At 60.4% G+C, this 56,028-nt stretch carries 61 protein-coding genes (2 of these 61 only partly in view); 53 read left to right on the top strand and 8 right to left on the bottom strand.

All coding sequences use genetic code 11. The annotated features are described in order from the left end of the window. From ACODR6_RS24925 to visR, 12 genes are all read left to right on the top strand, one after another. Window positions 1-24, top strand: the 3' end of a protein-coding gene (locus ACODR6_RS24925; protein ID WP_112713344.1) for an STAS domain-containing protein. The gene continues 273 nt to the left of window position 1, outside the view; the window shows 24 of its 297 coding nt (coding positions 274-297); its start codon lies beyond the left edge, outside the window; the stop codon is at window positions 22-24. After that, window positions 21-386, top strand: a complete 366-nt coding sequence (cheY1, locus tag ACODR6_RS24920) for a chemotaxis response regulator CheY1 (RefSeq protein ID WP_003570362.1) — start codon at window positions 21-23, stop codon at window positions 384-386. Before ACODR6_RS24925 ends, cheY1 begins: the two co-directional genes overlap by 4 nt. 17 nt (window positions 387-403) lie before the next feature. Continuing rightward, the gene (locus ACODR6_RS24915; RefSeq protein WP_203429583.1) at window positions 404-2,698 is read left to right on the top strand and encodes a chemotaxis protein CheA; all 2,295 of its coding nucleotides are present in this window, start codon (window positions 404-406) and stop codon (window positions 2,696-2,698) included. Window positions 2,699-2,702: 4 nt separating this feature from the next. Next, complete coding sequence (locus tag ACODR6_RS24910; RefSeq protein ID WP_112713340.1) at window positions 2,703-3,170, top strand: chemotaxis protein CheW; 468 nt, start codon at window positions 2,703-2,705, stop codon at window positions 3,168-3,170. Beyond that, on the top strand, window positions 3,167-4,078 hold the full coding sequence (gene cheR, locus ACODR6_RS24905; RefSeq protein ID WP_112713338.1) for a protein-glutamate O-methyltransferase CheR: 912 nt from the start codon (window positions 3,167-3,169) through the stop codon (window positions 4,076-4,078). Before ACODR6_RS24910 ends, cheR begins: the two co-directional genes overlap by 4 nt. Beyond that, window positions 4,075-5,121, top strand: a complete 1,047-nt coding sequence (cheB, locus tag ACODR6_RS24900) for a protein-glutamate O-methylesterase CheB (RefSeq protein ID WP_112713336.1) — start codon at window positions 4,075-4,077, stop codon at window positions 5,119-5,121. Before cheR ends, cheB begins: the two co-directional genes overlap by 4 nt. Then, window positions 5,121-5,510 carry a response regulator gene (locus ACODR6_RS24895; RefSeq protein ID WP_112713334.1) on the top strand — a complete coding sequence of 130 codons (390 nt, stop codon included), beginning with the start codon at window positions 5,121-5,123 and terminating at the stop codon, window positions 5,508-5,510. The genes cheB and ACODR6_RS24895 overlap by 1 nt, the downstream gene beginning before the upstream one ends. Next, window positions 5,507-6,061, top strand: coding sequence for a chemoreceptor glutamine deamidase CheD (gene cheD, locus ACODR6_RS24890; RefSeq protein ID WP_112713332.1), 555 nt, complete (start codon window positions 5,507-5,509; stop codon window positions 6,059-6,061). The genes ACODR6_RS24895 and cheD overlap by 4 nt, the downstream gene beginning before the upstream one ends. Window positions 6,062-6,077: 16 nt before the next feature. Then, complete coding sequence (cheT, locus tag ACODR6_RS24885) at window positions 6,078-6,467, top strand: chemotaxis protein CheT (protein WP_112713330.1); 390 nt, start codon at window positions 6,078-6,080, stop codon at window positions 6,465-6,467. A gap of 109 nt (window positions 6,468-6,576) precedes the next feature. Continuing rightward, entirely contained in the window at window positions 6,577-8,277 is a 1,701-nt protein-coding gene (gene fliF / locus ACODR6_RS24880) for a flagellar basal-body MS-ring/collar protein FliF (RefSeq protein ID WP_489024982.1), read from the top strand. A 585-nt stretch (window positions 8,278-8,862) separates the two neighbouring features. Beyond that, window positions 8,863-9,609, top strand: a complete 747-nt coding sequence (visN, locus tag ACODR6_RS24875; protein ID WP_112713326.1) for a transcriptional regulator VisN — start codon at window positions 8,863-8,865, stop codon at window positions 9,607-9,609. 10 nt (window positions 9,610-9,619) lie between these two features. Continuing rightward, window positions 9,620-10,360, top strand: a complete 741-nt coding sequence (gene visR / locus ACODR6_RS24870; RefSeq protein WP_112713324.1) for a transcriptional regulator VisR — start codon at window positions 9,620-9,622, stop codon at window positions 10,358-10,360. Between the two features lie 57 nt (window positions 10,361-10,417). Here visR and ACODR6_RS24865 read toward each other — a convergent pair whose 3' ends face one another. From ACODR6_RS24865 to motA, 6 genes are all read right to left on the bottom strand, one after another. After that, window positions 10,418-10,861, bottom strand: coding sequence for a hypothetical protein (locus ACODR6_RS24865; RefSeq protein ID WP_112713322.1), 444 nt, complete (start codon window positions 10,859-10,861; stop codon window positions 10,418-10,420). Window positions 10,862-10,866: 5 nt separating this feature from the next. After that, window positions 10,867-11,946, bottom strand: coding sequence for a flagellar biosynthesis protein FlhB (flhB, locus tag ACODR6_RS24860; RefSeq protein ID WP_112713320.1), 1,080 nt, complete (start codon window positions 11,944-11,946; stop codon window positions 10,867-10,869). Window positions 11,947-12,075: 129 nt separating this feature from the next. Beyond that, a complete protein-coding gene (gene fliG / locus ACODR6_RS24855) occupies window positions 12,076-13,116 on the bottom strand; it encodes a flagellar motor switch protein FliG (protein ID WP_112713318.1) in 1,041 nt (346 codons plus the stop codon). 30 nt (window positions 13,117-13,146) lie between these two features. Further along, window positions 13,147-13,713 (bottom strand): flagellar motor switch protein FliN, encoded by a 567-nt coding sequence (fliN, locus tag ACODR6_RS24850; protein WP_112713316.1) that lies wholly within the window; start codon window positions 13,711-13,713, stop codon window positions 13,147-13,149. A gap of 63 nt (window positions 13,714-13,776) precedes the next feature. Beyond that, on the bottom strand, window positions 13,777-14,718 hold the full coding sequence (locus tag ACODR6_RS24845; RefSeq protein WP_112713314.1) for a FliM/FliN family flagellar motor switch protein: 942 nt from the start codon (window positions 14,716-14,718) through the stop codon (window positions 13,777-13,779). A 6-nt stretch (window positions 14,719-14,724) separates the two neighbouring features. After that, on the bottom strand, window positions 14,725-15,597 hold the full coding sequence (gene motA / locus ACODR6_RS24840) for a flagellar motor stator protein MotA (protein ID WP_112713312.1): 873 nt from the start codon (window positions 15,595-15,597) through the stop codon (window positions 14,725-14,727). 248 nt (window positions 15,598-15,845) lie between these two features. On the opposite strand from motA, the gene flgF reads away from it, so the two are divergent. The 13 genes from flgF (at window position 15,846) to fliP (ending at window position 24,803) form a co-directional block, all read left to right on the top strand. Continuing rightward, on the top strand, window positions 15,846-16,580 hold the full coding sequence (flgF, locus tag ACODR6_RS24835) for a flagellar basal-body rod protein FlgF (RefSeq protein WP_112714354.1): 735 nt from the start codon (window positions 15,846-15,848) through the stop codon (window positions 16,578-16,580). Between the two features lie 17 nt (window positions 16,581-16,597). Next, complete coding sequence (gene fliI, locus ACODR6_RS24830) at window positions 16,598-17,992, top strand: flagellar protein export ATPase FliI (protein WP_199626182.1); 1,395 nt, start codon at window positions 16,598-16,600, stop codon at window positions 17,990-17,992. 2 nt (window positions 17,993-17,994) lie between these two features. Continuing rightward, a complete protein-coding gene (locus tag ACODR6_RS24825; RefSeq protein ID WP_112713308.1) occupies window positions 17,995-18,546 on the top strand; it encodes a flagellar protein in 552 nt (183 codons plus the stop codon). 165 nt (window positions 18,547-18,711) lie between these two features. Further along, window positions 18,712-19,104: a flagellar basal body rod protein FlgB gene (gene flgB, locus ACODR6_RS24820; protein WP_489024977.1), complete on the top strand. Its 393-nt coding sequence runs from the start codon at window positions 18,712-18,714 to the stop codon at window positions 19,102-19,104. A gap of 4 nt (window positions 19,105-19,108) precedes the next feature. Further along, window positions 19,109-19,525, top strand: coding sequence for a flagellar basal body rod protein FlgC (gene flgC, locus ACODR6_RS24815; RefSeq protein WP_112713304.1), 417 nt, complete (start codon window positions 19,109-19,111; stop codon window positions 19,523-19,525). Next, a complete protein-coding gene (gene fliE / locus ACODR6_RS24810; RefSeq protein WP_112713302.1) occupies window positions 19,525-19,857 on the top strand; it encodes a flagellar hook-basal body complex protein FliE in 333 nt (110 codons plus the stop codon). The genes flgC and fliE overlap by 1 nt, the downstream gene beginning before the upstream one ends. An 18-nt stretch (window positions 19,858-19,875) precedes the next feature. Further along, window positions 19,876-20,664 (top strand): flagellar basal-body rod protein FlgG, encoded by a 789-nt coding sequence (gene flgG, locus ACODR6_RS24805; RefSeq protein WP_199626184.1) that lies wholly within the window; start codon window positions 19,876-19,878, stop codon window positions 20,662-20,664. An 18-nt stretch (window positions 20,665-20,682) separates the two neighbouring features. Next, window positions 20,683-21,165 carry a flagellar basal body P-ring formation chaperone FlgA gene (gene flgA, locus ACODR6_RS24800; RefSeq protein WP_112713298.1) on the top strand — a complete coding sequence of 161 codons (483 nt, stop codon included), beginning with the start codon at window positions 20,683-20,685 and terminating at the stop codon, window positions 21,163-21,165. Continuing rightward, on the top strand, window positions 21,162-22,286 hold the full coding sequence (locus tag ACODR6_RS24795; RefSeq protein WP_112713296.1) for a flagellar basal body P-ring protein FlgI: 1,125 nt from the start codon (window positions 21,162-21,164) through the stop codon (window positions 22,284-22,286). The genes flgA and ACODR6_RS24795 overlap by 4 nt, the downstream gene beginning before the upstream one ends. Next, window positions 22,283-22,825: a MotE family protein gene (locus ACODR6_RS24790; RefSeq protein WP_112713294.1), complete on the top strand. Its 543-nt coding sequence runs from the start codon at window positions 22,283-22,285 to the stop codon at window positions 22,823-22,825. The genes ACODR6_RS24795 and ACODR6_RS24790 overlap by 4 nt, the downstream gene beginning before the upstream one ends. Further along, the gene (gene flgH, locus ACODR6_RS24785) at window positions 22,822-23,538 is read left to right on the top strand and encodes a flagellar basal body L-ring protein FlgH (RefSeq protein ID WP_112713292.1); all 717 of its coding nucleotides are present in this window, start codon (window positions 22,822-22,824) and stop codon (window positions 23,536-23,538) included. Before ACODR6_RS24790 ends, flgH begins: the two co-directional genes overlap by 4 nt. 12 nt (window positions 23,539-23,550) lie before the next feature. Next, window positions 23,551-24,069, top strand: a complete 519-nt coding sequence (locus tag ACODR6_RS24780; protein WP_112713290.1) for a flagellar basal body-associated FliL family protein — start codon at window positions 23,551-23,553, stop codon at window positions 24,067-24,069. Further along, on the top strand, window positions 24,066-24,803 hold the full coding sequence (gene fliP, locus ACODR6_RS24775) for a flagellar type III secretion system pore protein FliP (RefSeq protein ID WP_112713288.1): 738 nt from the start codon (window positions 24,066-24,068) through the stop codon (window positions 24,801-24,803). The genes ACODR6_RS24780 and fliP overlap by 4 nt, the downstream gene beginning before the upstream one ends. A 106-nt stretch (window positions 24,804-24,909) precedes the next feature. On the opposite strand, the gene ACODR6_RS24770 is transcribed toward fliP, so the two are convergent. Next, window positions 24,910-26,826, bottom strand: coding sequence for an O-linked N-acetylglucosamine transferase, SPINDLY family protein (locus tag ACODR6_RS24770; RefSeq protein ID WP_489024972.1), 1,917 nt, complete (start codon window positions 26,824-26,826; stop codon window positions 24,910-24,912). Window positions 26,827-27,218: 392 nt separating this feature from the next. Between ACODR6_RS24770 and ACODR6_RS24765 the strand changes: the two genes are divergently transcribed. From ACODR6_RS24765 to folD, 26 genes are all read left to right on the top strand, one after another. Next, the gene (locus tag ACODR6_RS24765; protein WP_112713284.1) at window positions 27,219-28,115 is read left to right on the top strand and encodes a flagellin N-terminal helical domain-containing protein; all 897 of its coding nucleotides are present in this window, start codon (window positions 27,219-27,221) and stop codon (window positions 28,113-28,115) included. A 269-nt stretch (window positions 28,116-28,384) separates the two neighbouring features. Beyond that, complete coding sequence (locus ACODR6_RS24760; RefSeq protein WP_203429579.1) at window positions 28,385-29,284, top strand: flagellin N-terminal helical domain-containing protein; 900 nt, start codon at window positions 28,385-28,387, stop codon at window positions 29,282-29,284. Between the two features lie 246 nt (window positions 29,285-29,530). Further along, window positions 29,531-30,436 carry a flagellin N-terminal helical domain-containing protein gene (locus ACODR6_RS24755; RefSeq protein WP_112713280.1) on the top strand — a complete coding sequence of 302 codons (906 nt, stop codon included), beginning with the start codon at window positions 29,531-29,533 and terminating at the stop codon, window positions 30,434-30,436. A 300-nt stretch (window positions 30,437-30,736) separates the two neighbouring features. Beyond that, on the top strand, window positions 30,737-31,684 hold the full coding sequence (locus tag ACODR6_RS24750) for a flagellin N-terminal helical domain-containing protein (protein WP_489024970.1): 948 nt from the start codon (window positions 30,737-30,739) through the stop codon (window positions 31,682-31,684). A 167-nt stretch (window positions 31,685-31,851) separates the two neighbouring features. Then, window positions 31,852-32,490 (top strand): hypothetical protein, encoded by a 639-nt coding sequence (locus ACODR6_RS24745; RefSeq protein WP_489024968.1) that lies wholly within the window; start codon window positions 31,852-31,854, stop codon window positions 32,488-32,490. Continuing rightward, window positions 32,487-33,785 (top strand): MotB family protein, encoded by a 1,299-nt coding sequence (locus ACODR6_RS24740; protein ID WP_130279052.1) that lies wholly within the window; start codon window positions 32,487-32,489, stop codon window positions 33,783-33,785. Before ACODR6_RS24745 ends, ACODR6_RS24740 begins: the two co-directional genes overlap by 4 nt. A gap of 3 nt (window positions 33,786-33,788) precedes the next feature. Further along, the gene (gene motC, locus ACODR6_RS24735) at window positions 33,789-35,102 is read left to right on the top strand and encodes a chemotaxis protein MotC (RefSeq protein WP_112713272.1); all 1,314 of its coding nucleotides are present in this window, start codon (window positions 33,789-33,791) and stop codon (window positions 35,100-35,102) included. A gap of 1 nt (window position 35,103) precedes the next feature. Beyond that, complete coding sequence (fliK, locus tag ACODR6_RS24730) at window positions 35,104-36,513, top strand: flagellar hook-length control protein FliK (RefSeq protein WP_489025087.1); 1,410 nt, start codon at window positions 35,104-35,106, stop codon at window positions 36,511-36,513. Next, entirely contained in the window at window positions 36,434-37,018 is a 585-nt protein-coding gene (locus ACODR6_RS24725; RefSeq protein ID WP_489024966.1) for a transglycosylase SLT domain-containing protein, read from the top strand. The genes fliK and ACODR6_RS24725 overlap by 80 nt, the downstream gene beginning before the upstream one ends. Before the next feature lie 281 nt (window positions 37,019-37,299). After that, a complete protein-coding gene (gene rem, locus ACODR6_RS24720; protein ID WP_112713268.1) occupies window positions 37,300-37,971 on the top strand; it encodes a transcriptional activator Rem in 672 nt (223 codons plus the stop codon). A 126-nt stretch (window positions 37,972-38,097) separates the two neighbouring features. Further along, window positions 38,098-39,423, top strand: coding sequence for a flagellar hook protein FlgE (locus ACODR6_RS24715; protein WP_199626188.1), 1,326 nt, complete (start codon window positions 38,098-38,100; stop codon window positions 39,421-39,423). 20 nt (window positions 39,424-39,443) lie between these two features. Further along, complete coding sequence (flgK, locus tag ACODR6_RS24710) at window positions 39,444-40,988, top strand: flagellar hook-associated protein FlgK (RefSeq protein WP_199626189.1); 1,545 nt, start codon at window positions 39,444-39,446, stop codon at window positions 40,986-40,988. Window positions 40,989-40,990: 2 nt separating this feature from the next. Further along, entirely contained in the window at window positions 40,991-42,115 is a 1,125-nt protein-coding gene (locus ACODR6_RS24705) for a flagellar hook-associated family protein (protein WP_199626190.1), read from the top strand. Between the two features lie 29 nt (window positions 42,116-42,144). Further along, the gene (gene flaF, locus ACODR6_RS24700; RefSeq protein WP_112713260.1) at window positions 42,145-42,492 is read left to right on the top strand and encodes a flagellar biosynthesis regulator FlaF; all 348 of its coding nucleotides are present in this window, start codon (window positions 42,145-42,147) and stop codon (window positions 42,490-42,492) included. Further along, window positions 42,489-42,938: a flagellar biosynthesis repressor FlbT gene (flbT, locus tag ACODR6_RS24695; protein ID WP_112713258.1), complete on the top strand. Its 450-nt coding sequence runs from the start codon at window positions 42,489-42,491 to the stop codon at window positions 42,936-42,938. Before flaF ends, flbT begins: the two co-directional genes overlap by 4 nt. Next, the gene (gene flgD, locus ACODR6_RS24690) at window positions 42,929-43,414 is read left to right on the top strand and encodes a flagellar hook assembly protein FlgD (protein ID WP_489024962.1); all 486 of its coding nucleotides are present in this window, start codon (window positions 42,929-42,931) and stop codon (window positions 43,412-43,414) included. Before flbT ends, flgD begins: the two co-directional genes overlap by 10 nt. Window positions 43,415-43,462: 48 nt before the next feature. After that, window positions 43,463-43,729 (top strand): flagellar biosynthesis protein FliQ, encoded by a 267-nt coding sequence (gene fliQ / locus ACODR6_RS24685; RefSeq protein ID WP_112713254.1) that lies wholly within the window; start codon window positions 43,463-43,465, stop codon window positions 43,727-43,729. A 92-nt stretch (window positions 43,730-43,821) separates the two neighbouring features. After that, window positions 43,822-45,909 carry a flagellar biosynthesis protein FlhA gene (gene flhA, locus ACODR6_RS24680; protein ID WP_112713252.1) on the top strand — a complete coding sequence of 696 codons (2,088 nt, stop codon included), beginning with the start codon at window positions 43,822-43,824 and terminating at the stop codon, window positions 45,907-45,909. After that, entirely contained in the window at window positions 45,906-46,658 is a 753-nt protein-coding gene (gene fliR / locus ACODR6_RS24675) for a flagellar biosynthetic protein FliR (RefSeq protein ID WP_112713250.1), read from the top strand. Before flhA ends, fliR begins: the two co-directional genes overlap by 4 nt. Before the next feature lie 4 nt (window positions 46,659-46,662). Continuing rightward, window positions 46,663-47,073 (top strand): hypothetical protein, encoded by a 411-nt coding sequence (locus tag ACODR6_RS24670; RefSeq protein ID WP_112713248.1) that lies wholly within the window; start codon window positions 46,663-46,665, stop codon window positions 47,071-47,073. 35 nt (window positions 47,074-47,108) lie between these two features. Next, complete coding sequence (locus tag ACODR6_RS24665) at window positions 47,109-47,669, top strand: rod-binding protein (protein WP_112713246.1); 561 nt, start codon at window positions 47,109-47,111, stop codon at window positions 47,667-47,669. A gap of 12 nt (window positions 47,670-47,681) precedes the next feature. Beyond that, complete coding sequence (locus ACODR6_RS24660) at window positions 47,682-48,047, top strand: hypothetical protein (RefSeq protein WP_112713244.1); 366 nt, start codon at window positions 47,682-47,684, stop codon at window positions 48,045-48,047. Next, window positions 48,047-48,589: a hypothetical protein gene (locus tag ACODR6_RS24655; protein ID WP_130279049.1), complete on the top strand. Its 543-nt coding sequence runs from the start codon at window positions 48,047-48,049 to the stop codon at window positions 48,587-48,589. The genes ACODR6_RS24660 and ACODR6_RS24655 overlap by 1 nt, the downstream gene beginning before the upstream one ends. A 290-nt stretch (window positions 48,590-48,879) precedes the next feature. Continuing rightward, window positions 48,880-49,719 carry a WecB/TagA/CpsF family glycosyltransferase gene (locus tag ACODR6_RS24650; RefSeq protein WP_199626193.1) on the top strand — a complete coding sequence of 280 codons (840 nt, stop codon included), beginning with the start codon at window positions 48,880-48,882 and terminating at the stop codon, window positions 49,717-49,719. A 114-nt stretch (window positions 49,720-49,833) separates the two neighbouring features. Then, entirely contained in the window at window positions 49,834-51,564 is a 1,731-nt protein-coding gene (locus ACODR6_RS24645; protein WP_489024958.1) for a GumC domain-containing protein, read from the top strand. Window positions 51,565-51,699: 135 nt separating this feature from the next. Further along, window positions 51,700-52,599 carry a bifunctional methylenetetrahydrofolate dehydrogenase/methenyltetrahydrofolate cyclohydrolase FolD gene (gene folD / locus ACODR6_RS24640; protein ID WP_449099115.1) on the top strand — a complete coding sequence of 300 codons (900 nt, stop codon included), beginning with the start codon at window positions 51,700-51,702 and terminating at the stop codon, window positions 52,597-52,599. Here the strand turns inward: folD and ACODR6_RS24635 are convergent, their stop codons facing one another. Beyond that, window positions 52,600-53,625 (bottom strand): LacI family DNA-binding transcriptional regulator, encoded by a 1,026-nt coding sequence (locus tag ACODR6_RS24635; protein ID WP_112713234.1) that lies wholly within the window; start codon window positions 53,623-53,625, stop codon window positions 52,600-52,602. It lies immediately after the preceding gene. A gap of 284 nt (window positions 53,626-53,909) precedes the next feature. Here ACODR6_RS24635 and ACODR6_RS24630 point away from each other — a divergent pair, with 284 nt between their 5' ends. Together ACODR6_RS24630 and ACODR6_RS24625 are read left to right on the top strand one after the other, a co-directional pair. Further along, window positions 53,910-55,271, top strand: a complete 1,362-nt coding sequence (locus ACODR6_RS24630) for an ABC transporter substrate-binding protein (protein WP_112713232.1) — start codon at window positions 53,910-53,912, stop codon at window positions 55,269-55,271. A 163-nt stretch (window positions 55,272-55,434) separates the two neighbouring features. Beyond that, window positions 55,435-56,028: the 5' portion of a carbohydrate ABC transporter permease gene (locus ACODR6_RS24625; protein WP_130279045.1), read on the top strand. It continues 420 nt past the right edge of the window; only the first 594 of its 1,014 coding nucleotides appear in the window; the start codon lies at window positions 55,435-55,437; its stop codon lies off the right edge, out of view.

Raw genomic sequence — 56,028 nt, 5'->3', positions numbered from 1 at the left:
CTTGCCAAGGAGATCCGGCAATGAAGAAAAAAGTGCTTACCGTGGATGATTCACGGACGATCCGAAACATGCTTCTCGTGACGCTCAACAATGCGGGCTTCGAGACGATCCAGGCGGAAGATGGTGTCGAGGGCCTTGAAGTTCTCGAAGAGTCGAACCCTGACGTCATCGTGACCGACATCAACATGCCGCGTCTCGACGGTTTCGGCTTCATCGAAGGTGTTCGCCGCAACGAAAAGTACCGCGCGATCCCGATCCTGGTGCTGACCACCGAGAGCGATGCCGAAAAGAAGAACCGTGCCCGCCAGGCCGGTGCGACGGGCTGGATCGTAAAGCCTTTCGACCCTGCCAAGCTGATAGATGCCATTGAGCGTGTAACCGCTTAAACCCAGGAATTTCTCCTATGGATATGAACGAAATCAAAGAGATCTTTTTCCAGGAGTGCGAGGAGCAGCTCGCCGAACTGGAATCCGGTCTCATGAAAATGAATGATGGCGATCGTGATCCGGAAACCGTCAACGCGGTGTTCCGTGCCGTCCATTCGATCAAGGGCGGCGCTGGCGCCTTCGGTCTGGATGATCTCGTCGCTTTCGCCCATGTATTCGAGACCACACTTGATTGCGTTCGTTCCAACAAGCTTGAGCCTAATCAGGACGTCCTGAAGGTCATGCTGAAGTCGGCCGACGTTCTGGCCGACTTGACGAATGCTGCCCGCGATGGCGGCAGCATCGATGAAAGCCGCAGCCGCGGCCTGGTGAAGGAGCTCGAGGCTCTGGCACACGGCGAAATGCCGTCGTCGTCGGCTGCCGCCGAAGCGCCCGCACCGAAAGCGGCTGCAAAGCCTGCTCCGGCCGCGGCACCCGTTGCCGCAGCCCCGGCTCCGACCGATGATAGCGGTTTCCAGCCGATCCCCTTCTCCTTCGGCGATTTCGGCGATGAAGAAGAAGCCGGTTCCGATCTGCCGGCCTACGAGATCACCTTCAAGCCGCGCTCGGACCTCTATTCCAAGGGTAACGACGCAACGCTGCTGCTGCGCGATCTCTCCCGCCTCGGCGAGATGAGCATCTACTGCAACATGGACGCGCTCGTCGGCCTCGACGAGATCGATCCGGAAGCTGCCTATTTCTTCTGGAATGTCACGCTCAAGACGGACAAGGGTGAAGACGCCATCCGCACCGTCTTCGAATTTGCCGAATGGGATTGCGAACTGACCGTGACGCCGGTCGAGGACGCCAAGTCCGCGGAAGCTTCGAACGAAGAGCTGCCGATGATCCCGGTTCCGTTCGATCTCTCGGCCCTCGACGATGCGCCTGAAGCACCGGTCGAGCCCGCAAAGTCGGATGTTGCCGCAGCCGTTGCTGCCGCTGAGACCGCTTCCAACGTCACGCAGATGGCCGCTGCCGCTGCCCGTGTCGAGAAGAAGGAATCGGCTGCTGCCGCCAGTGCCGCTGCTGCCGCAGCAGCCCAGAACAATGCTGCTGCCAACAGCGCAGGCCAGACGATCCGCGTCGATCTCGATCGCGTCGACCGCCTGATCAACCTCGTCGGCGAGCTTGTCATCAACCAGGCGATGCTCTCGCAGAGCGTCATCGAAAACGACACGACCGGTACGTCCTCGATCAACATGGGCCTCGAAGAGCTGCAGCAGCTCACCCGCGAGATCCAGGACTCGGTCATGGCGATCCGCGCGCAGCCGGTAAAGCCGGTCTTCCAGCGCATGTCGCGTATCGTTCGCGAAATCGCCGACATGACCGGCAAGTCGATCCGCCTGATCACCGAAGGTGAGAACACCGAAGTCGACAAGACGGTTATCGACAAGATCGCGGAACCGCTGACGCACATGATCCGAAACGCCGTCGACCACGGCATCGAATCGCCGGAAAGACGCGCAGCCGCCGGCAAGAGCGCCGAAGGCACCGTCCGCCTCACCGCAAAGCATCGTTCGGGCCGCATCCTGATCGAACTCGCCGACGACGGCGCCGGCATCAACCGCGAAAAGGTCAAGCAGAAGGCAATCGCCAACGAGCTGATCCCGGCCGATGCCAACCTGTCGGATGAAGAAATCGACAACCTGATCTTCCTGCCGGGCTTCTCCACGGCCGACAAGATCTCCGACATCTCGGGCCGCGGCGTCGGCATGGACGTCGTCAAGCGCTCGATCCAGGCACTCGGCGGCCGTATCAACATCACCTCGAAGCCGGGCCAGGGTTCGGTCTTCACGATGAGCCTGCCGCTGACGCTCGCCGTCCTCGACGGCATGGTCGTTACGGTTGCCGGCCAGACGCTGGTCGTGCCGCTGACGGCGATCGTTGAGACGCTCCAGCCGGAAGCCTCCGCGATCCACTCGTTCGGTGCGAGCCATCGCCTGATCTCGATCCGTAACTCCTTCTGCCCGCTGGTGGATGTCGGCCGGATCCTGAACTTCCGCGCAACCCAGGCAAACCCGGTCGAAGGCGTTGCCCTGCTGGTGGAATCCGAAGGCGGCGGTCAGCGCGCTCTGATGGTCGATGCCATCCAGGGTCAGCGTCAGGTCGTCATCAAGAGCCTCGAAGCCAACTATACCCACGTTCCCGGTATCGCGGCTGCAACGATCCTCGGCGACGGGCGCGTCGCGCTCATCCTCGACGTCGATGCGGTAGTCGGCGCTTCGCGCGGCCAGGCCTTGAAGCAGGAAATCTCCCTGGCAGCGGTAGGATAAGACGATGTCGTACGGCGTAAAAAATCTGAACCATGGGGATAGCGAGCTCATCGCTTTCCGCATCGGTGACCAGGAATTTTGCGTGAATATCATGGCGGTGCGCGAAATTCGCGGCTGGACGCCTGCAACGCCCATGCCGCACGCGCCTGCCTATGTCATCGGCGTCATCAACCTCCGCGGCGCGGTCCTGCCGATCATCGATCTGTCGGCCCGCCTTGGAATGAAGGCGGCCGAACCGACCCCGCGCCACGTCATCATCGTGGCGCAGGTCAAGCGGAAGGTCGTCGGTCTGCTGGTCGATGCTGTCTCGGATATCCTCACGGTGACCGAGCAGCATATCCAGCCGACCCCGGAAATCGCATCCGATATCCAGCGTCAGTTTGCCCGCGGCATCCTGTCGATCGACAAGCGGATGATCTGCCTGATCGAACTCGAAGCCCTCTTCCCGGAAGCTGAAAGCGAAGCTGCATGAGTGTCATGAGTGCAAAAGATGTGCGGCAGGGAAGCCCCGACGAGGTTCTGGCGAGCGGCGAATATCCGCTGACCCGCCGCGACCTCTCGGAGATCGCCGCCATGATCTATTCGGACGCGGGGATTTTCCTCAACGAGACGAAGGCCTCGCTGGTCTATTCGCGTCTGTCGAAGCACATCCGCAATCTCGGCCTGTCCGGCTTCCGCGAATACTGTTCGCTGGTGGCTTCGCCCGCCGGTGCCGCACCGCGCCGCGAGATGCTGTCGCACCTGACGACCAACTTCACGCGCTTTTTCCGCGAAAACCATCACTTCGATCACCTGCGCGATCAGGTGCTGCCGGAACTGTTGCACCGCGCCAAGATGGGCGGCCGCGTGCGCATCTGGTCGGCCGCTTCGTCGGATGGCCAGGAGCCCTATTCGATCGCACTGACCGTGCTGTCGCAGATGCCGAATGTTGCCGATTACGATTTCAAGATTCTGGCGACCGACATCGACCCGAAGATCCTGGCGATCGCCCGGCAGGGCGCCTATGACGAGAGCGCGCTGGAAACCGTGTCGCCGCAGATGCGCAAGCAGTGGTTCTCGGAAGTCGAGATCCAGGGCCGCCGCAAGTTCCAGGTCGACGATCGCGTCAAGCGCCTGATCACCTACAACGAACTGAACCTGATGGCGCAGTGGCCGTTCAAGGGCAAGTTCGACGTGATCTTCTGCCGCAACGTCGTCATCTATTTCGACGAGCCGACCCAGATGAAGATCTGGTCGCGCTTCGCCGAGCTGCTGCCGGAAGGCGGGCACCTCTATATCGGTCATTCCGAGCGGGTCTCGGGCGATGCCAAGAACGTCTTCGACAATATCGGCATCACCACCTACCGCTATACGACCAAGGGCGTCGGGAGGAAGGCATGAGCGCACCTGCAAGGGTACTCGTCGTCGATGACTCGCCGACCATGCGCGGCCTGATCACCGCCGTTCTGAGCGCTGACCCCGATGTAACCGTCATCGGCCAGGCTGGCGACGCGCTCGAAGCCCGCGAAGCGATCAAGAAGCTGAACCCTGACGTCGTGACCCTCGATATCGAGATGCCAAACATGAACGGCCTCGATTTTCTCGAGAAGATCATGCGCCTGCGCCCGATGCCGGTGATCATGGTGTCGACGCTGACCCATCGCGGCGCCGAGGCAAGCCTCGCAGCTCTCGAAATCGGTGCGTTCGACTGCATCGGCAAACCGGCTCCGGGCGACCTGCGCCCGTTCGGCGATCTCGCCGAGAAGGTCAAGGCTGCCGCCCGTACGCAGCGCCAGTTCACCCAGCGACCGGCCGCAGCACCTGTTGCGCCGCCCGCGGTCGCCGATTTCCGGGTCGGCCGCAAGATCGTCGCGATCGGTTCGTCGACCGGCGGTGTCGAGGCTCTGATCGCGGTTCTGCAGAAGTTTCCGGCCAATTGCCCGCCGACGGTTATCACCCAGCATATGCCGCCGACCTTCACCAAAAGCTTCGCCGAACGGCTGAATCGCCTCTGCGCCCCTGTGGTCGAAGAGGCGAGGGACGGGGCTCGTTTGGAAATTGGCAAGATTTATCTGGCACCAGGAGGTGAACGACACCTGCAGGTCGCCAATGTCTCGGCGCCGCACTGCAGGCTTGTCGAGCGTGACCCCGTCAACGGCCACCGTCCTTCGGTCGATGTGCTGTTTGATTCCGTCGCGGAACTTGCCGGCCGCAACTCGGTCGGCGTGATACTCACAGGGATGGGCCGCGATGGCGCGGCTGGCCTGCTGAAGATGCGCCATGCGGGCGCACGCACCATCGGACAGAACGAGAAGACCTGCGTGGTCTACGGCATGCCCCGTGTTGCCTACGAGCTTGGAGCCGTTGAGCATCAGCTGCCACTGAATGCCATCGGCGAGGAAATCTTGAAAATGACAGCCGCCCGAAAGGAAGGGACAGAATAATGTCGATAGCGGAGAAAATTAAGGTTCTGATTGTTGACGATCAGGTCACCAGCCGCCTGCTGCTCAGCGATGCGCTGACCCAGCTCGGTTTCAAGCAGATCACCTCTGCGGGTGACGGCGAACAGGGCATGAAGATCATGGCCCAGCAGCCCCACCACCTGGTCATCTCGGACTTCAACATGCCGAAGATGGACGGCCTCGGTCTGCTCCAGGCCGTGCGCACCAACCCGGCAACGAAGAAGGCCGCCTTCATCATCCTGACCGCGCAGGGCGACCGCGCGCTGGTTACGAAGGCCGCTCAACTCGGCGCCAACAACGTGCTTGCCAAGCCCTTCACCATCGAAAAGATGAAAGCGGCTATCGAAGCCGTGTTCGGAGCACTGAAATGACAATCGAGGCAGCAGCCCGCCGTGTCCACATCATCCAGGGAGAATGGAAAGTCCTGAATGATCCGAATGCGGTTCTGACGACCATTCTTGGCTCGTGCGTGGCTGCTTGCCTGCGGGATCCCGTGGCAGGAGTGGGCGGCATGAACCATTTCCTTCTGCCGGGAACCGGCAATACGCCGATGACCGGCGGGGATGCCACGCGCTACGGCGTGCATCTGATGGAACTGCTGATCAACGGCCTTCTGAAGCAGGGCGCGCGCCGCGACCGCCTCGAGGCCAAGATCTTTGGCGGGGCGAAGACGATCTCGACCTTCTCCAATGTCGGCGAACAGAACGCCGCTTTCGCCGCGCAGTTCCTGAGGGATGAAGGGATCCCCGTTGTCGGCTCCAGCACCGGCGGCGATCACGGCCGCAAGCTGGAATTCTGGCCGGTCTCCGGCCGGGCCCGTCAATATCCGCTTACCGGCGCCGAGACGCAGAAGACCGTTGCCCTCGAGCAGCGTCCGGTCGCGCCTGCCAAACCTGTTGAAAATAGTATCGAATTTTTCTGAGTTTGAGGATTTTTATATGACTTTTAATGCCCCCATCGAACCGCCCTCGCCGTTGGAGGCTCTGCCCGACCTCCTGATGCGCATCGTTTCCGAGCTGCATGACGTTGCCTACCTGATCGAACGCATCGAACCCCAGCTTCTCGAAATCGGCGGTGCCGATATCCTCAATGCGCCCGACAGCATGAAGGTCATGCAGGGCATCGACCTTGCCGTCCAGAAGACCCGCGGCCTCGCCGAATTCATCGATACGATCACCGGCGAAATCCCGCAGAACTGGACAGTCGACGTCGCAACGGCCCTCAGCTTGGTCAAGCTTGCAGAAATGCAGAAGGCCCTTGGCGGTGCCACGCGGCATGGTCATTCCCAGCCTCTCAGCAAGGCAGCAGGCGATTTCGACTTTTTCTGATCCCTGCTTTTCAAGCATGCCCTGACGAAACGCTCGCACAAGTTTCGGTCTCTATCAAGGAATGAGGCAATAAGCCTGTTTTGTCTTTGACGGATCGTGCGAGAACAGAATGAATCTGTTAAATCAATTAGTTCAGGTCATGAAGAACCTCGGTTCGCTAGGCCGGACCCGCCTGCTGGCGCTTGCGGGTGTGGGTGTTCTTTCAATAGCAATTGTTTTGGCTGCGGCCCTTTTTGTTAATAAACCTGCCCAGGAAACCCTTTACGTCGGCCTCGACAGCCCTGATCTCAACCAGATCAGCATGGCACTTGCCGAAAACAATATGGCATTCGAGGTTGGTACCGACGGTTCCAGCATCACCGTACCGGCTGGCATGACCGGCAAGGCCCGTCTGCTTCTTGCAGAACGCGGCCTGCCGAATAGCGCCAATGCCGGTTACGAGCTTTTCGACAAGGTCGGCTCCCTCGGCCTGACGTCGTTCATGCAGGAAGTCACTCGCGTTCGCGCGCTTGAAGGTGAAATCGGTCGCACCATCCAGTCGATCTCGGGCATCAACGCCGCCCGCGTTCACATCGTCATGCCCGAAGTCGGCAACTTCCGCAAAGCAGAGCAGAAGCCGACAGCATCGGTCATGATCAGAGCGAGCGCCGCCACGGGGCGAAGCGCTGCAAGCTCCATCCGCCACCTGGTCGCCTCGGCTGTGCCGGGGCTCGATGTCGATGACGTCACGATTCTCGATTCGACCGGCCAGCTGCTCGCTTCCGGCGACGAAGCCGGAAACAACACGCTTAATCGTTCTCTCGGCATCGTGCAGAACGTCCAGCAGGAAGTTGAATCCAATATCGACAAGGCTCTCGCACCCTTCCTCGGTATGGATAACTTCCGCTCCAGCGTGACGGCGAGCCTCAACACCGATGTTCAGCAGATCCAGGAAACCACCTACGATCCGGAATCCAAGGTCGAGCGCTCGGTTCGCACCACCAAGGAAGCCAACCAGTCGTCGCAGAAGCAGTCTGACAACGCCACGACCGTCGAGCAGAACGTTCCCCAGGCCGCTCCTGAAGCTGGTGGCGCTGCCGGTCCTCAGTCGGAAGACAAGTCCGACAAGAAGGAAGAGCAGACCAACTACGAAATCAACAGCAAGACGACGGCCACGACGCGCAACAGCTACAAGATGGAAAAGCTCTCCATCGCCGTTGTCGTCAACAAGGGCCGTATCGCCAAGATGGTCGGCGAGCCCGCAGACCAGGCCAAGATCGACGCCTACCTTGCCGAGATGAAGAGCATCGTCTCCTCGGCCGCCGGCATCGACGCCAGCCGCGGCGACGTCGTGACGGTCACCGCCATGGACTTCCTCGAGAACCAGCTTCTCGACGATACCACCAGCGGCCCCCGCGTTCTCGACATGCTGAGCCGCAACCTTGCGACCATCATCAACTCGCTCGCCTTCCTGGGTGTTGCCTTCATCGTGGTCTGGATGGGCATGCGTCCTCTGGTCCGCTCGATCGGTGGCGGTGGTGCCGGCGCAGGCATCCTCGGCGACAGCTCGTCGGAATCGGCCGGCCTCGAACTGCCCGACTTCGCTCCGGCAGCAGCAGGCGGCGGGGCAGGCGGAGCGCTCATGGACGGCTTCGGCTCGGACTTCGGCTTCGACAGCACCGAGGACCTTCTCAGCCTCGGCGACGACGACGGCAACTTCAATCGCCGCGTCAAGGAAGGCCCGGAACGCAAGCTGTCTCGAATGGTCGAAATCAACGAGGAGCGCGCTGCGAAAATCCTCAGAAAATGGGCGGTCGATCACGCCGCGTAACGAACAAAGGCCGGGCAACCGGCCTTTTTCTTTGCCTGTAGCAGGCCGCTGGAGCGGCCCGGCGATCCGTCAACTTGACTGACCTTTTTTGGGGGAATGATTAGCTGGCACAAAGAAAACGCATTTTGTCCGATTGTGGCAAAATGGCCTTAATCCCCAGGCGAAACATATACTCTCGATTGAACGAAAAAAGGAAATACACAGGAATTGCTTAAACGATTATCTAGTTGTTCATTAAGTACATTTTCCGCTAATCATCGTAATATTGCTGATCAATATCGACACTTGGCGATATACATTAGATATGCTGATGCAATATTGACTGTTCTTGCCTCGCGCATGGCGCGAATTGTGTTGCGGAACAGAGAGAATCAATTTAGCTTTACTAGAAATTAATCGAGCGACCTCTGCGTGCGAATCAGCGCACGGAATGCGGCAACAGTAAATCCCCAGAACTCGGAGATGGCGATTTGGAGCGCTTCGCCTAGGCTTTGGTGATTCGTGTAAGGGTTGCCGCGGGCCGGAGTTGAACCTGCGCAGTTAGTGCTTTTGCAAAGATTGGTTTTGAGCCGCAGGACGCTGCCTATGGATATGCATATATTGCAGTCGCTTAAGGGCGAAAATCAAACGGCGAATTTTATTGGCCTTCAGGCGTCTAGTCTGTGTTCGCGGGACGAGTTGATCAAGCAGCTCGGCGAGATCGCGGATACCGGCCGTTTGCAACCTGCAATGCGCACCCTGACGGATTACGTCGGCGCCTCCCATTACCTGCTCGCCCGTTCCGACCTGGTTCAGGAAGATGGCCTCGATTTCATCGTTTCCTCCGACTGGCCGTTCGATCTGGTCAAGGATCTGGCCGGTGCGCTCGTCAGCGGTTATTCGCGCACGACCGAGCTTGAGAAGTGCATGCAGCTCTTCCAGCCGAGCTTCTCGCTGCTGCCCGACAATGCCGATGTGCCGGATGGCGCCAGCCGCCAGTATTGCACGCTGTCGTTCAACGTCGGCCGTTCGCGCTTGTCGCTGATGTTCCTCTTCGACGACGGCTTCATTCTTTCTCCGGAGCGCCTGCGCGACGTCGGTCTGCTGGCCGGCTATTTCGCCAGCTTCCTGCGCTGCGGCGGCACCAAGGCCGACCGCGACTTCGAACTGACCGAGCGCGAGCTCGAGTGCCTGTTCTGGATTGCCGAGGGCAAGACCAGCGACGAGATCGCCATGATCCTCGGCATCTCGCGCAACACAATCAACAACTACATCACAAGCGTGATGCGTAAGACTGCTACCAAGACGCGGTCTGAAGCGATTGCATTTGCGGTCAGGAACAGTCTGGTCTGAGAGGGGTTACATGGGGCAGCCGTCAACCAGAACGATGGGAAATACCGACATACGGTCGATGAGGGTCAGCAGGGTTTCCAGCCGCTCCGATCTTTTCCCGCGCCTCGTCGCCATGCAGAAGCTGGCTGACGCGCAGAATTTCGGTGTCTTCCGGGTCAGCGGCTCCGGCGTTCCGGCCAAGCAGCGCCTTGTCTGCGAGCTCGAGAATTGGGGACCGTCCAGCAACGCCGCAAAGGCCTTCGTCGACGCCTACGGCGAGTTCCTGCTCGAACATATCGACAAGTCTCTGTTACCGCTGACATGGGCTGGAGGCCACGACAGGGCCGCTCCTGGCCCCGCAGCATTTGCACCCTTCCTGACGCGTCTGAAGGACGGCGTGCTGCCGTTCTCGGGCATGGCCTTCCCGGTGCGCCTCGGCGCCAACGGCAACGGCTATGTCGTCTTCACCGGCGATTATATGGAACCCGGCAGCGATACGATCATCGAGCTCCACGGCCGCAGCAGCCATATCATGATGGACTTGCTCTCCCTCGACGAGCGCCGCGCGGCCGCATCGGAAGCGCTCAGCGAGCGCGAGATCGCCTGCCTGCAGCTCGCCGGCGACGGCCGTATCAGCGAAGAGATCGCCGACAAGCTTGGCCTCTCGGTTCACACGGTCAATGCCTATCTCGGCTCGGCGACCATCAAGCTGGATTCGGTCAACCGCATCCAGGCGATCGCCAAGGCGATCCGCCTCGGCTACATCAGCTGAGAGCAGAAAGCCCGGCGGGAGAACCAGCCGGGCTTCAGCACTGAATTTCGAAAATGATCAGCCGGCGAAGGCCGGGTAGGACGGGCGCACGTTGTAACGTGCTTCGCGCAGCGCATTCTCGAGGAAAGCGGTGTTCTCGTCCGGATCTGCAGACGGATCCTGGAAAGCGATGTGATTGATCTCGATGCCGGCGACGTCTTCGGCGAGCGTCAGCTGCGCATAGACGGTGACGCCGCGCGGCTTGATCTCGAGATCGAGCACCACTTCCGGCTTGCCGCCCCATTCCAGCGTGTAATTGCCGCCCAGGCCGAAATTGACGGTGCCCGGATGGAAGAAAAGCTCGGCAGCGGAAGCCACCAGATCGGCGAGATTGCCGTAATACTCGAATCGCAGCAGCGAAATCAGGTCGGATGCGTCCAGAAGCCGAAGCTCCGTCGCAACCGGGCTGATCGCCTCAGCTAGAATTCTTTCACGCTGCGAGGAGTAGGGGCACTTCTTCATGCTGTTTATCTGACCCGCTTGTTCTTGGCTTGTGCGGCGTACACCCGGTGGATGAGCTCCGCGACGGCCTTGTAGAAGACTGACGGGATGACACTATCTATCGAGACTTGCGCAAACATGGAGCGTGCAAGCGGCGGATCTTCGAAAACGGGGATTCCTTGCTTCTCGGCTATCTCTCTGATTTTCAACGCAATGAGGTCCTGGCCCTTGGCAATGACGATCGGCGCGTCGTTTTCCTCGCGCACGTAGCGCAGCGCCACGGCAAAGTGCGTCGGGTTGGCGATGACGAGCGTTGCGCGCTCGACATTGGCGATCATGCGGCGGCGGGCGCGGTCGCGCATCAGCGAGCGCTGGCGGCCCTTGACGAAGGGGTCACCCTGCGACTGCTTGTTTTCTTCCTTCACTTCGTGGCGCGTCATCTTCAGTTCGCTGAACCAGTGATGGCGGGTCCAGAAGAAGTCGGCGATGGCGACGAAGGCGGTGGCGAAGAGCACGATCAGCACGATCTTGCGCATGATCGTCATCGCCCGCTCGAAGAAGGTCTGCGGGTCGGAGAACATCGAATCGATCGAGCTGAAATATTCGCTCTTCAGCACGAAGAACATGATGAGGCCGACGACGACGACCTTGAACAGCGATTTGCCGAATTCGATCAAGCCGGGCACGCTGAACATGCGCGCGAAACCCTTGGCCGGCGACAGCCGCGAAAATTGCGGTCGGATACGTTCCAAGACGACGCTCGGAAGGTTCTGGCTGAGCGAGGCGATCAGCCCGAAACACATGAACAGCAGCATGGCGGGCGTCAGCAATACCGCGCTGACCCAACCGAGATGCACGAAGAGAGACATGGCATCCGGGCCGGTCTCGATCTTCCATTGGTCCGGCTGCTCGAAAATGTCGCGCAGCTGCTCGCTGACGGTGCTGATGCCGTCGGGCAGGTAGAAGGTCAGATAGACGTAGGTGGCGAGAACCGTGGCAAAGATCGGCACCTCTCGCGAGAAGGGGGTATTACCTTTCTCGGCGGCATCCGACAGTTTTTTGCCTGTCGGGTCTTCTGTTTTGCTGTCCTTGTCTTCATCAGCCAAGTGAACGGCACTCCCTGAACGGAAAAGGCCGCGACAGAGCGCGGCCCGACAGGGAAAGGGTAGTCTCCCGGCGCATGGCGATCAACCGCGCGGCGCCGGGAGGAGATAATTGTCAACAGCTGCGGTGGCTTATGCCGCCGCCGCTGGCTCGCCCTCGGTCTCCTTGAGCTGGATCTGGCCCGAATTTGCCAGGCGAATCGCTTCCTGAGCAACGGCGCGGCGGGCAATAGCGATCTCGCGCGGGTTGATACCCGTCGTACCGCTCTGCAGATCCGATTCGATCATGCGGCGCTGACGCGGGCTGATCGAAGCGAGAACCGATTCGCGAATTTCCGCAGAGGCGCCACGCAGCGCCATCGTGAGAATGTCTGCCGAAATGTCGTTGAGCAACATGACGCGGCTGCGCTGCGGCATGAGGAGCAGGTCTTCGAAGAGGAAGATCTTCGGACGAACCTTGTTGACCGCTTCGCGGCTGATCGATTCGAGCGAGGTGAGCAGCGTATCGACCTGCGGCTTGTCCATCTCGTTCATCAGCTCGGCGACCTTGTTCGAGCCGCTCGAATTCTTCTCGGCATCGATCTCGGCAAGCAGCGTCATGACCTGCTTCTCGATGATCTGCGCCGCCTTCGGGCTGACGGACTTCAGGTTGACCGTACGGTTCATGATGTCGGCGCGGCGGCTGTCGGGCAGCTGCATCAGCACCTTGGCGCCGAAAGACGACGGCATCATGGACAGGATGTAGGCGATGGTCTGCGGATGTTCGCGCAGCAGGAACTTGCCGATGAAGGCCGGGTCGCCTTCACCAAGGCGATCCCAGATCGACGTCTCATAGGCCTGGAAGGCCGTACGGCGGCCGAGCAGGCTATCGACTTCGTCAGGCGTCAGGCCTTCCTCGAGAATGCTCTCGATGGCCTTGGCGTTGTCCATAAGGCCAGCGCCTTCGGTAAACAGGTCTTCAAATTCAGCGACGAGGCCAAGCAATTCATCCGGCGGAATAGCACGAAGGGCCTGTGCCGAAGAGATAATCGTCTGCAACTCAGCCTGCGTAAAATATTTCAACAGCCGGCCAGCGACTCCCTTCCCCATAGCGAGGAGTACAGCCGCTGCCTTTTCAGCCTGGGTCAACGGTTTCCCGGCAATAGCGCCGCTGAAATCGTCAAAGTCCATCATGGTCTAACCTCTCCGTCCCTAAAACCGGGATCAGGCTTTTTTGGTACTTAAAACTTCTATCAGTTTTACGCCGAAACGCGTGTCGTCATTTTCCAGAACGGTGATCTCGCCGCGTGCAATCTTGCGGCCATTCACCATGATATCTACCGGCTCGCCGATCCTCTTGTCGAGCGCGATCGTGGCGCCCTCGTTGAGGTTCATCAGGCCGGAAACCTGCATGCGGCTGCTGCCGAGCATGATCTGGACGTCGATCGGAATGTCCATGATCAGTTCGAAATTCGAAGACAGCGCGCTGCCGAGCGGAGCAGGTTCGCCGGAGCCTGCCTGGAAACCGGTATCACCGAAATCCGAGCTGCCGCCGAAGTCACCGCCGCCAAAGGCCGCACCGGCATCGTCGTCACCACCGAAGTCGCCGAAGGTCGAAAGGTCGGTGCCGGTGCTGAATGCATCGGCGTCGCCGCCGAATTCCGGGAGGCCGCCTTCGGAATCCTGCTTCAGGACACCGCGAAGATCATCGATCGCCTGATCGAGGTCAGCCTCGTTGCCCGGAAGCTCCAATGACAGATCGTCGTTCTGCTGTGTTTTCTTCGTAGCCATGAAATCACTATTCCAGTTGAAACTTGCCTCAAGCTGCCGTGGCAGCGAAATGGCGGGAACCGATTAATTCATTAAGTGGCGGATCAGCTCGTCGTCCGAGCTCATCGTATCCTTGACCCGGACCGTGTAATTCTCGCCGGAACGCCCAAACTCGCACACATACAATTCCTTGCTGTTGGCGCTGACCTCGACCCGGACATCGCCGGAATCGCGGAAAGGAATGACATCGCCGGCGGCAAGCTTGGAGATCGTGCGCAGCGTCAGGTCCTGCAGGCGGATCTTGGCTTCGAGCGTCACCTGCGAGCGGCGAACCTGCTCGCTGATCTGCTCCGTCCAGGCGGCCGACTTGGAAGCCTGGCTCTTCGCCTTCGGCGCCGAAATCTGTGTCTTCAGCAGGGCCTGCTGCAGCACGATCAGCGAGAATTCCGAGGTGATGCCGGCAAGCGTGATCGACATGTTGATCGCCGCGCCAAATTCATCCGCCTTGTCGTCGGCAGGCTTCGGGCGGTTTTCCAGCGCATGCGGCAGTTCGAGCGCAGGCTCGAAGCCACCAGGCGCGTTGACCGCAGAGCGCAGCACGCCGGCAATCTTGTCGAACACCATGACCGCAAGTTCGAGTTCGATCGCCGAAAGCAGGCGGTCGGCCGGCGGTTCGATCGTTTCGGGCGCCGCACCCAGCAGGCTTTCCATCAGCGTGATGACGAAGCCGTTGCCGCAGGCAAGCGTGATATCCTGGGACCAGTTGCGCAGCGTCGCATCGACCAGCGTCGAGTTGGCGCCGAGATCGGCAATCAGGTCGTTCTTGTATCCGGAATCGCAGCCGAGATAGGCGATCGTCACGTCGAGGCCGGTCTCGCTCTTGAACATGTCCGGCATGAATTCGATGTAGACGTCCGCGAATGCGGCGCAGAGTTTTTCGATTGTAGCCTTGTCGCCGAGACGGCCAGTAAGCTTGGCCAGCAGTGCGGCATTCATTGCCGGATTCTCTAGTGCAACGTTGTTCATGGTCGCTTAGGCCGCCTTGTTCTCGCCACCCGGGTTCATCATTTCCTGTTCGACCGCGTCGATCGACGGACGCTCGTAAGCGGAGATCGTCTTGCGGCCGTATTCGAGAGCAACCTGCGGTACCGAGCCGTTCATGTAGGCCAGCAGCGTCTGCTTCACGATGACGTAGAGGCGGTGCTGCTTCGAGCGAACGATCTTGATCTGCGAGCAGATCGGCGAGCAGACGCAGTAAGAGAGAAGAATACCGAGGAAGGTGCCGACGAGAGCCGAGCCGATCAGGTGACCGAGGACTTCAGGCGAGTCGTTGATGTGCGCCATGGCCTTGATAACGCCGAGAACGGCCGCGACGATACCGATAGCCGGGAAGGCGTCACCCATGGTCTGGATGGCGTGGTAGGGCTTCAGCTTGTCGTGCAGGATGGTGTTGATTTCTTCGTCCATCAGCGCCTCGATCTCGTGGGAGCGGGCATTGCCGATGATGATCAGGCGAACGTAGTCGCAGATGAAGGCCGTCAGTTCCTTGTTCTTCAGAACCGTCGGAGCGGTCTGGAAGATCGAGGATTCGGCCGGATTGTCGATATGCGCTTCGATCTCGTTGCGCGACTTGGTGCGCAGGTCGCGCATCAGCGAATAGAGAACGCCGAGCGTGTCGAGATAGTTGCGCTCCTTCGGAACGGTGTGCTTGAAGGCTTCGCCGAGCGCCTTGCCCGAGTCCTTCACCACCTTCATCGGGTTACCCATGATGAAGCTGCCGAGACCGGCGCCGCCGATGATAACGAGCTCGAACGGCTGAAATAGTGCCTCGAGATGGCCACCCATGGCCATGAAGCTGCCGATGATGCAGCCGAGCGTAATCACAAATCCGATAATGATATTCATCGTCAGTCACACCTGATCGTTATTTTCACCGGAAGGGATAGGGTTGCTGGCTTGCGTCAGGCTGACGGCAGGCCGCAGAAACCGGTTTTCTGCGTGCCAGCTTCGCACAAGGAATTGCCGTCAGATTGGAGATGACGAATGGGCGAATCTCGCCCGTTTCTGAGATGCCGCCTCAGCGGAAGCCGTCGTCGAACGACAAGGAACCCGGCTTTCGTCCCGTTCATCGCCAATGCCAGGAGCTTACCCCGATGCAGTCCGGTCTTTATGTTTCTCTGTCGTCACAGATGGCACTTGAAAAGCGTTTGACGACCATCGCGGACAACATGGCAAACGTGAACACGACGGGCTTCCGCGGCACGGAAGTGAAGTTCAACCAGATCCTCAGCAATACCGACAACAAGCTGAACGCCAAGGTCGCCTTCGTTTCGCAGGGCAACGACTATCTCTCCAACGAGACGGGCGAACTGCAGCACACCGGCAACATGCTGGATTTCGCGATTAAGGGCGACGCCTGGTTCTCGCTCGATACCCCGGCCGGTCAGGTGCTGACAAAGGACGGCCGCTTCACGATGAAGGATACGGGCGAGCTCGTGTCGGTTCGCGGTTATCCGGTCCTCGACGCCGGCGGCGCGCCGATCATTCTCAACACGGCAGGCGGCGAGCCGAAGGTCGGCGCTGACGGCAATATCTATCAGGGCGGCCGCCAGGTCGGCTCCATCGGCCTCTTCGAAGCCGATATCTCCAAGGGCTATCTCCGCTACGAAAACAGCGGCGTCATGACCACGGAAACGCCGCGCACCGTCACGGACCGCTTCAATATCGGCGTCGAGCAGGGTTATCTCGAAAACTCCAACGTCAACGCCATGCGCGAAATTACCCAGCTGATCGAAGTCAACCGCGCCTTCGAAAGCATCGCCTCGCTGACGACGGATAGCGAAAACTCATTCGGCGAAGCGATCAAGACGCTGGGCGGCAGCCGCTAAGCGGAAGGGTCTGAGACATGAGCCAGACACCGCTCACCGAAGGCGCGCTTTCGCCGAAGCTTGGCCACCTCGCATCGCTGGTCGAGCGCTACAGCAAGCCGGAATTCTCCGTCGCCCATGGCGGCCATGTGCAGACGATCGCGGCGGGCCACTACACCGTGACAGGCCTTTCCCGGCATGTCCGCCTCGGTGAATTCGTCGCCCACAAGTCGGCGACGGGCATTCATCTCGGTGAAGTCGTTCGCGTCGAGCCGGATCTCGCCTATGTCTGCCCCATCGAGCCCGGCGAGCCGATCGGCATCCACGACACGGTTATCCGCAAGGGCGCCTTCCGCATTTCGCCCTCCGAAAGCTGGTGCGGCCGCACGATCAACTCGCTCTGCGAGCCGATCGATGGTCTCGGCCCGGTTGTCGAAGGTCTCGACCGCCGCTCGATCTCCAATACCGCCCCGCCGTCGATGACGCGCCGCCGCGTCGACAAGGGCTTCAAGACCGGCGTTCGCGCCGTCGATATCTTCTCGCCGCTCTGCCACGGCCAGCGCCTCGGCATCTTCGCCGGCTCCGGCGTCGGTAAGTCGACGCTCTTGTCGATGCTCGCCATGGCCGATGCCTTCGACAAGGTGGTGATTGCGCTGGTCGGCGAACGCGGTCGTGAAGTGCGCGAATTCATCGAGGATACGCTCGGTGAGAACATGAAAAAGTCGATCGCCGTCGTCGCCACCAGCGATGAAAGCCCGATGCTGCGCAAGATGGCGCCGCTGACGGCGGTAACGATCGCCGAATATTTCCGCGACCAGGGCCAGAACGTCCTGCTGATCGTCGACAGCGTCACCCGCTTCGCCCACGCCATCCGCGAGGTCGCGACGGCGTCCGGTGAGCCGCCGATCGCCCGCGGCTATCCGGCCTCGGTCTTCACCGAATTGCCGCGTCTTCTGGAGCGCGCCGGTCCCGGCCCCGAAGGCACGGGCACGATCACCGCGATCATCTCGATCCTCGTCGATGGCGACAATCACAACGACCCGATCGCCGACTCCACCCGCGGTATTCTCGACGGCCACCTCGTTCTGCAGCGTAGCCTGGCGGAAGAGGGGCGCTATCCGCCGATCGATCCGCTGGCCTCGATCTCGCGTCTCGCCCGTAAGGCCTGGACGCCGGATCAGGAGAAGCTGGTCTCGCGCCTGAAGTCGCTGATCCACCGTTTTGAAGAGACGCGCGACCTTCGCTTGATCGGCGGTTACCGCCCGGGTGCTGACCCGGATTTGGACATGGCGGTCAAGCAGGTACCAATTATTTACGATGTTTTGAAACAGTCGCCGGGCGAATCGGCGTCGGCAGATGCCTTTGCTGATCTCGCGGCTGCGCTCAAGGCTGGGGCAGCCCCGCCCAACCAGCCTGCACCCAAAAGAGGTTAGACGTGACCGGGTTTGAAGACGACGACGAGCGCATTGCTCCGCTGAAATCCGATGAGAAGCGCAAGTCGATGATGCTCGACCGCGTGCTGACCGTGACCGGTCTCGCGCTCGCCGGCGCTGCCGCGATCTTCCCCTGGTACGTCTTCTTCAACGAAGACAAGTTCAGCCTCAATATCGCCCAGGGCGACCGCACCCGCGACCTGCCGGACTGGCCGGCCCGCAATGTCTTCAGCGTGTCGCCGCTGGCGATGGTCAACAAGAACGAAGTCAAGAACAAGCCGGAACCGCCGATCGATCCGCTGACGACAGCAACGGTCTCGAGCGTCGGCAAGGAAATCGACAAGGGCCTGGTCCCGGAAGACCAGCCATTCCCGGCGAGCTCCGGCTTCAAGCTCCTGCATGTCGCAAACGGCCGGGCGCTGATCGAAGACCCCTCGGGCATGTATGTCGTGCGCGTCGGTTCGGTGCTTCCCGACGAAAGCCGCCTGGCGACGATCGAGCAGCGCGACGGCAAATGGGTGATCGTCACCTCCAAGGGCGACATCTACCAGTAAACGCCAGCCTCTCGAGCTGAATGGAATGCTTCACGGCCCCGGTTTTCCGGGGCCTTTCCGTTTGTGCTGCGCCTGATCGGCAACAGGCCGCAAAAGCCGAATTCTCCGTAAGTCTGACGCAAGATTACCGCCCTAGGGTCGTCTCAGTAAAAACGGAGAGTTCCCATGCAACCGATTCAACTTTTCGACTTGGCCTCGCGGCAGGCGGAATGGCTGACGATCCGTCAGGAGGTTGTGGCCGGCAACATCGCGAACGCGAACACGCCGAAGTACCGTGCGAAGGACATCACGCCCTTTCAATCGGTTCTCGACAAGTCTGATGTTGCCATGGCGCGCACCAATCCTGTGCATTTCAGCGGCAATGACTTCAGCACCAGCGGCGACATCGACGTCAAGGAAGCCGCACTCGATCAGGAGATCGGCGTGCAGGAATCCGGCAACACCGTCGGTCTCGCCGAGGAACTCTCCAAGTCCGGCGAAATCAAACGCCAATACGAGCTGAACACCTCGCTGGTCGGCTCCTTTAATCGAATGATGTTGATGACCGTAAGGAAGTAAAATCGTGGATCCTTTATCAGCAGCCATGAAGATTGCTGGGTCGGGGCTTGAGGCTCAATCGACTCGCCTGCGCATTGTCTCGGAAAACATCGCGAACGCCCGTTCGACCGGCGACACGCCCGGTGCCGATCCCTACCGCCGCAAGACCGTTACCTTCGGCGAACAGGTTGACCGTGCAGCCGGCTTGACCACCGTCAACGTCAAGAAGCTCGGCGTCGACGAATCGGAATTCACCACCGAATACGACCCCAGCAATCCGGCAGCGGATGAGCGCGGCGTGGTGAAGCTGCCGAACGTCAACATGCTGGTCGAAATGGCCGACATGCGCGAAGCCAACCGATCCTATGACGCCAATCTGCAGACCATCAAGCAGACCCGCGACTTGATCTCCTCCACCATCGACCTCCTGAAGAGCCAGTAATGATCAGCAACGTACAGAACATCGGTTCTCTTTCCTCCACACGCGGCCTCGGCAGCGTCGTTGGCGAGAATTCTTCCTCTTCGGTCACTTCGGCGGCCGAAAGTGCAAAGGCAGACCAGAGCTTCGCCTCCGTTATGGGCAACATGGCCACCCAGGCCATAGACTCGGTAAAGGGCGCGGAATCCATGTCCTTCGCCGGCCTCAAGGGCACCGCGACGACCCGCGAAGTCGTCGACTCGATGCTGCAGGCGGAACAGACGCTGCAAACCGCAATTGCCATCCGTGACAAGGTCGTTTCGGCCTTCCTCGACGTCACCAAGATGCAGATGTAACCGGACAAGGACGGACCGATGAGAGCGCTTGCCATTGCGGCCACGGGCATGGATGCCCAGCAGACCAACCTCGAAGTCATCGCGAACAACATCGCGAACATCAACACCACCGGTTTCAAGCGCGCCCGCGCCGAGTTCACCGACCTTCTGTACCAGACCGAGCGCGCCAAGGGCGTTGCCAACCGCGCCAACCAGGCGATCGTGCCGGAAGGCGCGAATATCGGTCTCGGCGTTCAGACTTCTGCCGTGCGTAACCTGCACATCCAGGGCGAACTCAGCCAGACCGGCAACGACCTCGACGTCGCGCTCGTCGGCCGCGGCTTCTTCCAGGTCCAGGCGCCTGACGGCACGACGCTCTATTCCCGCGCCGGCGCCTTCAACAAGAACGAGACCGGCCAGCTGGTCACCGCCGACGGCTATACCGTCGTTCCCGGCGTCACCATCCCGACCGGCTCGACGCAGTTGACGATCAGCCGCTCTGGCGAAGTGACCGCCGTTCTCGCCGGCCAGACCGATCCGACCACGCTCGGCCAGCTGACGCTCGCAGACTTCGTCAACGAAGCCGGCCTCCAGCCGATCGGCGACAACCTGTTCCAGCAGACGCCGGCATCCGGTGAAGCTGTCGTCGGCACGCCCGACGAGCAGGGCTATGGCTACATGAAGCAGGGCTATCTGGAATCGTCGAACGTCGATCCGGTGAAGGAAATCACCGACCTGATTTCCGCCCAGCGCGCCTATGAAATGAACTCGAAGGTCATCACCACTGCCGACGAAATGGCCTCCATCGTCAGCAAGAACCTGAAGTAATCTAGGAAAGGGCCGAACATGATGTTTCGCCGGGCGAGAAATACCGTCGCTCTGACGGCATTCGCTGCGATCGCTTATGCCGGGATCCTCGTGACCCCGGCGGCGAACGCCAGCATGGGTTACGCAGTCGTTCCGACCGCGATCATCTATCCCGGCGAAACCATCGCTGCCGGCCAGCTCCAGGAAGTCGAAGTCACCAACCCGAACCTCTCCGGCGGCTATGCAAAGTCGATCGACGAGGTGCAGGGGATGATTTCGAAGCGCACCCTGCTTCCAGGCCGCACGATCAGCGTCTCGGCGCTGCGCGAACCCTATACGGTGACGCGCGGCTCGCAGATCCGGCTGGTCTTCAACATCGGTAACATGACCATCTCGGCGGCCGGTTCGCCGCTGGAAGACGGCTCGACCGGTCAGGTCATCCGCGCCCGCAACATGGATTCGGGCGTCATCATCAGCGGTACAGTCCTCGCTGACGGCACCATTCACGTGGCGGCAAAATGAAGATCGTCTCTCGCATCATCGCCGCGTTTGCGGCTCTTTCCATGTGCATGGGAAGCGTGACGCCCGCCTCGGCGCAGATGGCCTCGCGCATCAAGGATATCGCCTCGCTGCAGGCCGGCCGCGACAACCAGCTGATCGGCTACGGTTTGATCGTCGGTCTGCAGGGAAGTGGTGACGGTTTCCGCGCCTCGCCCTTCACCGAGCAGTCGATGCGCGCCATGCTGCAGAATCTCGGCATCTCGACGCAGGGCGGTGAATCGAACGCCAAGAACACGGCGGCCGTCATGGTCACCGCCAACCTGCCGCCTTTCGCCAGCCCCGGCAGCCGCATCGACGTCAATGTCAGCTCGCTTGGCGATGCCACGTCGCTCCGTGGCGGTACGCTGGTCATGACCTCGCTGTCCGGCGCCGATGGCCAGATCTACGCCGTCGCCCAGGGCTCGGTCGTCGTATCGGGCTTCCAGGCACAGGGTGCGGCCGCAAGCGTGACCGAAGGTGTGACCACCGCCGGCCGCGTGCCCGGCGGCGCGATCATCGAGCGCGAGCTGCCCTCGCGCTTCAAGGATTCCGTCAATCTAGTGCTGCAGCTGCGCAACCCCGACTTCTCGACGGCCGTGCGCATCGCCGACGTCGTCAACGGCTATGCATCCTCTCGTTTCGGCGGCCCGGTTGCCGAAGCCAAGGACGCCCAGGAAGTCATCGTCCAGAAGCCGCGCGAAGCCGATCTGACGCGCCTGATGGCCGATATCGAAAACCTCATCGTCGAGACCGACACGCCGGCCAAGGTCGTCGTCAACGAGCGCACCGGCACCATCGTCATCGGTGCGGATGTCCGCGTCTCGCCGGTGGCCGTCAGCTACGGAACGCTGACCGTGCAGGTCACCGAGACGCCGCAGGTCATCCAGCCATTGCCCTTCTCCAAGGGGCAGACGGCGGTCCAGCCGCAGACGGATATCGCCGCGCAGAAAACCGGCGGCCGTGTCGCGATATTGCAGGGGCCCGATCTCAGAACGCTCGTCGCCGGCCTGAACAATATCGGCGTCAAGCCTGACGGCATCATCGCCATCCTCCAGGGCATCAAATCTGCAGGCGCTCTGCAGGCGGAGCTCGTACTGCAATGATCAAGCTCAACAAGGACATGACCGTCTCGGAACTCGTGCGGCGCCTGGCATTGCCGGCCGCCGCCGTCATGCTGCTGACGATCCCGGGCGCCTTTGCCCAGGAAGCGCCGAAGCCTGAGGGCGACATCACCTCCGAGGACGAGATCAAGCAGTTCTGCACCAACATTGCCGATCCCGCCCGCGACCAGCGCTATCTGCTGCAGAAGCAGGATCTGGAAAAGCTCCGCGCCGATATCGATACCCGCATGGCCGAGATGGACAAGCGCAAGGCCGAGTATCAGGATTGGCTGAAGCGCCGCAACGATTTCCTAAAGCAGGCGGAAGCGGGCCTCACCGACATCTACAAGAACATGAAGCCGGACGCGGCGGCGCTGCAGCTTGAGAAGGCCAATACCGGGATCGCGGCGGCCGTGATCATGCGGCTCGGTGCGCGTCAGTCGAGCCTGATCTTGGCCGAGATGGATCCTGAAAAGGCAGCCGTCATCGCCAACATCATTGCAAGTGCATCCGATCCCAATACGTCGAAGGATCCCTCATGAATAAGCGTTTCCCGGCTGCCATCGCCGCCGTTGCCCTTCTCGCCGGCTGCCAGTCGCCGCAGTCCGTGAGAGAGATCGGCAGGGCGCCCGCCATGAGCCCGATCGGCAGCGGCCTGGCCTATGGCCAGACGCCGCAGATGGCGCTTTATCCGAAGCAGCCGCGCCAGGTCGCACAGGGCTATTCGCTCTGGAGCGATAGCCAGGCCGCGCTCTTCAAGGATGCCCGCGCTCTGAACGTCGGCGATATCCTGACGGTCAACATCCAGATCAACGACAAAGCGTCGTTCGAGAACGATACCAGCCGCAGCCGCACCAATTCCAGCGGCATGAACTGGGACGTCCAAGCCAATATCCTCGGCTGGAACCCGAAGTCCAAGACCGACCTGACCTACGGCTCTGACACGAGCACCGACGGCAAGGGCAAGATCGACCGCTCCGAAAAGCTGACGCTGCTCGTCGCCGCGGTGGTCACCGGCATCCTGGAAAACGGCAACCTGGTCATCAGCGGCTCGCAGGAAGTCCGCGTCAACCAGGAAATCCGTATCCTGAACGTCGCCGGTATCGTTCGACCGCAGGACGTCAACGCCGAAAACCAGATCTCGTATGAAAAGATCGCCGAAGCCCGCATCTCCTACGGTGGCCGCGGCCGCCTGATGGAAGTGCAGCAGCCGCCGCGCGGCCAGCAGGCCGTCGATCTCTTCTCACCGCTCTAAGGCCAGGAAACCATGGCAGACGAAGAAACAGGCGAAGCCAAACCGAAGAAGAAATCCGGAGCGATGATGACGATCGTCGGCGTCGCGGTATTGACCCTTCTCGGCGCCGGCGGTGGCTGGGCTGTCGGCTCGATGCTCGCCCCGAACGTCAAGAGCGCCGAGCAGGCCGAAAAGCCGGCCGACCCGAAGGCGGCCGGAGGCGAGAAGAAGGAGGGCGAAACCGGCCTTCCGCATATCTCGACCGAGGCCAACAACGTCGTCCAGCTCGAGCCGATCACCTCGAATCTCGCTTATCCCTCCGAAAACTGGGTGAGGCTAGAGGTCGCACTTCTCTTCAATGGCCCCCCCGACGTGAAGGTCGCGGAGGATATCCATCAGGATATAATGGCTTACATCCGCACTGTCTCGCTGCAGCAGATCGAAGGTCCGCGCGGCTTCCAATATCTACGGGATGACATCCAGGAACGTGTTGACCTGCGCTCTCAGGGGCGCGTATCCAAGGTCATGTTCAGGACCTTTGTCGTCGAATGATTCGATTTATAATTTTCTTGGCCGCCATGATGGCGGTACCGGAATTGGCGGTGGCTCAGCAGCTGCCGACAAATCTGTTGAATATCCCTGTCGATGGTTCGGTCGCGGCCTGGATCATCCGTACATTCGGCCTTCTGACCGTTCTTTCGGTCGCGCCGGGCATCCTGATCATGGTGACGAGCTTTCCGCGCTTCATCATCGCCTTCTCGATCCTGCGCACCGGCCTCGGCCTCTCCTCGACGCCATCCAATATGATCCTGTTGTCGCTTTCGCTGTTTATGACCTTCTACGTCATGACGCCGACCTTCGACAAAGCCTGGCAGGATGGGGTGCAGCCGCTGCTTTCCAACCAGATCCAGGAGCAGGAAGCCATCCAGCGCATCGCCGAGCCGTTCCGCACCTTCATGGCCGCCAATACCCGCGACAAGGATCTGGCGCTCTTCGTCGATCTTGCGCGTGAGCGTGGCCAGAACGTCCAGACCGGCGCCCAGATCGATTACCGCGTGCTGATCCCGGCCTTCATGATCTCGGAAATCCGCCGCGGCTTCGAAATCGGCTTCCTCGTGGTTCTGCCGTTCCTCGTCATCGACCTGATCGTCGCCACCATCACCATGGCCATGGGTATGATGATGCTGCCGCCGACGTCGATCTCGCTGCCCTTCAAGATTCTCTTCTTCGTGCTCATCGACGGCTGGAACCTCCTGGTCGGCAGCCTGGTTCGCTCTTTCAGCTAAAACCACGGCAGTCTTCCTCGGTCCGGGTCTTCGGCCGCCACAGCAGACAACAAAAAACCCGCCTGGATCTCTCCGGCGGGTTTTGTGTTTGTCGGTGTCTCGAACCTTATGCGGTCCAGAACGGCTGCGTGCGGGCCGGCAGGGCAGGGACGTCGAAGTGGTCAGGAGCCTCGCCGCGCTTGGCGCGGTCGGCCATCGTCACGAAGGCCTGCTCGAGATGCTTGCAGAAGCGCTCGGCGTCGAAGAGCGGAGCGATATAGCGCTGCTCGGCGAGATGCGCCTTGTAGGCCGTGACCTTCTCGCGATTGTTGGCGAGCTCGACAGCCATATCCTCGTAATCCTGCAGATCCTTGCCGACCAGCTCCGGCAGGCCGATGGCGTTCAGCAGGCTCTCGCTGACGCGCGAGGCGAAGTTAGTGCCCTTCATCGTCAGAACCGGCAGGCCGCCCCACAGCTGTTCCGATGTGGTCGTGTGGCCGTTGACCGGGAAGGTGTCGATACCGAGATCGGCGGCCTGGATACGGTCGATATGCTCCTGGTAGCCGGTACGGGCGCAGAAGATGATCCTGTTCGCCGCGATACCGGATGCCCGGAACGCCTTGCGCAGGTTCTCCTCGTTGCGCGGAGAATTGCTCATCAGCCACAGGACGCTGTTCGGCGCCCGCTTCAGGATCCGCGTCCAGCTCGCAATGGCTTCCGGCGTGATCTTGCGGTTACCGTTGAACGAGGCGAATACGAAGGCATCGTCTGCCAGGCCGTACTGCTCGCGCGTCACCGGCTTCGGCTGCGGACGGTTCGACGGGTCGTTCGGCTGGTAGCTCTCCGGCATGCGGCAGAACTTCTCGTGGTAGAACGGCTTGGCGACGTCAGGCAGGACGAACTGGTCGCCGATGACGTAGTCGAGGTCGATCCCGAGCGTGCTGCCCGGGAAGCCGAGCCATGCGACGTGCACGGGCGCCAGCGGGATGTTGAAGCTGTTGGCGCGGCTATCCGCGGTATGACCCTTCAGGTCGACCATGATGTCGATATTGTGCGCGCGCACCAGGCGCAGCACTTCCTGGTCGGAGACGCCGTGGATGTCGACGATCGTGCCCCACTTGCTGCGATCGGTCTTGTTGTTCAGCAGGGCATAGGGGCCGCTGTGGTCGAACAGCACGATCTCGAACTTGTCGCGATCGTGGAGTTCGAGAACCCGCTGCATCAGCTTCATCGTTGCGTGGTTGTCCCAGAAGTCGGCGGACATGTAGCCGATGCGGATCTTGTCCGACCATGCATGCGGCTGCGCCCGGCGCGCCGCGACCTTGTCGGGATCGAGCTTCGGCACGCCGACCATCGGCAGGCGGTTGAGATCTTCGTTGCCGCACCAGTGCAGGTGATAGAAAGGATGGTCCTTGCGCAGCACTTCCGGCCGGCCGTCGAGGACCGCGTCGTCGACGACCTTCTGGTGCCTGAGGCTTTCCTCGTAGTCGTTGAATTCGCGCAGGAAGATCAGATACAGGAAGCGCGCCGAGAAATCCTTCGGGAAGCGCTTGAAGATGTTGCGGGCGAGCTGCTCGTTGGACGGGTCGCTGAGATCGTTGGAGACCAGCGTCGCGGCGGCCTGGAGATGTTCGCGGTTGCTGCTCTTGGACAGCACGTTCTTCAGCGGCTGGATCAGATCGCGCTGCTGGCGCGCATAGAAGACCGAGACCAGGATGAATGCCAGGTCGGGATCCTTCTGCGCCTTCTCGAAGTTGCGCATGCAGATGACCAGCGCTTCATCGTGTTCGCCGCAATCGTAGTGCAGGCGCGCGGCAAGCTTGTAATATTCGTAGGCGTTCGCACCGCCGGCCTTGGCCGCAAGCCCGTAGGACTTCGCCGCGTCGGACTTGAAGCCGAGCTGCAGCAGGTTCTTTGCGAGCAGGGCGTAGGTCTTCGCATCCTTCTGGGTGTCAATCAGCTGGTTCAGTGTTGCGAGGGACTGCGTATAGCGGCCTGCCTGAAATTCTCGGGACGCCACCGAAAACGAGACTTTGCTGTTCAAAACCGAACTCCGTTAGGAAATGCGCTGATCAAAACATCGATGCTGCCGCACGCAGCGAGCCGCCGCGTCTGGACGAGGCGAGCTGTGCTGTTTCTGGCCATGGCACATTTGCATCCGAAGCTTGCACGAAGCCGGTGTATTGCTTTGGAACGGGCGGAATTTAACTGTCTCCGACCCCCTGTTCCGGATTGTTTAACTATAGACTGCGGGGGGTTGGCGCCCCCTGCCACTTTTAAGAAGTTGGCAAGTATTGGCTGCGAGATTGCCCTGGACATGACGGGTTTGGGGCCAAAAAAGAAGGCGCCGAGTTGCATGAAGCAGGTCCGTCATCGCCGGTAATAGCAGTCCGGTAATGTCCTCCTTTTTGTATCTAGTTTTCTAGGGGACAGATTATGACAAGCATTAACACCAACACTTCCGCAATGGCAGCTCTCCAGACGCTGCGTAACGTCAACCAGAACCTCTCCTCCACGCAGAGCCACGTTTCGTCGGGCCTGCGCGTTGGCAAGGCTTCCGACAACGCTGCTTACTGGTCTATCGCCACGACGATGAAGTCGGACAACAAGGCCCTCGGCGCTGTTTCTGACGCTCTCGGCATGGGCGCTGCCAAGGTCGACACGGCTTACACCGCCGTTGAAAGCTCGATCGACGTCGTTTCCGAAATCAAGTCGAAGCTGGTTGCTGCAACTGAAGACGGCGTTGACAAGTCCAAGGTTCAGGACGAAATCACCCAGCTCCAGGCTCAGCTGAAGAGCATTGCTTCTTCCGCTTCGTTCAACGGCGAAAACTGGGTTGCCAACACCGCCGGCGAAACGATGAGCGTTGTCTCGTCCTTCGTCCGCAGCAGCTCGGGTGCCGTTTCGGTCACGACTTCGGAATACACGGCTGCCGATACCGACCTGCTCTACACCGACGCAACTGCCGGCACCGGCGGTATCCTCGGCACGGCTGGCGCTTCGTCGGGCAAGTCGATCACCGAGTTCACGATCGACTCCTCCACGACCAAGGGCGGCATCGACAACCTGCTTTCGGACGTTGAAACCGCACTGAAGAGCATGACCTCGCTCGGCTCCAAGTTCGGCTCGATCTCCTCGCGCATCGACATGCAGTCGAACTTCGTCTCGTCGCTCAGCGACTCGATCGAATCGGGTGTTGGCCGCCTCGTTGACGCGGACATGGAAGAAGAGTCCTCCAAGCTGACCGCGCTGCAGACGCAGCAGCAGCTCGCGATCCAGTCGCTCTCGATCGCTAACTCCTCTTCGCAGAACATTCTGTCGCTCTTCCGCTAAGACCGGAACAGCGCATCGCAAAAATGGAAATGGCCGGTGTTTCACCGGCCATTTTTCGTTAACAAGCCCTTAATGCTAAAATGGCATAAGTTACCGATTTTTAACGATTTTTTTTGGTCGTGTTTAGGTTGTTTTAACTATGATGCTGTTTCCTAGGGACATCGAAACGGCGGTCGATCAACAGACGATCGGCAGGCATGACGCTGAGCGCCGTTCCCGGTGAGACCGGAATGCCCTTCATCACGTAGCCAATTAGGGGCACATTTAAAATGACCAGCATTCTTACCAACAATTCCGCAATGTCCGCACTGCAGACGCTGCGCAACGTCAACCAGAACCTGTCCGACACCCAGAACCACGTTTCGTCGGGCCTGCGCGTTGGCAAGGCTGCCGACAACGCAGCTTACTGGTCGATTGCCACGACGATGAAGTCGGACAACAAGGCCCTCGGCGCTGTTTCTGACGCTCTCGGCATGGGCGCTGCCAAGGTCGACACGGCTTACACCGCCGTTGAAAGCTCGATCGACGTCGTTTCCGAAATCAAGTCGAAGCTGGTTGCTGCAACTGAAGACGGCGTTGACAAGTCCAAGGTTCAGGACGAAATCACCCAGCTCCAGGCTCAGCTGAAGAGCATTGCTTCTTCCGCTTCGTTCAACGGCGAAAACTGGGTTGCCAACACCGCCGGCGAAACGATGAGCGTTGTCTCGTCCTTCGTCCGCAGCAGCTCCGGCGGCGTTTCGGTCACCACGACCGAATACACGGCTGCCGAAACCGACCTGCTCTACACCGACGCAACGGCTGGTACGGGTGGTATTCTCGGCACGACCGGCGCTTCGTCGGGCTTCTCGATCACCTCGTTCACGATCGGCGCTTCCACGACCAAGGGCGACATCGACAACCTGCTGACCGACGTTGAAACCGCTCTGAAGGACATGACTTCGCTCGGTTCGAAGTTCGGTTCGATCTCCTCGCGCATCGACATGCAGTCCAACTTCGTTTCGTCGCTCAGCGACGCAATCGACTCGGGTGTTGGCCGCCTCGTTGACGCCGACATGGAAGAAGAGTCCTCCAAGCTGACCGCTCTGCAGACGCAGCAGCAGCTCGCGATCCAGTCGCTCTCGATCGCCAACTCCTCTTCGCAGAACATCCTGTCGCTCTTCCGCGGCTAATAAGTCCAGAAAACATACCCGCCGGCTTAGTCCGGCGGGCACTGAAAAGAAGCCGCGCCTTAACAGGTGCGGCTTTTTGTCGTTGGCGTTAACGATTTGTTAACCATTTTGCCGTCTTCTGCGCTCAACGTAACGGTGAGTTAACCGAGATTAATCGCAGGTTAACAGGCATGAGCGCTGCTTCCCGTTCCCGGTAGGCCGGAATGTCCCTTCTCGACGTTTTTGCCAATAAGGGGCACATTTTTCATGACGAGCATTTTGACGAACGTCGCAGCCATGGCTGCACTTCAGACACTTCGTAGCATTAATAATAATCTTGAAACGACACAGAACCATGTTTCCTCGGGTTACCGTGTCTCCAAGGCTGCAGATAACGCAGCCTACTGGTCGATTGCGACCACCATGCGCTCCGACAACAAGGCCCTGTCCGCAGTCTCCGACGCACTGGGTCTTGGCGCCGCAAAGGTAGACACCGCCTATTCTGCGATGGACAACGCCATCGACGTCGTCACCGAAATCAAGGCCAAGATCGTCGCCGCAACCGAAAAGGGCGTCGATCGCACCAAGATCCAGGAAGAAGTGAAGCAGCTGCAGTCGCAGCTCCTCAGCATTGCCCAATCGGCATCCTTCTCCGGCGAAAACTGGGTCGCAGGCAACGAAACGAAGAGCGTCGTCTCTTCCTTCGTTCGCGACGGCAACGGCGAGACCTCGGTTACGACCACCGAATACGTCCTCAATTCGGCCTCTAACGGCAACGTCCTGTTCGGCACCAGCAATGGCGCGATCGATACCTCCACCGGTATCATCGGCTCGACCAACGGCACCGTCGGGTCGATCTTCTCGCTCGACATCTCAAACATGTCGGACGGCGATATCACCCTCGCATTGAACGTTGTCGAGCAGGGTCTGGAATCGATGACAAAGGCTGCCTCGCAGCTCGGCTCGATCTCGACGCGAATTCAGCTGCAGGAGAATTTTGTCTCGTCATTGAGCGACTCGATCGACTCCGGTGTTGGCCGTCTCGTCGACGCGAACATGGAAGAAGAATCGTCCAAACTGACGGCGTTGCAGACACAGCAGCAGCTTGCCATCCAGTCGCTGTCGATCGCAAATTCGAGCGCACAGAACGTTCTCACGCTCTTCCAGCGCTAAGCCGGAAAATTGAAGCTGGATCGAATCTTGCGTCGCGATTTTCAACCGGCAGAAAAGATCTCGAAATCGCGCTCAAGAGGCGCGATTTCTCGTTTGAAAACAATTTGTTACAGTGATCGTGAAGTTTCCGCCCGCCGGACCGCTCCAAGCCTTGAAAGCATGCTTAAGTTCGGGTTAATTTCACCGGCGAGTTGATTTGTTTTACAGCGACGCACCGGCCGATTGCCGGGGGCATGAGGCCATAATCTGTCGCTACCGGTTTCCGGTCTGTCCCTTTCCATTCATACAAGAGATCGACAGATGGCTTATTCCATTCAGGACCCTGCTGCGCTCACCGCACTGAACGTTATGCGCGGCCTCGGCAAGGATAACGACAAGATCCAGCAGCAGATCTCGTCCGAGCTGCGCATCCAGTCCGCGGCCGATGACGCCACCTACTGGTCCTACGCCCAGACGCTGCGCACCGACGGCAATTCGCTGAAGACCATCGACGACGCTCTTGGCCTCGGTGCCGCCAAGGTCGATACGACCTACACGTCGATGAACTCGCTGATCGACCTCGTCACCAACATCAAGTCGACGCTCGTCTCGGCTGCCGACCCGGCAAACGATCGCGACAAGCTGAACACGACGCTTCAGCAGCTGAAGGGCCAGCTTCAGTCCGCCGTCACCGGCACCAGCTTCTCCGGCGAAAACTGGCTCTATAACAACAGCTCCGCCATGCCCGACACTCGCTCGGTGATCGGTGGCTATACGCGCGGTCCGAACGGCCAGTTCTACCCCGAGAACATCAGCATTCCGTCGTCGAACCTGGTGATGATCGATTCCCGCGACGCGTCGAAGGGCCTGCTGACGAAGGCGATCGATCCCGGCAATGGCACCGGTAGCCAGTTTTACCTGCTCAACGCCAATTCCAGCACGCCGGCCGCCGGCACCGAGATTGCGCTTTCGGACAGCACATCGAGCCAGGACCTTGCCGACATGCAGTCCGCGGTCGAGAAGATCCTCTCGAGCCTGAACACGACGGCATCCGGTCTCGGCATCATGCAGAACCAGATCGACGCCCGCTCCGATTACATCAGCAAGATGATGGATTCGCTGGACACCACGGTTGGTGCGCTCGTCGACACCGACATGGACGAAGCCTCCACGCGCCAGACGGCGATCGGGACGCAGCTCAACGTTGCCACCGAAGCGATGAACATCCTCAACACGTCGGCAGGCAACATCCTGATCCTTCTCGAGTAGCATTCCCGTCCAGATGGCGGGCGTTTGCGCCCGCCATTCATCCTCGCGCAAGTTTGGCTTTCTAGGTTTCAGGCAAGGATGGCGCATCAGGTTTTGGGCGGCCGTCGGAGTTGGTTTGAACGGGGCGCAGGCATGCCGCATCTTTTCGCAGATAACGGGTCGACACGATGAGCGCGATGCTTTCCCGCTATCTCAAGGATTTCAGTGACATCAAGCCCGTCGCCCCGGCCCCGGAGCCGATGGACTTTGCCGACGACACCTTCGGCGGCTTCGCCGATATCGCCGAAGAGCCGGTTGTCGATCTGGAAGCCGAGAAGCGCAGCGCCTATGCCGAGGGCCATGCGGCCGCGACGGCGGAGCTCAGCGAAAAGCATGCCGTCGAAATGCAGACCCTCGAACTCATTCACCAGCGTGAATTCGAGGAGTTGAAGGCCAAGTATGAGGAAGAGCTGGCGGCGCTGATTGCCGCACGTCTTTCCAATATCGCATTCGATGTCGCCGATCTCGTCAGCGCCGCAGCCGTCAAGGCCGTTGCGCCTGTCGTGACTGAGGCAGTCGCCGAGGATGCCGTCAAAAGTCTCGCTGCCCTGTTGCGCGAGGCGATCCTGGATGGCGCTGCCGGCCCTGTTGTCGTCAAGGGACCGGCGAAACTCTTTGCCCTGCTGGAAAAGGCACTCGGCGAAAAGCCCGGTCTGCTGCGTCATCTCGAAACGGATGACGTGGATCTTGCAGTTGAGGTTGATGGTTCCGTTCTCGTGACGCGCATCTCGGCCTGGTCGGCCAGCCTGAAGAAAGTTCTGGAATGAGCGAGAGCGAAAATCACCACCACGGCAAGAACGAAGTCATCATCGTCAAGAAACATGGCGGTGGCGACCACGATGGCGCCCATGGTGGCGCCTGGAAGATTGCCTATGCCGACTTCATGACGGCACTGATGGCCTTCTTTCTCGTCATGTGGCTGGTCAATGCCGCCAACGAGGAAACCAAGGCCTCGGTCGCGACCTACTTCAATCCGATCAAGCTCGCCGATGAAAAGCCGACCGAAAAGGGCCTGAAGAAGCCTGTCGATACGGCTGACGGCGAGGAGACTAAGGACAAGTCCAAGCAGAAGGAAGAGCAGCAGACGCAGGGCGCATCGGCTGCAAGCGGCGACGACCAGACATCGACCTCTGGCGACCAGACCAACTATTCCGAAGCCGACTTCTTCGAGAACCCATACTCCGTTCTGGCCGAGATCGCCCAGGAAGTCGGGCAGCAGGCCAATGTCAGTGCCAAGGGCGAGGGCGGTGCAGCCGATTCCGGCCCCGCGACCGGCGCCGACGGCGGTCAAGCCTATCGCGATCCCTTCGATCCGGATTTCTGGACGAAGCAGGTCGAGGTGACGCGCGCCGACAATCCTGGCAAGACGCCGGCGACCAAGGACGCCAAGGAACAGCCTGACGCGACCGAGCTGGCAAAGCTCGAAGCCGAGAAGCCGGACACCGACACCGCGGACGTCAAGCCTGCCGACCAGCACGCAAAGCCGGCCGACAAGCAGCACGACAAGACCGCAGACGGCAAGGCGGACGATCAGAAGCCTGACGATGCCGCAAAGACCGAAGAAGAAAAGTCCGATCCGGTCAAGCAGGCCGAGGAAGAGAAGAAGGCCGACGAACTGAAGCAGGAGATCGCCAAGCAAATCACCGGCGTCGCCGGCAAGCTTGCCGAGGGTCTCACCGTCGTTCCGGCGGAAGGCGGGTTGCTGGTCAGTCTGTCGGACCAGGCGAACGACTCCATGTTCAATGTCGGCTCGGCCGTTCCCCGCAAGGAAATGGTTCTGGCGATGGAGAAGATCGGCGAAGTGCTGAAGGCCCGCCAGGGTGCGGTCGTCATCCGCGGCCATACCGACGCGCGCCAGTACAAGGGCGCCGATAACGAGAACTGGCGCCTGTCCATGGACCGCGCCCAGGCTGCCTACTACATGCTGGTTCGCGGCGGTCTCGGAGAGGGGCGTGTCTCGCAGGTCTCCGGCTTTGCCGATCGCAAGCTGAAGCTGCCCGATGATCCGCTCAATGCCGCAAACCGCCGTATCGAAATCCTCGTCCAGGGGGATCAGGGGTAAGCCATGGCGCGCCGCAAGCACCATCGTCTTCTGTCGATCGCACTCGGGCTGGCGCTTGCAGCGCCCGCGGCCGCGCGCGCCGACGAGCAGGAAGATCTGGCGCCTTACAAGATGCTGCGCTCGCTGCAGTTCGTGCAGGATTCCGTTGTCTCAGGCGATCACTCCGCCGCGGAAATGCAGCGCTTCATGCTGGGCACGATCGATCAGCGCCTACGCACCGTCGATCCAGCCGTCTTTGATGACGATCGCAACGTCGATGCGGCGCTTGTCTATGCGATGAGCGGCGGTAACCCCGCCACGCTCGAATATCTCGTCTCCCGCGACGTCAACGGCTATTTCGACAATCGCGTCACCGATGTGCTGCGCAAGTATCTGAGCGGCAAGGGCCTGCTCGTCGCCAAGACGCTTGTCGAGACCGCAAACGAATATCGCGACAAGAAGATCGGCCCCTATCTCTCGCTGGTCGGCGGCAACGTCATGGTTGCCCGCAGCCCGCTCGAGGCGCTGAAGCTCTACGATCAAGCGCGCCTGTCGGCGCCCGGCACCATCGTCGAGGAAGCGGCGCTGCGCCGCTCCGTGGCGATCAGCGTCGAGGCCGGGCTTGTCGACAAGGGCATGGCCTATTCGCAGCGCTATGTTCGCCGCTTCCTGCACTCCCCCTATGCCAGCCAGTTCGCCGATCTCTTCGTCAAGCTGATCGTCGATCATGAGCATGACGTGAAGACCGAGGACGTCGTCAGCATCCTGAGTTTCATGGATGATGCGCGTCAGCGCGAAGTCTATCTCCGCATCGCGCGCGCGGCAGGCATTGCCGGCAAGGTCGAGCTCTCCAAGACGGCCGCGGAACACGCCCAGGCCCTGTCGGGCGGCGAAACCGATCCGCTCGGCGCGCTGGCGAGCTTCTATGGCAATATGGCCTCGGTCTCGACGCCGGACGTCGATTCGGCGGCCCAGCATATCGGCAAGGTCGCCGATGGCGATCTCTCGGATCGCGACAAGGCGCTGCGGGCCGCTGCCCGCTCCGTGGCAGAACAAGTATTGAAAGCGCCTGACCCTGCAAGCTTGACGCAAGCAAGCGATTCTACTTCTTCTAATGAAGAGAATACTTCAGAACAGGCCGCTGTTACTACGGACGCCGAATCGCAATCGCCCACCGCTCCCCCATCGGAACCGGTTGACGACGGAGCGGCACCGGCGCTCCCGGCAGACAGCAGCCAGGACCAGCAGAATGCTGATCCTGCCTACAAATCCTTTATGGCTGCGAACCGGTCCAAGCTTGACGATATCGACAAGCTGCTGGGCGAAGAGGGCAATTGAGATCATGGATATCAGCGTTTCGGGGGGAACGGCACCGGTTGAGGCGCCGTCAGCGAAATCCAATCGCCCTGTCGGCAAGGACGATGATGGCGGCAAGGGCGGCTTTTCGGACGTCCTGCAGAAAGCCGGCGATAACGGCCAGGGCGCCAACGACGCTCAGACCGCTGACGGCTCGCAGCCCGCTGACACCCAGGCCGATGCCAGCGTCATCGCCCGGTCGCGCCAGCATCCGAAGCCGATCATTGATCTCAGCGACACCTCGCTGAAGCAGCAGGCCGAAACCAAGCCGGAAACGGTCTCGGTCGGCAAGACGCTGAAGGAACAGTTGCAGGAAGCCGCTGCGCTGCCGAAGGAAAAGAATACCAAGGACAAGTCCGACAAGCTCGACGAAGACACCCTGCCGCAGGCGGCCAAGGGCGCCAAGCCGGCAAAGGGCGAAGAAACCAAGAAGTCTTCCAAGGGCGAGACCGAGGATGCCGCAAGCGATGCGCTCGATCTCCTGAAGAAAGACGTCCCGCAGCAGCCTGCCGTGATCACCACGGTCATGCAGGGCACCGCCGTGAAGGCGAAGGACGACACCGCGCCTGGCAAGGACAAGAAGGACGATAAGGTCGAGGCAACCGGCAAGGCGGAAACGCATGCCACGGACGCGCTGGCGGCGATCAGCGGCCCGAAGGCTGCCGAGGTTCCCGTGCCCGGCGCTGAGGGCTCCGAGGCTGCCGATGGCAAGATCTTCCGTTTGAGCCGCGCCGATGGCCGCGGTGAATCGATGGATATTCATATCGGCACCGAAAATGCCGGAGAGACCGGCGCCAAGGCCAAGACGGATATCGAGAACGTCACCGTGCTCGAATCGCGCCGCTATATCGGCCTCGCTCAGAACTCCGCTTCGGTCACCGCTGCCATCAGCGGCGACAAGGAATGGGCGCAGGCCATGCAGCCTGGCTCGGCGCTGTCGAACGCCGCCGAGTGGACGAGCACCGGCAAGGTCGTCAATACGCTGAAGATCCAGATGACGCCGATCGATCTCGGTCTCGTCACGGCGACGATGCGCCTGTCCGGCGATGCCCTCAACGTCGATCTGAAGGTCGAGACGGGCGCGGCCTACCGTCAGCTCAAGGAAGATCACAGCAAGATCCTCGAATCGCTGCGCAGCCAGGGCTACACGGTCGACAACGTCACCATCAGCATGGCGCCGGTCGAAAAGACCGACACCAGCGCGCAGGCGAACGCACAGGGCCAGTCCGGCCAGCAATACCTGCAGCAGGGACAGGGCGGGGAGGCGCGTGAGCGCCAGTCGCAGACCGCACAGCGAGGGAATGGAGGCTTTGATGGCGCAGCTGAGACCGGCGTGGAAGGCGCTGCTTCTGGCTCCGATCGCAGCAGCGGTTCTGGCGGCGTTTACCTCTGAGGCAGCCGCCTCCAACGGTGCCTGCGAGAAGGAAATCCAGTCGGCCGCTGCCAAGTACGGCATCCCCGAAGGCATCCTCTACTCGGTCGGTTTGACGGAGACGGGACGCAAGGGATCGTTGTATCCCTTCGCGCTCAATATCGAGGGAAAGGCGGTCTTTCCACCCTCCGAAGCAGATGCCATGCGCCAGTTCGATACGGCGACCCGCGCGGGCGCGAAACTGATCGACGTCGGCTGCATGCAGATCAACCATTACTTTCATGGCGAGAACTTCCGCTCCGCCGAGGAGATGTTTGACCCGCACACCAATGTGGAATATGCGGCGAAGTTCCTGCGCAACCTCCACGACCGTCACGAAACCTGGACGATGGCGGTAGCGAGATACCATGCAGGACCCAACAACGACCCCGCGCAGAAGCAGTATGTCTGCCGGGTGATCGCCAATCTGGTCGCCACCGGCTACGGCAAGTGGACTCCTAATGCGAGTAACTTCTGTCAGAATTGATGCAATCAAAGATGGCAAAAAGAGAACAAAGCGGAATCGTGTCGAAATGTGGCAGGAATCCGCCAGAATCTGGCCACGCAAGACCTAATTTACCAGCTGTTAACTTTTCCACGAAATTTTTGTGTGCATAAGTCCGGTGACCTACTATATGTAGAGCAAATCGGGACGCAAAGGTTAAGCAACTATTAATTCCTGCCATTAACTTCCAACACCTTGTTCCAGATTCGTACGATTCGTACCCATAGATCATCGAAGTGCCACACTGATTCGGAGGCGGACGAATGATCGTCGTGGTTGATGAGCGCGAGCTCGTTAAGGATGGATATACATCTCTATTTGGCCGGGAAGGCATTCCTTCGACAGGCTTTGATCCAAACGAATTTGGCGAATGGGTGCAGACGGCGGCGGACTCGGATATCGCTGCTGTTGAAGCATTCCTGATCGGCCAGGGCCAGCAGACCTTCGAGCTGCCGCGGGCAATCCGCGATCGCTCCCAGGCGCCTGTCATCGCGGTCAGCGATCAGCCCTCGCTCGAAACGACGCTTGCACTTTTTGATTGCGGTGTCGACGACGTGGTCCGCAAGCCGGTCCACCCCCGTGAAATCCTCGCTCGCGCTGCGGCCATCCGCCGCCGCCTGAAAGCGATTGCAAGCCACACCGATATCGGCGCCATCCGCGTCTTCTCGGACGGCCGCGATCCCGAGATTCACGGCGAAGTTTTCGCGCTGCCGCGCCGCGAGCGCCGCATCCTCGAATATTTGATTGCCAACCGTGGACGCCGCGTCACGAAGACCCAGATCTTCAACGCCATCTACGGCATCTTCGACGAGGAAGTCGAAGAGAACGTCGTCGAAAGCCATATCTCCAAGCTGCGCAAGAAGCTGCGCAAGAAGCTCGGTTTCGACCCGGTCGATTCGAAGCGCTTCCTTGGCTACTGCATCGACTGGAACTGATTTCAGTGCTGGGCCCTGCTGCGCGGGCGCCCGTTCAACATTTCGAACGGTCCGCTCGCCACCAGACAGCTTCACGCAAGGCCCGCCAAATACTCTCCAAGCTATCAAGGAAAACGAGGTTTTCAGATGAGCATTTTTGGCAGCATGAAGACGGCAGTGTCCGGCATGAATGCCCAGGCAAACCGCCTGAGCACCGTCGCCGACAACATCGCGAACGCAAACACCACGGGCTACAAGTCGGTATCGACGGCATTTTCGTCGCTCGTCCTGCCGTCCTCGGCCGGCAACTACAACTCCGGTGGTGTTCAGACGTCCGTCCGCCAGTCCGTGACTTCCCAGGGTGATCTCTCCTACACGACCTCGGGCACCGACCTCGCCATTTCGGGCGATGGCTTCTTCATCGTCCAGAGCCCGGACGGAACCTCGGTTCTGACCCGCGCCGGCGATTTCACCAAGGACAAGAACGGCAACCTGGTCAACGCCGCCGGCTTCACGCTGATGGGCTACCCCTACACGGCAGGCCCGCCGGCAGTCGTCGTCAACGGCTTCGATGGCCTCGTTCCCGTCAACGTCAACCAGTCCGGCCTGACCGCGATCGAATCGACGAGCGCCACCTTCTCCGGCAACTTGAACTCCGACATGCCCGTTGTGCCGGCTGCCGACTTGCCGAGCGCAAACGTCGACCCGGGCGTCAGCGCGGCCGGTACGCCCAACACCTACAAGACGTCGATGGTTGTCTTCGACAAGCTTGGTGGCAAGGTTCAGTACGATTTCTACTTCACGAAGTCAGCCGCAGCCACTGCGACGACGTCCGGTGAATGGGACGTGGCGATCTACCGCAAGGACGCGGCGGCAACGTCGGGCACGAGCTCGTTCCCGTATACCCCGGCTACTCCGGTTGCCAGCGGCACGATGGTCTTCGACAAGAGCGGCAATCTGATTACCGACCCGGCCGACGCGGACGCCGGTTCGATTACCGGAAACGTCACCATTGCAGATACGACGAGCGATCTCAGCATCGATCTCGATCTTTCGAAGTACACGCAGAAGGCCTCTGCCAACAGCGGTACGGGTTCGCCGAACGGTCAGCCGGCCAGCGAAGTTACCGGCGTCACCATCGACAAGGATGGCACGGTTTACGCCAACTACAAGGAAGGCGATCCGAAGCCGGTCTTCCGCATTCCTCTGGCGACTGTTGCCAGCCCGGACGAGCTGACGCTTCTCAGCGGCAACGTCTATCAGGCAAATGGCCGATCGGGCGTTACGGTCACCGGCTACCCGCAGACCAACGGTTTCGGCTCCATCCAGGCCGGCGCACTCGAAGGCTCGAACGTCGACCTCGCAGGTGAGCTGACCGAGATGATCGAATCTCAGCGCAGCTACACCGCCAATTCCAAGGTCTTCCAGACGGGTTCGGACATCATGGACGTCCTCGTCAACCTCAAGCGATAATCTAGGGTAACCGGTAAGCCATGTCGCTCACGTCAGCACTTAATACGGCTCAAAGCATCTTCAACAACACGGGCACGCAGAGCGCGATCGTGTCGGGGAATATCGCCAATGCCGGCAACAAGGACTATGTGCGCCGGCAGGCGATGATCAGCACGTCGCTGGATGGCGCATCGGTAGTCAAGATCGACCGTGCGCAGGAGGATGCTCTCCTGCGCCAGTACCTTGCAAGCAACTCGCAGGACAGTGCACAGCAGACGCTGTTGAACGGCCTTGAAGACGTCAAGAGCATTCTCGGCGGTAACGATTATGAGACGTCCCCGTCCTCATACCTCGCCGCCTTCCAGCAAAAGCTCGGCGCATTCCAGACGTCCCCGAACAACGCCGTCGCCGCACAGGGCGCGATCAGCGCAGCGCAAGACCTTGCAAACTCGCTGAACAACGCTACGGCATCGGTTCAGAATACCCGAGCGGCCGCAGACAAGTCGATCGCGACCCAGGTTGACACGCTGAACTCGTTGCTCTCGCAGTTCGAGACGGCCAACAACGCCGTCAAGAATGCAGTCAACACCAACTCCGACCCGTCGGATGCATTGGATCAGCGCGACAAGCTGCTGAAGCAGATCTCCAGCATCGTCAGCGTCAATCCGGTGTCGCGCAGCGGCAACGACATGGCGCTTTACACTGCCGATGGCGTCGTACTCTTCGACACCGTTCCGCGCTCGGTTCAATTCACGCCGACGCCGACCTACCAGGCGAGCGACAAGGGCAACGGTGTCTATATTGACGGCGTGGCTCTCGCCATGGGGCAGGGCGGCACGACCTCCGGCCAGGGAAGCCTTCAGGCGCTTCTGCAGATTCGCGATGACGTCGCGCCGAAGTTCCAGAACCAGCTGGACGAAATCGCCAAGGGCCTCATCAACATGTTCGCGGAGACCAACTCCGACGGCAGTTCGACGAAGCCAGGCTTGTTCACATGGACGGATTCGACCGGCGCTGTCGGCGGAATGCCGCCGATCGATACGACCACGAACCCAGCCACCAGCCCGATCATCTCAGGCTTGGCAGGTTCGATCAAGGTAAGCTCCGCGGTCATCACCTCACAAGGTGGCGACCCCATGAAGCTTCGTGACGGTTCGATCAACGATCCGGTACCTGCCCCGACGACGCCGCCCTATTTCAATACGAATCCTACGGGCAATGGCGGTTACACGGCGCAGCTCGACAAATACTACAATGCCATGAGCGCGAAGGTCGATTTCGACCCGGGCACCGGCGTAGTCGGTTTCAACACCGGCTCGGGCATCGATTCCAACGTCAGCATCATGGACTTTGCCGCCAACTCTGTCGGTTGGCTCGAACAGTACCGCAGCAGCGCCAGCGATGCCTCTGAGAACACGTCGGCTGCTCTGTCGCGCTCGGACCAGGCCTATTCAAACGAGACTGGCGTCAACCTCGACGAGGAGCTGACGCTGATGCTCGATATCGAGCAGTCCTACAAGGCGGCGACGAAGATTTTGAACGCCGTCGATGAAATGCTGAAGTCATTGCTGGATATTGCGAGTTAACGATGAAAAGCTCATTCATTTCTAGTTCGGCCATTCAGAACGCCATGCGGTTGACGATCCGTCAGTCGCAGAACCAGATGGTTCAGTCGGCAGTCGAGGCCAGCACCAAGATGTACGCCGACGTCGGCGTAGCGCTCGGTGTGAATACGGCGAAGAGCATCGACTTCAACCGCGAAATCGACCGTATCAAGTCGATCAAGGACAGCAATTCCGTCGTCAACCTTCGCCTGGAAATGTCGCAGAACGGTCTCGGTGACCTGAACAGCTCTGCCGACGATCTGATGGCCAAGCTGACGGCGCTTAAGGGCAGCGAAAGCGCGACGACGATCAGCGTCACATTGCAGCAGGCATCCAGCGCGTTCTCGACGCTGATGGGGACTGCGAACTCCTCTGCCAACGGCGAGTACCTCTTCTCCGGCGTCAACACCGATGTGCCGCCGCTGACCGACCAGAGCTCTGCAGCAATCAGCGCCATGCAGACCAATCTGCAGGCCTATGCCAGCGGCCTGACCAATCCCGTCACCGGCAATCCCAAGACGGTTGCCGATCTCGATGAAACCGACATGAAGAATTTCATGACGACGTTCGTCGAGCCGATGTTCACCGGTGACACGTTGCCGGCAGGCTATCCGGTCGGCGCACCGGTGCCGACGTCAGGCGCTTACGTCACGAACCCGCCGGCTTGGGGCGATTGGTCTTCTGCATCGAACCAGAACATGACCAGCCGCATCAGCAATTCGGAAGTCGTCACGTCTTCGACCAATGCCAATTCGGACGGCATGCGCTATTTCGCCATGGCGACGATCATGACGCAGGCCCTGGCCGGTCAGGGGCTTGGAACGGCCGGCATGGCGGGTCTGTCGGATGGCGCAATTGACTATGCAGGCCGGGCCGTTGACGGTCTGACGGGCCAGCAGAGCCAGCTTGGTCTCTCGCAGGAGCGTGTGACGAAGTCCAACGATGCGTTGGATGCTCAGTCCACCATTCTGCAGGGCAAACTCATCGATCTCACGGGCGTGGATCCGGTCGAGGCGACCACGATCGTCAAGAACATGGAAACCCAGCTTCAGACCTCTTACACGATCATCTCGAAGATCCAGCAGTTGAGCCTCGTAAACTACCTTTGATGATCAAAGGTACCTAGAAGGATGCATGAATGTATCAGTTCTCTTATGCCGAGGTCATGCAAGACTCGGTGGCCGATGCAAAAGAAAGGGAACGACAAGTTCTCGATCGGTCTATCGAAATGCTTGCCGCGGCGCGCGACAAGGGAAAATACGGCCGGGAAGCCATCGAGGCGCTGTTTTACACCCGCCGCGTTTGGGTCAGCTTCGTGGAGGACTTGAAGCACCCGGACAATCAGCTTGAGATTGAGCTCCGCGCCAATCTGATTTCGATCGCAATCTGGATTTTGAAGGAATGCGACAGGATCAGACGGCGGCAATCGGACAACTACCAGGGCATTATCGACATTACCACCATCATCAGGGATGGACTTAAATGAAAAGTACACTTCGCATTTCACTTAAAGCCGGGGAAAGAATCTTCATCAACGGCGCGGTTTTGCGCGTTGACCGCAAGGTCGCGCTGGAATTCCTGAATGATGTGACCTTCCTTCTCGAAAATCACGTCTTGCAGCCGGAAGATGCCACGACGCCTCTGCGCCAGCTTTACTTCATCGCGCAGATGATCCTCATCAATCCGGAAGGCAAGGAACAGTCGACGGCGATGTTCCGCAAGTCGATCACCATGCTGCTCACCTGCTTCCGCAACGAGGAAGTTCTGGCCGAACTGAAGCGCATCGACGGTCTGGTTTCGACCGGCCGCGCCTTTGATGCTCTCAAGGCGATCCGCTCGCTCTACGCCATTGAGGACAACATCCTCAACACGCAGGAAATGGCGCCGGCGATGGTCGAACAGATCCGCAAGGAGATCGCACCATGGCGGTAAGCGGCGTCGGAGCGACGGACACTTCGTCCTCGTCGAGCAGCACGTCTTCTGCCCAGCAGAAGGCGACGCTGAACTACGATAACTTCCTTCAGCTGCTGATCGCGCAGATGAAGAACCAGGATCCGACCGATCCCGTAGATGCCAGCGAGCAAATGTCTCAGCTCGCCAGCTTCTCGCAGGTCGAACAGACGATCCAGACGAATACCAAGCTCGACACGCTGCTTTCCAGCTCCAGCCTCACTCAGGCCGGCAGCTACATCGGCAAGTACATGGAAAGCGCGGACGGTAGCGTCAAAGGCGTCATCTCCTCGGTCAAGGTTTATTCCGACGGCATCATTGCAACGACGAAGGATGGCGGTAAAATTCTCGTCCAGACTGGCGTCACGATCTCTGATTCGGCGCCGGCGACGACCCCGACGGACGGCTCGACCACGACAGGCGATAACAGCAGCTCTGGCAGCTCGTCCAACACCTAAGTCCGGCTCGCGCCGGACTTTTCTCCCAGGGCGATATGAGGTTGCCTGATGAATGAAGCTGATGCACTCGATCTGTTCCAGGCAGCCATCTGGACCGTGCTTGTCGCGGCGGGCCCCGCGGTTGCTGCGGCCATGGTCGTCGGTCTGATCATCGCGCTCATTCAGGCCCTTACGCAGATCCAGGAAGCGACGCTGACCTTCGTTCCGAAGATCGTCGCCGTCCTGATTACCGTCGGCATCTCGGCGCCCTTCGTCGGCTCGCAGATTTCGATTTTCACGGACATGGTTTTCTCGCGCATCCAGTCCGGCTTCTGAGCCATCTTCGCGCAAGCTTCGCCATTTAACTGTCGATCCGAATAGGGCGGGTCCCGGTATCCGCCTCCTCTCATGAAGAGACGGAACCAGTTATGGCGCAACCACCTGCACTACCGCTTCCCAAATCCGCACCGAGTTTGCGCGATATCGGCTTTGCCTTCGGCATCATCGTTATCATCTGCATTCTCTTCCTGCCGATTCCGCCATTTCTGATCGACCTCGGCCTGGCATTCTCGATCGCTTTCTCGGTGCTGATCCTCATGGTCGCACTGTGGATCAAGAAGCCGCTGGAATTCTCGTCATTCCCGACCATTCTGCTGATCGCGACCATGACGCGATTGGCGCTGAACATCGCCACGACGCGCGTCATCCTTTCGCACGGCAACGAAGGTCATGATGCGGCCGGTGGCGTTATCGCCGGCTTTGCAAGCCTCGTCATGTCCGGCGACTTCGTGATCGGTCTGATCGTCTTCCTGATCCTGATCACCATCAACTTCATCGTCATCACCAAGGGTGCGACGCGTATCGCGGAAGTCGGCGCGCGTTTCACCTTGGACGCCATTCCCGGTAAGCAGATGTCGATCGACGCCGACCTTTCGGCTGGCATCATCGACGAGAAGGAAGCCCAGCGCCGCCGTAAGGAACTCGAAGAAGAAAGCTCCTTCTTCGGTGCCATGGACGGTGCGTCCAAGTTCGTGCGCGGTGACGCTGTCGCCGGCCTTCTGATCACCGGCATCAACGTCTTCGGCGGCATCATCATCGGCTATTTCCGCCACGGCATGCCGATCGGCGAAGCGGCTGACGTCTTCGTCAAGCTGTCTGTCGGCGACGGTCTCGTGTCGCAGATGCCGGCTCTTATCGTTTCGCTCGCTGCAGGCCTCCTGGTTTCGCGCGGCGGCAATGTCGGCTCCACCGACGAAGCGGTTATCGGTCAGCTCTCCGGCTATCCGCGCGCTCTCTCGGTCTCGGCCGCCCTCATGGCCATCCTCGGCCTGATGCCCGGTCTGCCGACCGTCCCCTTCATGCTGCTCGGCGGCCTGATGGCTTTCGGCGCCTGGTTCATCCCGCGCCAGATCGAGGCTGAGAACAAGATCCGCCGCGAACAGGAAGAAAAGAAGGTCGTCCAGAGCAAGGAGCTCGAGAAGGACTCGGTCAAGTCGGTCCTGCGTACCTCGGAAATCGAGCTCGCACTCGGCAAGATGGTCTCGACCCGCCTGCTCGGCGCACATCAGGAACTCGCCTTCCGCGTCGGCAAGATGCGCAAGAAGTTCGCGACGCAATACGGTTTCGTCGTTCCCGAGATCAAGGTCACCGACGATATCGCGATCGCCGAAAAGTCCTACCAGATCCGCATCCACGGCACGACCGTCGCATCGAACCAGCTGCGTGTCGGCGAAGTGCTCGTCGTCACCGGTTCTGGCCGCAAGCCGCGCATTCCGGGAGACGAAATCCGCGAACCCGCTTTCGGCATGCCGGCGGTTTCGGTTCTCGAAGCCTTTACCGAAGATCTGAAGCGCGAAGGCTTCCAGCCGATCGACAACGTCTCCGTCGTCCTGACGCATATGAGCGAAGTCATCCGCAACAACCTGCCGCAGCTCCTGTCCTATAAGGACGTCAAGGTGCTGATCGACCGGCTCGATCCGGAATACAAGAAGCTGGCGGACGAAATCTGCACCTCGCACATGTCCTATTCGGGCCTGCAGGCGGTGCTGAAGCTGCTGCTCGCCGAGCGCGTCTCGATCCGCAACCTGCACCTGATCCTCGAAGCCGTCGCCGAGCTCGCGCCGCATGTCCGCAAGACCGAGCAGATCGTCGAACACGTCCGCATCCGCATGGCGCAGCAGATTTGCGGCGACCTTGCCGACAACGGCGTGCTCCGCGTCCTGCGACTCGGCAGCAAGTGGGATCTCGCCTTCCACCAGGCTCTGAAGCGCGACAACAAGGGCGAAGTTGTCGAATTCGACATCGATCCGCGTGCTCTCGAAGAGTTCAGCGAGCAGGCGACGAAGGTTATCCGTGAATTCATGGATCGCGGCCTGCCTTTCTGCCTTGTCACGTCGCCGGAAACGCGCTCCTATGTGCGCATGATCATCGAACGCTTGTTCGCGACGCTTCCGGTTCTGTCCCACGTCGAGTTGGCGAAGGGCATCGAGATAAAGATTTTGGGCTCGGTTTCATGATAACAGACCCGCAGGGCACCATCCTTGCGCTCTTTCTGATCTTTTGCAGGGTTGGTGGTTGCGTCTTGGCGATGCCGGGGTTTTCCTCGGCACGCGTGCCTGAAATCCTGCGGGTTTTCGTTGCTGCCGGTCTGTCTCTCGCCCTGCTGCCGATGATGTGGGATACGGTCTATCCCTCGGTCAGCGGCACCAGCGCCACCTATATCGGCCTGATCTTCACCGAATCGCTGATCGGCGTCATGTACGGCCTTCTGGCCCGCGTCTACACGATGGGCTTCCAGTTCGCGGCGACGATCATCGCCATGATGGTCGGCTACACCTCGCCGGCCGGTAACGACGTCGTCGAAGATTCGCAGGAAACCAGCCTGTCCGGTTTCATCACCTTCGCCGGCATCATGGTTCTCTTCCTGATGGACTTCCATCACATCGTCTTCAAGGCGCTGGTCGATTCCTACACGACCATGCCCTTCGGCGGCCCCGGCGACATGCGCGCCAACCTGATCTCGCTCACCGATACGCTGGTCTCGACCACCTACATCATGCTCCGGCTCTCGAGCCCGTTCCTGATCTACAGCATGATGTTCAACGTCTCGATCGGCTTCATCAACAAGCTGGCGCCGCAGATCCCGGTCTACTTCATCTCGACGCCTTATCTGCTGCTCGGCGGGCTCTTCCTGTTCTATTTCTCGGTCGCGGCCCTGATCAGCCAGTTTGCGCAGTCCTTCCCCACTGTCTTCATAGGGCTCTAGAGCAATGGCGGAACAGACCCGGTCTCAGAAGCTGAAGCGCCTGGTCGCGGTGCAGCGTCATCTCGAGCAGATGGCCGAATACGACCTGGCCGAAACGGCGCGCCAGCGCGTCGAGGTCAATCAGTCGATGGACAATGTCATCGATGCGTTGGGCTCCGTCGATCCGATTCACCGCGCCTTCTCGCAGAGCTATGCCGACCGCTTCGAGCGACTCAGCACCAAGGACAAACAGCTGACGGGCATCCAGCAGCTGCACGAAATGCGCCTGCAGCGCGAGCGCGCAAAGGGTGACAGGCTGGAGGAGGGGATGAAAGAAGCCCTGGAATCCGAGCGCCGCGAGGCCGATGACAATGCGGTCTACGATATCATCGACCAGAAATTTGCAACGCCAGCCTCCAGCAAGCTTCAAAAATAATAATCGCCACAACCTTACATTAGAGGATTGTGACATTGGCTATCTCGCCCCCCAGTGATCTTGTCCTGGACGTTGTCAAAGCTGCCGACCCGACAGAGGTCGCGGCCGCCCAGGAGAAACTGAAGGCAGCCCGTGCTGCGTTCCGGGCAACCAGCCTTGCCGAGAACGGCAATGGCTTCTCCTCGAAGATCGAAGGACTCGAAAGCACGGCGAAAACCGGCCTCGACGACGTCAAGAATCGCGAAAAGACCGAACAGATTCCGGAAACCTACCGGAAGTTCGAATCTATGGTTCTGCAGAACTTCATCAAGAACATGCTGCCGAGCGACAGCGAGCAGGTCTACGGCAAGGGCGCCACCGGCGACATCTGGAAGGGCATGATGGCCGAGCAGCTCGGTAACGTCATCTCCAAGGGTGACGGCATCGGCATCGCCAAGCAGCTCTATCACGATGCCCTTCGCAAGAAGGAAGGCGGCATCGTCAACGCCACTGCCGACCAGGATGACCGCAAGGTCGCCTTCAGCATGATCGACGAATTCCAGCGCAAGACATTTGGCACGCCGACGGCGGAGACCAAGTCCAGTAAAGAAGCATAGCCGAGGATAAAAATGGAAATAATCTCGAACGAATATCGTATCAAATCGGTCCTCGGCCGCCTGGAAATGATCATCGATAACGAGAATACGCGCATCGGTGCCGATCCGCAGTTCGACCTCAAGGTATCGAACGCGCACAAGAGCCGTTGCCTGTATGAGCTGTCGATGCTGTTCCGCGATACCGATCCGGCTGAACTTGCCGCTTCGCATCTCGACCAGCTGCATGGTCTGAAGAAGAAGCTGACGCTCAACGCGCGCCGCGTCGAGGCTCACCTCGAAGCCGTCCGTGCCGTCGCCGATCTCCTGAAGAGCGCCGTGCAGGATGCGGATGCCGATGGCACCTATTCCCAGGAACAATTCGTCGCGCGTGATAACTGATGCTTAAACTCGTCTTTACAGGCATCTGGGTCTGCGTCATCACGCTGGCTTCGGTCTATTTCTCGGTGAAGATGGCTACCGCGCCAGCGCCGCCGCCGGACGATTCCAAGCAGGCGCAGCTCGAGCTTGTCAAAGGCGAGACCGTCACCATTCCGATCATCGGCGATGGCGCAGTAACCGGCTATTTCATCGGCCAGCTGAACTTCATGATGAACAAGGATGTCGTGAAGGGCGCCACGCTGCCGCTGACGGAAATGACGACGGATCAGCTGTTCACGCTGCTCGTCGGCAACAAGATGGTCGATATCAGCAAGGTGAAGTCCTTCGATCCGCAGGCATTCCGCGATGCGGTCAAGAAGGGCATGAACGAGCGGCTGGGCGGCGACTACATCGCCGACGTCATGCTGCAGCAGCTCGATTATCTGTCGAAGGAAGATCAGAAAGCCGCCACCTCCGGCCAGCAGCCGAAGATGGGCAAGCCGGTCAAGATCGTCGAAGCTGCACCTGCAGAGGATGCGGCAGCGGCGCCGGCCGCGCACTGATCGTATTCATCGTCCAGATCGAGATGGCGCCCCACGGGCGCCATCTGCATTTTCGGGGCGGTGATGGTTAACCGTTGCTTTCCCCGGTTCCCGCAATGCGACGGGTTTTCCTAAAGGTTGTTTGAAATTGAGCTGATATACCCTTGGTTCAGGCCTGTCATGGCTCTGCATCCGGGATAGCGGCTGCAGGCTCTGCCAGCCACGCTCCCCGCCATCACCGGCAGGAGTGCCGTCTGTCGCTTGTTTTCCGGGATGCTGGGCGCATGAAGCACCCCCTGCAGGAGGTTGGGATGAATCTGATCGCGAATTTCGCGGTTATGGCCTCGCGCCGCACGATTTTCGACGTGCCGGTCTGCGATCTCGGATGGGACGACGCGCTCGTCTTCATCAACGAACTGGCGTCGCTGCCGGTCGGCCAGACGGTCATCTCCTTCGTCAATGCCCACAACATGCTGATGACGCTGCGCGATCCGGAATATCGCGACATCCTCGAACAGAACCTGGTTCTGCCCGATGGTATCGGCCTCAACATCGCCTCGCAGGTTTCGCATGGCGGCCCGTTCCCGGCCAATCTCAACGGCACGGATTTCGTCCCCGCACTGCTGACCTTCATGGAGACGCCGCGCCGCGTCGGCCTGATCGGCGGCAAGCGCGCCGTCGTCGAGCGCGCTGCGGCGAATTTCGCCAAGCATGCGCCCTGGCACGAATTCGTCGTCATTTCCGATGGTTATTTCGACAAGGACAATCCCGTCGATGTCATCGCCGAGCTCGACGCCCAGAAGGTCGACATGCTGATCATCGGTATGGGCACGCCGCTGCAGGAAAAGTGGGCGCATCGCCATGTCCGCCCGGAACATGCCCGTCTCGTGCTGACGGTCGGCGCGCTCTTCGATTTCGTCTCGGGCGAGATCCCGCGCGCGCCGGAAACGGTGCGGATGATGCGGCTCGAATGGGCCTACCGATTGGTCCAGGAGCCATCCCGCCTCTGGCGCCGTTATGTCGTCGGCATTCCGGTCTTCCTGTTTCATGTGCTGCAATACCGGTTCAGCCGGCGCGAGCGGATGTTGAAGCTTGATGGTGATCGCGGCAATTCTCTGCCGCCGCAGAAGCGCAGCGGAACGCATCAATAGCGGCCTCCTGAACCGTTCATTAACCATTTCTTTGCCATGATTGTTTAGGCTCGATTAATACTCGCTGAGCCGCGGGTAATGGCCGGACCATCACGTGCGTGAGAAGTGGCATCCATGTATGACAATAAGGCATTGAACGGCAGACGGACAGGCGCCCCGCTCGGCGCGCGGGAAGCATCGCGCGGCGGTCATGCGCCTGCGGTTCGTCCCTCCGAAGCCGAATTGCTGCGTGTCATCGAAAAGGCGCTCGAAGAGCAACGCCAGGCGCGGGCGAGGGCAGAGGCTCCGCTGACAAGCCGTATCGAAGCCATTCTCGCTCCGCAGTTCGCGCCCGCCAATGACGCGCCATCGCAGCCGGTGAAAGCAGAAAAGCCCCCGGTCCAGCCTGCCGCCATTCCGCAGCTGCCGGAACCGGTATTCGTCCCCGCCAATACCAACGACATCCCCGCAGCCGTCGATGACGAGCCGCTCCATCTTCCCTTGAAGCCGATTGCGTTTGCGCTTGTTGGCCTGATGCTCGGCGCGGCCTTTCCGCTCATGATGCCGCAGGCGCCCGTCCGCTATGCCGCCGCCACCGTGCTGCATGTCGGCGGCGATACGGCGACTCGTCCGGCGCTGACGCAGGCGGCCGCGAAGAAGCTGGTCTCCGCCCCGATGATCGCCGCGGCCGTGGTGTCGCTGAAGCTCGACCGCGATCCTGAATTCGCTGGCGAGAAGCCCAACGCCGTCGGCATCGCCCTCGATCTTTTGTCCGGCAACGGGGCGGCGGCAGACGCCGCGTCCCGCGCCGAGGCGTCTCTGGCAGCAGCCGTCGAAGCCGTGCCGGATGGCGGCACCGGGCTCGTCAGGCTCAATGTCTCCACCGCAAGCGCCGAGAAATCCCGCCAGATCGCCGCGCGCCTGTCAGGCATGCTGCTCGCGTCGCCGGCAGGCAGTGCTGCCGGATCGGACGGCACGTTGAAGAAGGCCTATGAGCAGGCCCGCGCCGAACTTGACGCTTTCACGGCCAAGACCGGTGAAGGCAACGTCAAGGTTGCCATCGACCTTCAGCAGCGGATCAACCAGCTGGATGCCGATCTCAAGGTTGCCGAACAGCGTATTACCCTCTCGAAGGAGCGCGCCGATCGCCTGAAGGCGGCCAAACCGGCCGATGTCGTCGATGGCGTGCTGCCCACCGATATGATGTCGCCAGTGCTGCTGGACGCGCGTGACAGATATGCCGCCGAGAAGGCAACGCTTTCGCAGCTCTCGATCGATCTCGGCCCGCGTCACCCGAAGCTTCTTGCCCAGCAGGGGATCGTCGATGGACTTCGCGACAAGCTCTCCCGCGAAGTCTCGGTGCAGGCGAAGGATGCCGCCGTCGATGCCAAATCCGCCGTCGACGCGCGCCGCAAGCTCAGCGACGAACGCAACGGCCTGATCGCCCAGAGCCGCGATACCGGCGTCGATCTCGCCAAGCTGACTGAGCTGCGCGACAAGGCGGATGCAGCCAAGTCGCGGCTCGATACGACCCTGCCTCAGGCTGGCATGGGCGACGGCAACATCTCCATGCAGGTCGCTCCGCAGGTCTTCGCGATCGCGACCGGCTACAGCACGCCCCTTCGCTCCGCGATCGGCGGCGGCATCGGCCTGATCATCGGTCTCGCGGCCTCGATGCTGTCAGGCCTGTTTCGCAGGCGACAGGAAGACCCGCTCGATCTCCTGGATATCCCGGTGATCGTCGAGCCGCCCGCCGTCCAGCAGCCGGAGCCCGAGCCGGAGCAGCCGGACGATCTCACCGCGCTGCGGGCCGAACTGGCAGAGTTGCGCAGCCGCTTCCAGAGCTATGCGGCAACTGGCCGCTAACTGCGATTTCTCCTCGCGCGGCGGCATCATTGCCCTTGCATTTGCCGCTTTTAAACAGGATAGGGCGTTCTGAGGCAAACGGCGTGGCGGGCGAAGGCCTAGCTTCGCACGCGATGGCACAGGCGGGAGAGACGCGTGACGACAGTGATCGATGGCAAGCAGGTAGCCGCTTCGGTGATCGAAACCGTGAAGGCGGCGACGGCATCGCTCGAAAAGCAGAGCGGCGTGAAGGCGGGTCTTGCAGTGGTGATCGTCGGCGATGACCCGGCAAGCCATGCCTATGTCAATTCCAAGAGCAAGATGGCGAAGGAATGCGGCTTCAAGTCGGTGCAGTACACGCTGCCGGCCGAAACCAAGCAGGAAGAGCTTGCCGCTCTCGTCGCATCGCTGAACGATGACGCCTCGATCCACGGCATTCTCGTGCAGCTGCCGCTGCCGAAGCCGCTGAACAGCGAGCCGATCATCCAGTCGATCCTGCCGGAAAAGGATGTCGACGGCCTGCACGTTGTCAACGCCGGCAAGCTCGCCACCGGCGATCTCGAAACCGGTCTTGTCTCCTGCACGCCGGCCGGCGCCATGGTCTTCGTTCGCCGCACGCATGGTGAAGACCTCTCCGGTCTGAACGCCGTCGTCATCGGCCGCTCGAACCTCTTCGGTAAGCCGATGGCGCAGCTGCTGCTGAACGCCAATGCGACCGTCACCATCGCGCACTCGCGCACCAAGGATCTGCCGGCCGTCTGCCGCAATGCCGATATTCTGGTCGCAGCCGTCGGCCGTCCCGAGATGGTCAAGGCCGATTGGGTAAAGCCCGGCGCAACCGTCATCGATGTCGGTATCAACCGCGTTCCGGCACCGGAAAAGGGTGAAGGCAAGACCCGCCTCGTCGGCGACGTCGCCTTTGCGGAAGCCGAACAGGTTGCCTCGGTCATCACCCCGGTTCCGGGTGGAGTCGGCCCGATGACGATCGCCATGCTGATGGCCAATACCGTGATCGCCGCTCACCGCACCGCAGGCCAGAAGCCGCCGCAGTTCTGATCAGCTGCGCGGGGCAGGGCCTGTCGATCCCCTGACGATCAGTTCCGCTTTCCAGAGCTCCTGCTCGGGGAAGGCGGCGGTCTGCTTGACCGTTCCGATCAGGCGCTGCGCGATGCGGGCGCCTGCGGCGCGCAGCGACGAGCGCGTTGTCGTCAGCGGCACGGAAAAATTCTCCGGCTTCAGAAGCGGCAGCACGTCGTCATGGGCGATCAGCGAGATGTCTTCACCGAGCTTCAGTCCCGCCTGGTTGACGGCGCGGATGGCGCCGAGCGCCAGCACCGTACTTGAACAGAGGATCGCCGTCGGCCGCTCCGGCAGCTGCAGGAACTGCTCCATCGCCACCATCCCCTGTTCGTCCGTCATCAGCGAGTGGCTCATGCAGTCTTCGTTGAGATGCAGCCCGCGCTCGCCAAGCGCGGCCTCGACGCCTTCTCTCCGCCGGATTGCGAAATCCAGATGCGCCGGGCCGTTCATGAGCCCGAAGCGCGTATGCCCGAGCTGCAGTAGGAGCTTCGTCGCATCGTAGAAGGCGGCTTCGTTGTCGATGTCGAGATAGGGGTAGTCGGGCTCCGTTCCATGCGACCGGCCATGGACGACAAAGGGCGTCGAAAGCGATTTCAGCATCGCAAGCCGGGGATCGTGGCCGCGCATATAGGCGACGAACAGCGCATCCACATTGCCGCTGATCGCCAGCCGCCGCAGCGCGCCGACCTCGTCATCGGGGTCCGATGGCATGATCACGAAATGGAAGTCGTGACGCAGCGCTTCCTCGCCAAGCCCCGCCAGGAATTCGCCGAAATGCACGTCGGACTGATGGCCGGGAGCGGTCGGCATCACGAGGCCGATCGAGCCCGCCTTGCCGGTCGCCAGGCGCTGGGCCGCCTTGTTCGGGCGATAGCCGGTTTCCTTGACAGCCTGGAGCACACGCTCGCGCGTCGCCTCATTGACTTCGGGGTAGCCATTGAGGGCGCGGCTGACGGTCGTCTGGGAAAGACCGAGCAATTCCGATAGCTGTTTGAGATTCACGTGCTATGCTTCCTCCGCCGGTTTCTGCACGCAACGGTTTCTCCCGGACCGTTCAAAGCGCTTTTAAATTATGTAGCATTTGGTCCGCTTGACTCAAGAAAAATCGCTCCATATTCCCGTGTAAGCGTTGCTGCAACGCGAAATTTGCCAGTGTTTGCGCGGTATTCGCGAATTAGCTTGACTCCGTTCGGAGGAAAGTGGAATGACTTTGTTGTCAAAGCGCTTTGAAAGGCTCCGGTGAGAGGCTGAAAGTGCGGTTGGGATTGTGATGGGAGGTTGATCACATGAAAAAGATTTTTCTGATGGGCGTCGCTGCGGCGGCGCTTTTTGCAGGTAGCGTCTCTGCTGCCGATCTCAAGTTTCCTCCGGGGCAGGACGCCAAGTTCAACTGGAAGAGCTACGACGAATTCAAGGCATCGCATGCCGACCTCAAGGGTCAGCCGCTGACGATCTTCGGACCGTGGCGCGGCGAAGATGAAGCCTTCTTCCGCAGCATTCTTGCTTATTTCACCGAAGCGACCGGTATCGAAGCCACCTACTCGTCCTCGGAAAACTACGAGCAGCAGATCGTCATCGACACCCAGGCCGGTTCGCCGCCGAACGTCGCGATCCTGCCGCAGCCGGGCCTTCTTGCTGACCTCGCCAGCAAGGGCTTCCTGACGCCGCTCGGCGACGATACCTCCAAGTGGGTCAAGGACAATTACGGCGCCGGCGACAGCTGGGTCGGTTACGGCACCTACAAGGGCAAGGACGGCAAGGAAGGCTTTTACGCATTCCCTTACAAGGCCGACGTGAAGTCGCTGGTCTGGTATGTGCCTGAAAACTTCAAGGAAGCGGGCTACAAGGTCCCGACGACCATGGAAGAGCTCTTCGCTCTCACCGACCAGATCGTTAAGGACGGCGGCGTTCCGTGGTGCATCGGTCTCGGTTCTGGCGGCGCAACCGGCTGGCCGGCGACCGACTGGATCGAAGACATCATGCTGCGCACGCAGAAGCCTGACGTCTACGACAAGTGGACGACGAACGAAGTGAAGTTCACCGATCCGGCCGTCGTTGCCGCGATCGAGGAATTCGGCAAGTTCGCCAAGAACGAGAAGTATGTCGATGGCGGCGTTGCAGCCGTGGCTTCGACCGACTTCCGCGACAGCCCGAAGGGCCTCTTCGCCGTTCCGCCGAAGTGCTACCTGCATCACCAGGCTTCGTTCATCCCGTCCTTCTTCCCGGAAGGCACGAAGCTCGGCCAGGACGCCGACTTCTTCTACATGCCGACCTATGCCTCGCATGCCGATCTCGGCAAGCCGGTTCTCGGTGCAGGCACGCTGGTCTCGATCGCCAAGGACTCGAAGACGGCCCGCGCCTTCGTCGACTTCCTGAAGACCCCGATCGCCCATGAAGTCTGGATGGCTCAGTCGAGCTTCCTGACGCCTTACAAGGGTGTCAGCACGGCGGCTTACGCCAACGAGCAGATGAAGCGCGAAGGGGAAATCCTGACCACGGCCACGACCTTCCGCTTCGACGGTTCGGACCTGATGCCGGGCAAGATCGGCGCCGGTGCCTTCTGGACCGGCATGGTCGATTTCGTCGGCGGCAAGTCTGCCGAAGATACCGGCAAGGAAATCCAGGCTGCCTGGGACGCCATCAAGTAATCATCGTTGTCAGATGCCGCGGCTCGGCCGCGGCATCGCTGCATGCAGGGCCGGATCCTCAAAGGGGTTCGGCCGGCGCCAGCACTGTGGTCAAACGCGTAGAGAAGTTGACGCAGGCCGGCGTAAGCCCTTCAGATAGACAGGGGTAGCAGGGGAGGGACGAATGCTATCGCAGATAGTTTCCGCTTTGGGCGTGGTGGTCGTGGCGGTTTTCGCCTGCTCGGCCTACTTTTATTTCTCGAACAAGATCTTGGATCTGGCGCTGCCGGTGAAGGATGGCGACATCCGCGCCGCATCGCGCAATCTCAATCGCCGCGGCTTGATTCGCCCCTGGCTGTTCATCGGCCCGGCGCTGCTTCTGCTCGTCGTCTATCTCGTCTATCCCGTCGTCGCGACGCTGATCCTGTCGTTCTACGATCGCTCGGGCGTCAATTTCGTCGGCTTCGCCAACTATCAATGGGCGCTGGGCGATCGCGAATTCCGCCAGTCGATCTTCAACAACATCCTCTGGCTTGCCGTTGTGCCCGCCGCCTGCACCTTCTTCGGTCTCGTCATCGCCGTGATGACCGACCGCATCTGGTGGGGCAATATCGCCAAAAGCATCGTCTTCATGCCGATGGCGATCTCCTTCGTCGGCGCCTCCGTCATCTGGAAGTTCATCTACGAATATCGCGGCGGCAACGACGTCCAGATCGGCCTGCTGAACGCTATCGTCCAGCTCTTTGGCGGCACGCCCGAAGTCTGGATCTCGGTTCCC

It is taken from the genome of Rhizobium sp. FG96, assembly GCF_057808655.1.
This window is presented reverse-complemented; position numbering and strand designations above follow the sequence as displayed.

Excerpts from the sequence above, each read along its gene's own strand:
- cheY1 (WP_003570362.1), top strand. The coding sequence starts at position 21 with ATGAAGAAAAAAGTGCTTACCGTGGATGATTCACGGACGATCCGAAAC.
- ACODR6_RS24915 (WP_203429583.1), top strand. The coding sequence starts at position 404 with ATGGATATGAACGAAATCAAAGAGATCTTTTTCCAGGAGTGCGAGGAG.
- ACODR6_RS24910 (WP_112713340.1), top strand. The coding sequence starts at position 2,703 with ATGTCGTACGGCGTAAAAAATCTGAACCATGGGGATAGCGAGCTCATC.
- cheR (WP_112713338.1), top strand. The coding sequence starts at position 3,167 with ATGAGTGTCATGAGTGCAAAAGATGTGCGGCAGGGAAGCCCCGACGAG.
- cheB (WP_112713336.1), top strand. The coding sequence starts at position 4,075 with ATGAGCGCACCTGCAAGGGTACTCGTCGTCGATGACTCGCCGACCATG.
- ACODR6_RS24895 (WP_112713334.1), top strand. The coding sequence starts at position 5,121 with ATGTCGATAGCGGAGAAAATTAAGGTTCTGATTGTTGACGATCAGGTC.
- cheD (WP_112713332.1), top strand. The coding sequence starts at position 5,507 with ATGACAATCGAGGCAGCAGCCCGCCGTGTCCACATCATCCAGGGAGAA.
- cheT (WP_112713330.1), top strand. The coding sequence starts at position 6,078 with ATGACTTTTAATGCCCCCATCGAACCGCCCTCGCCGTTGGAGGCTCTG.
- fliF (WP_489024982.1), top strand. The coding sequence starts at position 6,577 with ATGAATCTGTTAAATCAATTAGTTCAGGTCATGAAGAACCTCGGTTCG.
- visN (WP_112713326.1), top strand. The coding sequence starts at position 8,863 with ATGGATATGCATATATTGCAGTCGCTTAAGGGCGAAAATCAAACGGCG.
- visR (WP_112713324.1), top strand. The coding sequence starts at position 9,620 with ATGGGGCAGCCGTCAACCAGAACGATGGGAAATACCGACATACGGTCG.
- ACODR6_RS24865 (WP_112713322.1), bottom strand. The coding sequence starts at position 10,861 with ATGAAGAAGTGCCCCTACTCCTCGCAGCGTGAAAGAATTCTAGCTGAG.
- fliG (WP_112713318.1), bottom strand. The coding sequence starts at position 13,116 with ATGATGGACTTTGACGATTTCAGCGGCGCTATTGCCGGGAAACCGTTG.
- fliN (WP_112713316.1), bottom strand. The coding sequence starts at position 13,713 with ATGGCTACGAAGAAAACACAGCAGAACGACGATCTGTCATTGGAGCTT.
- ACODR6_RS24845 (WP_112713314.1), bottom strand. The coding sequence starts at position 14,718 with ATGAACAACGTTGCACTAGAGAATCCGGCAATGAATGCCGCACTGCTG.
- motA (WP_112713312.1), bottom strand. The coding sequence starts at position 15,597 with ATGAATATCATTATCGGATTTGTGATTACGCTCGGCTGCATCATCGGC.
- flgF (WP_112714354.1), top strand. The coding sequence starts at position 15,846 with ATGCAGTCCGGTCTTTATGTTTCTCTGTCGTCACAGATGGCACTTGAA.
- fliI (WP_199626182.1), top strand. The coding sequence starts at position 16,598 with ATGAGCCAGACACCGCTCACCGAAGGCGCGCTTTCGCCGAAGCTTGGC.
- flgB (WP_489024977.1), top strand. The coding sequence starts at position 18,712 with ATGCAACCGATTCAACTTTTCGACTTGGCCTCGCGGCAGGCGGAATGG.
- fliE (WP_112713302.1), top strand. The coding sequence starts at position 19,525 with ATGATCAGCAACGTACAGAACATCGGTTCTCTTTCCTCCACACGCGGC.
- flgG (WP_199626184.1), top strand. The coding sequence starts at position 19,876 with ATGAGAGCGCTTGCCATTGCGGCCACGGGCATGGATGCCCAGCAGACC.
- flgA (WP_112713298.1), top strand. The coding sequence starts at position 20,683 with ATGATGTTTCGCCGGGCGAGAAATACCGTCGCTCTGACGGCATTCGCT.
- ACODR6_RS24795 (WP_112713296.1), top strand. The coding sequence starts at position 21,162 with ATGAAGATCGTCTCTCGCATCATCGCCGCGTTTGCGGCTCTTTCCATG.
- ACODR6_RS24790 (WP_112713294.1), top strand. The coding sequence starts at position 22,283 with ATGATCAAGCTCAACAAGGACATGACCGTCTCGGAACTCGTGCGGCGC.
- flgH (WP_112713292.1), top strand. The coding sequence starts at position 22,822 with ATGAATAAGCGTTTCCCGGCTGCCATCGCCGCCGTTGCCCTTCTCGCC.
- ACODR6_RS24780 (WP_112713290.1), top strand. The coding sequence starts at position 23,551 with ATGGCAGACGAAGAAACAGGCGAAGCCAAACCGAAGAAGAAATCCGGA.
- fliP (WP_112713288.1), top strand. The coding sequence starts at position 24,066 with ATGATTCGATTTATAATTTTCTTGGCCGCCATGATGGCGGTACCGGAA.
- ACODR6_RS24765 (WP_112713284.1), top strand. The coding sequence starts at position 27,219 with ATGACAAGCATTAACACCAACACTTCCGCAATGGCAGCTCTCCAGACG.
- ACODR6_RS24760 (WP_203429579.1), top strand. The coding sequence starts at position 28,385 with ATGACCAGCATTCTTACCAACAATTCCGCAATGTCCGCACTGCAGACG.
- ACODR6_RS24755 (WP_112713280.1), top strand. The coding sequence starts at position 29,531 with ATGACGAGCATTTTGACGAACGTCGCAGCCATGGCTGCACTTCAGACA.
- ACODR6_RS24750 (WP_489024970.1), top strand. The coding sequence starts at position 30,737 with ATGGCTTATTCCATTCAGGACCCTGCTGCGCTCACCGCACTGAACGTT.
- ACODR6_RS24745 (WP_489024968.1), top strand. The coding sequence starts at position 31,852 with ATGAGCGCGATGCTTTCCCGCTATCTCAAGGATTTCAGTGACATCAAG.
- ACODR6_RS24740 (WP_130279052.1), top strand. The coding sequence starts at position 32,487 with ATGAGCGAGAGCGAAAATCACCACCACGGCAAGAACGAAGTCATCATC.
- motC (WP_112713272.1), top strand. The coding sequence starts at position 33,789 with ATGGCGCGCCGCAAGCACCATCGTCTTCTGTCGATCGCACTCGGGCTG.
- ACODR6_RS24725 (WP_489024966.1), top strand. The coding sequence starts at position 36,434 with ATGGCGCAGCTGAGACCGGCGTGGAAGGCGCTGCTTCTGGCTCCGATC.
- rem (WP_112713268.1), top strand. The coding sequence starts at position 37,300 with ATGATCGTCGTGGTTGATGAGCGCGAGCTCGTTAAGGATGGATATACA.
- ACODR6_RS24715 (WP_199626188.1), top strand. The coding sequence starts at position 38,098 with ATGAGCATTTTTGGCAGCATGAAGACGGCAGTGTCCGGCATGAATGCC.
- flgK (WP_199626189.1), top strand. The coding sequence starts at position 39,444 with ATGTCGCTCACGTCAGCACTTAATACGGCTCAAAGCATCTTCAACAAC.
- ACODR6_RS24705 (WP_199626190.1), top strand. The coding sequence starts at position 40,991 with ATGAAAAGCTCATTCATTTCTAGTTCGGCCATTCAGAACGCCATGCGG.
- flaF (WP_112713260.1), top strand. The coding sequence starts at position 42,145 with ATGTATCAGTTCTCTTATGCCGAGGTCATGCAAGACTCGGTGGCCGAT.
- flbT (WP_112713258.1), top strand. The coding sequence starts at position 42,489 with ATGAAAAGTACACTTCGCATTTCACTTAAAGCCGGGGAAAGAATCTTC.
- flgD (WP_489024962.1), top strand. The coding sequence starts at position 42,929 with ATGGCGGTAAGCGGCGTCGGAGCGACGGACACTTCGTCCTCGTCGAGC.
- fliQ (WP_112713254.1), top strand. The coding sequence starts at position 43,463 with ATGAATGAAGCTGATGCACTCGATCTGTTCCAGGCAGCCATCTGGACC.
- flhA (WP_112713252.1), top strand. The coding sequence starts at position 43,822 with ATGGCGCAACCACCTGCACTACCGCTTCCCAAATCCGCACCGAGTTTG.
- fliR (WP_112713250.1), top strand. The coding sequence starts at position 45,906 with ATGATAACAGACCCGCAGGGCACCATCCTTGCGCTCTTTCTGATCTTT.
- ACODR6_RS24670 (WP_112713248.1), top strand. The coding sequence starts at position 46,663 with ATGGCGGAACAGACCCGGTCTCAGAAGCTGAAGCGCCTGGTCGCGGTG.
- ACODR6_RS24660 (WP_112713244.1), top strand. The coding sequence starts at position 47,682 with ATGGAAATAATCTCGAACGAATATCGTATCAAATCGGTCCTCGGCCGC.
- ACODR6_RS24655 (WP_130279049.1), top strand. The coding sequence starts at position 48,047 with ATGCTTAAACTCGTCTTTACAGGCATCTGGGTCTGCGTCATCACGCTG.
- ACODR6_RS24650 (WP_199626193.1), top strand. The coding sequence starts at position 48,880 with ATGAATCTGATCGCGAATTTCGCGGTTATGGCCTCGCGCCGCACGATT.
- ACODR6_RS24645 (WP_489024958.1), top strand. The coding sequence starts at position 49,834 with ATGTATGACAATAAGGCATTGAACGGCAGACGGACAGGCGCCCCGCTC.
- ACODR6_RS24630 (WP_112713232.1), top strand. The coding sequence starts at position 53,910 with ATGAAAAAGATTTTTCTGATGGGCGTCGCTGCGGCGGCGCTTTTTGCA.